A 56,143-nucleotide genomic window follows, 5' to 3' on the forward strand; every position below is an offset into this window, starting at 1 on the left:
CGTACCCGCAGCGGTTCCCCGTCGTGCTCAAACTCCCACGCATACAGCCCGCCTTTGGTCGGCAGACGCATATTGATACAGCGATGCTGCTGCAAATCATGCGGCGTTTGCGGTACCCCGTGACTTGCCAGATAGTCCGGCGAACCGACCACCGCCATGCGCATATCCGGGCCAATGCGCACGGCAATCATATCGCGCGCGACCTGTTCCCCTAAGCGAATGCCCGCATCAAACCGTTCGTCGACAATATCCGTCAGGCCGTTATCGACGGTGACCTCGATATGGATATCCGGGTACTGCTGCATAAACGGCTTAATGCGCGGCCAGATAATGGTGTTCATGGCGTGCTCGCCCGCCGTCAGGCGAATGTTACCCGCCGGGCGTTCGCGTGAATCGCGCAGGGCGGCGATCTCCTGGGCAATCTCTTGCAAATGCGGGCTCAGGCGCTGATAGAGCTTTTCGCCCGCTTCGGTGGGGGCCACGTTACGGGTGGTGCGCGTCAGCAGACGCACATCGAGACGGCTTTCCAGATTGCGCATGGCATGGCTAAGCGCTGACTGTGAAACGCCCAACTGCGCCGCCGCGCGGGTAAAACTGCGCTCGCGCGCCACGACCATAAAAGAGATCAGATCGTTGATATTGTCTTTCAGCATGGGATGTGGCCATTAATGAATCTGGTTCATGATTCAGCAGTGTAATCCGCGTATTCGCGATCGCCAAGAGATATACAGTGGCGATTTCTTGCGCTAAAATTATGTATATCTATTGTATATACAAGGAGGCGAAATGCCTAACAGAGCAAAAGAGGCCCCCATCAATTTACGGGCAACGCCTCGGCAGCGCGATCTGATCGATCGAGCAGCACAGCTAAACTCGCTATCCCGCACCGATTTTATGCTCAATGCCGCCTGCGAAAAAGCGCAGGAGGTGTTACTTGACCAGCGCCTGCTGGTGGTAAGCGAAGAGCAGTTCGCTGAATTTCAACGTATTCTTGATACACCACTGTCGGAAAATGCCGGTTTTCAGGAGCTGATGAGCGACAAATATTCATGGTGAAGGATCTGACGGAGAAGCTTTCTCTGGCGCACCTGATAGCGGATTTTTGCTCCGGTGAACCGGTACTGGATGACTGGTTAAAACGTCGCGCCTGGCAAAATGAGGAGACCGGCGCAACCAGGACGTTTGTACTTTGCTCGGACGTTGATAAGCGCGTGATGGGTTATTATTCGCTGTCGACCGGTGCGATCCAGCGTGAAGCGGTTCCCGGCGCGTTTCGGCGCAATATGCCAGAACCGATCCCCATTGTGCTGATTGCGCGCTTTGCCGTTGATGTCGACTACCAAAAGCAGCGCTGGGGTGGCAAATTACTGCGAGAAGCAGTGATGCGCACCATACTGATTTCACAGGTTATTGGCGTACGCGGGCTGGTGGTGCATGCGCTAAGCGATAATGCGAAAGCCTTTTATCAGCGCTTCGGCTTTGTTGAATCCCCGTTGCAGCCCCATACGCTGGTACTGCCGATTCGTTAATCAGGACATTCATGAAAATCAACGTGGTAGGCACCAGCGGCGTGGGGAAATCTACACTGGCAAAACGTCTGGCGGCGCTGTTTTCCGTGCCCTATATCGAAATGGATACGCTGTACTGGCGGCCAGAATGGCAGGGCGTCACCGATGAGGAACTCTTTGCCGCGCTGGCGCAGGCAACCGCCGCCCCCGGGTGGGTACTGGACGGTAACTACAATCGTAGTCGCCCGGTAAAGTGGCGCGAGGTGGATCTGGTGGTGTGGGTGGATTACAGCTTCTGGCGCACTTTCCGCCAGGCCGTATGGCGTGCCGCAAGCCGTGCGTGGCGACAGCAGGAGCTGTGGCCGGGCACCGGTAACCGGGAGAGCTTCCGGCGTTCCTTCTTTAGCCGTGACTCCATCATCCTCTGGACGCTGAAAACCTGGCGTCCAAACCGCGAGCGCTATCTGCGGGATATGGCCGATCCCGCGTGGCAGCATATCCGCTTTGTGCGACTGCGTAATCAGCGTGAAACCGAAGCCTTTATCGCGCAGTTGCTGGCAGAAAAAGCGCAGCAATCTGGCGCTTAAGCGCACGAAAAGGCAGTGGTTGTTGCCGGGCTATGGTAGCTTTATGACTCTAACCATAAGGAGCCCTGCAGATGCCACACGTTGATATTAAATGTTTTCCCCGCGACCTGAACGACGAACAAAAAACCGCACTGGCTGCGGACATCACCGAAGTGCTGATTCGCCATCTGAATAGCAAAGAGGGCGCCGTTAGCGTTGCCCTGAATCAGGTCCAGCAGAGCGACTGGCAGCAGGTGTGGGACACCGAGATTGCCCCACATATGGATGAGCTGATTAAAAAGCCAGGCTACAGCATGTAAACCTTCGTAGCCCGGACGAGGCGTAGCCGACTCCGGGGAGGCGCGGCGCTATTCCCGGCGGCGCTTCGCTTGGCCGGGCTACCATTGCTGGGCTACTCCTCAGGCGTGTTTGCTCGGATCTGTTTTCCACTCGCCACAAACGTTCCCGCGCCGAGATGATGCAGCGTATTGCGCTTATCGTCGTCGAAATTCCAGCGTCCGGCAACAAACGCCTGTTCATCCGCCGCGGCGGAAACCACTTCGCCAAACAGCGTATCGTACTGCCCGGCGGCGGCCGTGGCGGGCAGCAGTCGGCACTCCATCCATGCCAGACATTTTTCTTCAATCACCGGCAATCCCAGCACCGGGCCTTTCACCACCGGAATGCCGTAGGCGTTGAATTTATCCTCTTCGCGTCCGCTGATGCTGCCTACCGCGTAGGTCCAGCTGGCTGCAGCTACGCTCGGTACCACAATCCCGAAGGTGCCGTTACGCTCAATAATTTCCCGTGACCAGGCGCTCTTATCGACCACGATGGCGATACGCGGCGGCTCAAACTCCACCGGCATTGACCAGGCAGCGGCCATCACGTTGCGGCGCTGTGAGTCGACGTCGAAGCTGGTGATGAGGACAGTGGGGCCGTGGTTGAGCAGGCGGCTGGCGTGATGAAGTTCAACGGGAAGAAAACGGCTCATAAGGATTTCCTGAATAGTAGGATGCGATTAGCTACACACTAAATCGCAATAAAAGCGTAATCAATACGTCATATCACCTGCCTATAGTCGCCAGCACTAAGTCCCAAAGAGGATAACAATATGTTGGCTCCCCTGATGTTTATGCAGGTGAGCGCGGCCCGTCGGTGTTCGACCACGGGTGATGCATCGCTTTCCAATTGGGGAGGGCGAAAATGCGCGCGCTGACTGGCATTCGGCTCGATGGCGTTTCCTTCGCTTTCGGTGCCACCACCGTTCTTAATCACATCAACCTGCAGATCGATGCGGGCAGCATCGTGGCATTGCTTGGGCCTTCCGGCTGCGGCAAAAGCACGTTACTGCGCCTGCTAGCAGGGCTCACCGTTCCTGCTGAAGGTGAAATTCATTTCGGCGACCGTCTGATTGCCAGACCCGGCTGGGGGCTACCGCCCGAGCAGCGGGATATCGGCATGGTTTTCCAGGACTACGCGCTGTGGCCGCACATGACCGCCGCTGAAAACGTCGCCTTTCCGCTACGTATGCGCGGCGTGGCTCGCGATGAGCGGACGCGTCGGGTTAATGACGCGTTGTCGATGGTCGGTCTCTCTGGCTTTGGCGAACGTAAGCCTTCCGGGCTCTCTGGTGGACAGCAGCAGCGCGTGGCGCTGGCAAGGGCGATCGTCGCCGAACCGCGGGTACTGCTGTTTGATGAACCGCTTTCCAACCTCGATAGCGAACTGCGTGAATCGTTATGTCTGGAGATGAGCCGACTGCTGCGCCAGCTCGGTATCACCGCCGTGTACGTCACCCACGACCGCCGCGAGGCCGAACTGTTGGCTGACCGAATTGTGCACCTTTCTGCGGGCAGCATTGCGGCTGTTCGCACCGTTGCTTCTACCTCAGGGGAACTTGTATGAAATCCGTTAAAAAAGGCGTTGCGCTCGCGATGATGTTATCTGCTTCGATGATTTCCAGCGCCCATGCGCTGACCGTCTACACCGCAGGCCCAGGTTCGTTGGCTAAGAATCTGGCCAGCGGCTATGAAAAGAAAACCGGCGTGAAGGTGAATATCTTCCAGGCCACCACCGGCAAGGTGATGGCGCGTCTGGAGGCAGAGCAGGCTAACCCGCAGGCGGACGTGCTGATTTCCGCGTCATGGGACACCGCTGAAGATTTACACGGCCGTGGCTGGCTGCTGCCGTATCAGAGCGGGAATGCCGATAAGGTGCCAGCGGCACTGAAATCTGCCGACTTTGTGGCGCAGGGTATTTCGGCGCTGGGGATTGTCTGGAACACCAAAAGCGGTACCCCGGAGCCGAAAGAGTGGCGCGACCTGACCGAAGCGGCGTTTAAAGACAAAGTCACTACGCCGGACCCGGCGCTCTCCGGTGCCTCGCTCGATTTGCTGATCGGGTTACAGAATGGCATGGGTGATAAAGCCTGGGCGCTGTTTGATGAGCTGAAAAAGAACGGCATGGTGGTGAGTGGGCCGAACGCGCAGGCGGTCACCCCGGTGATGCAGGGGGCTAAAGCGGCGGTATTCGGCGCGGTGGACTATGTCTCCTACGGCAATATCGACCAGGGCGAGTCGCTGAAGGTGATTTTCCCGGCCAGCGGCACGGTGATTGCGCCGCGTCCGATGATGATCCTCAAAACCACCCAGCATGCGGATGAGGCGAAAGCCTTTATTGACTATGTGCTGTCGCCGGAAGGTCAGGCGATGGTCGCCGACGCATGGCTGATGCCTGCGCGCAGCGATATGTCCGCCAAGCGCCCGCTGCTGAACGACCTGAAAGTGTTGCCAACCACCAGCGACGGTAGCAGCGAACGCAGCGCGGTTCTGGCTCGGTTTAATACGCTGTTCGGGCAGTAAATTTCCGTAGCCCGGCCGAGCGAAGCGACGCCGGGAATCAGCTTGGTGCACAACCCGGCGGCGCTTCGCGTGGCCGGGCTACAATCTGGAACTTCGGGTGAAACAAAAATCCCTCTCTCTTGTCACCCTCATCGCGCTGGTGGTGCTGGTGGCGTTGCCGCTCTTTTTCATCCTGCTACAGGCTATTTTCCCGCAGTTCAGCGCCGGTTCGCTGCATAAGCCGTTTAGTGGAATAGCCACTTTACTCAACGATCCTCAGTTGATGCCGATGCTCGGCGGAACCTTGTGGATTGCCTGCGGCGTGGCGCTGATGAGCGTGATTATCGGCCTGCCGCTCGGCGTGCTGCGCGGGCTGTTTAACCTGCCGCTGCCAAAGCTGTGGGATCTGCTGTTTTTAATTCCGTTTCTCACGCCGCCGTATATCGCCGCGCTGTCGTGGATGCTGGTGCTTCAGCATAACGGCTATCTGCAGCAGCTGACCGGCTGGGATCTCAACGATCTGCTGTTTAGCCGCACCGGGATCGTGCTGGTGATGACCCTGAATATCTTCCCGGTGGTCTATTTTGCCGTCTCACGCAGCCTGCTGGCGAGCGGGCAGCGGCTGGCTATCGTGGCGCGGGTTCATGGGGCAAGCGCCTGGCGAGCATTCTGGCACGTCACGCTGCCAATGCTTTCCCCGGCGCTGGCGGCCGGGATGCTGCTGGCCTTTACCCTGGCGATTGAAGAGTACGGCGTACCCGCCGCGCTGGGCTCAAGGTCTGGCGTGGTGATGCTCACCGTGGGTATTGAGAAAAAACTGGCGGACTGGCCTATCGATCTCACCGGCGCATCGCTGCTCTCGGTGCTGTTGATTACCGTGGCGTTGCTGGCCTGGTGGCTGCAAAAACGGCTGACGGGAACGACGGAAGTGACCAGCGTTACCGGAAAACCGGGGGAGAACAGCGGGGCGTCGCTCGGTGTTATGACGCTTCCCGCGCTGCTGGTGATGGGCGGCATTGGCGGGCTGGCGGTGCTGCTTCCCGGTGCGTCAATGGTGGCAACCAGCCTGATGGGCACGCTCTCCGGTGGATTGAACATGGGCAACTTTACCCTGAAGCACTTTAGCGCACTGTTCGCGCAGCAGGGCGATGCGCTCTCGGCGTTGGGCACCAGTTTATCGTTGGCGCTGGCCTCGGCGCTGATTGTCGGCCTGCTCGGGCTGGTGGCGGCCTGGTTGGTACTGGTGCAGAAAATCAAAGGCAGCGCATTGATTGATGCGCTGTCGCTGATGCCCGCAGCGCTGCCGGGGGTGGTGGTGGGGGTTGGGCTTATCCTGCTGTGGAATCAGCCGTTCTGGCCGGTCTCACCTTACAATACGTGGTTTATGCTGCTGCTCTCGTATTGCTGCCTGCTGCTGCCGTGGCCGGTGCGCTATGTCGGCAGCGCGCTGCGTCAGTTGGGGAATAACCTGGAACCGGCGGCGCGGGTGCACGGTGCGTCGCCGTGGCAGGCGCTGCGGTTGATTGTGCTGCCGCTGGTATTCCCGGCGCTGCTGGCGGCGATGCTGATGGTATTTGCTGTCGCCTCCCGCGAGCTGGTGACCTCACTGCTGCTGGCACCTGCGGGAACGCAGACCGTGGCGGTGTTTATCTGGCGGCAGTTTGAGCAGGGTTCGGTCGGCCAGGGAATGGCGATGGCGAGCCTGACGCTGTTCGTCGGGCTGGGGTTAATGCTGACCGCGCTGGGGCTGATGCAGCGAAGTACACGGTAGGTTAACCGATCGCACAAATCGGTCAGTGGGCAGGGCAAAATAGGTTATAAAGAACGGACACCAACGCTGGAGGCTTTGATGACCCCTTTCTTAAGCGCCTATTTTGCTCGTCTCGGTTGGACGGGCACCCCTGATGTATCGATTGAGACGCTGCGCAGTCTGCATATCCACCACAACAGCGCCATTCCGTTCGAGAACCTTGATGTGCTGTTGCCGCGTGAGATGCACCTCGACGATCAATCGCTGGAAGATAAGCTGGTTCACGCGCGTCGCGGGGGCTACTGCTTTGAACAAAACGGTCTGTTTGAGCGCGTGCTGCGTGAACTCGGTTTCCACGTGCGCAGCCTGCTGGGGCGCGTGGTGTTGGCGCATCCGCCGCAGATGCCGCCGCGAACCCACCGCCTGCTGCTGGTGGACGTGGACGGCGAACGCTGGATTGCCGACGTTGGCTTTGGCGGGCAGACGTTGACCGCGCCAATCAAGCTGCTGGCGGATATTACCCAGACCACGCCGCACGGCGACTACCGTCTGCTTTATGAAAACCAGGAGTGGATTTTACAGTTCAGCCATCACGACCACTGGCAGTCGATGTATCACTTCGACCTGGGGCGTCAGTACGCATCGGATTACGTGATGGGCAACTTCTGGTCGGCGCACTGGCCGCAGTCGCATTTCCGTCACCATCTGCTGATGTGTCGCCATCTACCCGACGGTGGCAAAATGACGCTGACCAACTTCCACTTTACCCATTGGGATAATAACCATGTGGTTGAGAAGATTGATTTCCCGGACGTGCCCGCGCTGTACGAAGCGCTGCAAACCCGCTTCGGGCTTGGCGTGACCGATCCGAAATACGGCTTTAGCGTCAGCGAACTGGCGGCCATCATGGCGGCATTCGACACCCACCCCGAAGCCGGAAAATAACCCGTAGCCCGGCCGAGGCGAAGCTGACGCCGGGGTTTGGCGCCGCGTTGCCCCGTAGACGTAATTTTCAGGGATGAAATGATATGGCCTTAACGATCCGTGTATTACTTGAAAACCATCTGGCTTGCGGGGCCGATAGCGGTCTGAGAGCCAAAGCGGGATTAAGTCTGCTGATCGAGGATGAAACCACCGCCATTCTTTTCGACACCGGCCCCGATAACAGCTTCCAGCACAATGCCGCGCAGATGGGTATTTCGCTGGATAACCTCACGGCGACGGTGCTTTCACACGGTCACTACGACCATTGTGGAGGCGTGCCCTGGCTGCCGGACAATAGCCGAATTATTTGCCACCCGACCATCGGCAACGAGCGCTATGCCGCGCTAAGCGTGGCGGGGCGCAGCCATAAAATCAAAAAGCTCTCGCTGGAGATTGATTACGCTCGCCATCGTATGGAATACACCCGCGCGCCGCTGCACATTAGCGACCGTTTTATCTGGTCAGGCGAGATAGCCGTTGATCGCCCTAAAGCCTACGGCGTGACCGGCGATAAAACGGATTACGTGGTTGATGAGGGCGTGCTGATTTATCTGTCCGAACGCGGGTTGGTGATTATTACCGGCTGCGGGCATCGCGGGATTATCAACATTGTGCGGCACTGCCAGCAGATTACCGGGATCGACAAGGTTCATGCGCTGATCGGCGGCTTTCATCTGCGCTGTGCTTCGCCGCGGACGCTCTGGCAGGTGAGGCGGTTCTTGCACCAGTTAAAGCCCGATAAAGTGATGGGCTGCCACTGCACCGGCGCGTGGGCCAAACTATGGCTGCCGGAGATTATCTCCCCAGCAACCGGCGACACCTTTACCCTGTAGCCCGGCGGCGCTTCGCTTGGCCGGGCTACAGAATGGGAGGCAGCGCGTTAGCTTAACCCTAAGAAATGCTGGGCGATTTTGAAGTAGATAATCAGCCCGGTGCCGTCAATCAGGGTGGCGATAAACGGCGCGGAGACCACCGCCGGGTCGATGCCAACGCGTTTGATGACTAGCGGGATCACCGAGGAGACGACTGCGCTCCAGATAGTGACGCACACCAGCGTCAGGCTGACAATAAAGGTGATTTCCGGGCCAATGCCCATGATCCACGCCCGCAGGCAACCTGCCGCGCCGAGCGTGATGGCAACCAGCATCGCCGTCGACATCTCTTTACGCAGAATACGCCCCAAATCCCTCAGGCCCACTTCGCCCAGCGCCATGGCGCGCACCAGGGTTGAGGTGATCTGCGTGCCGCTGTTGCCCCCGGTGCCAATCAGCAGCGGGATAAAGAACGCCAGCGCAATAGCAGACTCCAGCGCCTCTTCAAAGTGCTGAATTACGGTGCTGGTGTACGCTTCGGCGATAAACAGCAGCAGCAGCCAGACGGCGCGTTTTTTCCACAGCGTCACCGGGCTTATCTCCAGATACGGTTTTTCCAGCGGCAGGGTGGCGCCCTGAAGCTGCGCGTCTTCGGTGATTTCATCGGCTAACAGCTGGTCTATCTCTTTTTCATTCAGGCAGCCGATAAGCTTGCCGTTTTCAATCACCGGCAGCAGCGTCAGATGGTGCTTTTCGATAAGACCCGCCGCCACGTCACGGGTATCATCCGGGCTGACGTGGAATAAAGTGGTGGTCATTAGCTGCGCGACCGGCTGATTATCATCGGACGCCTGGAGCAACGTGCGCGTCGATAATATTCCACGCAGGTTGTCGCCGGACACCACGAATACGGCGCAAGGGAAATGGTCGTCATTTAATTGCCGCAGAAACATCTCGCGCGCTTCTTTTACGCTAAGCGGTTCCGGCAACGAAATAAACGTTTTCGACATGTAGCTTGAGATAATATCGCCCGTAGCTGGGGCGGTTGGGTAGTGCGGCGCAGTGGCATGAATATAAGACATCAAAATGTTCCCTATAGAAATTCTATATAGGGCGATCAAACTGGAAATGACAGAGAAATCCCTACGTCCCGGTTTTAGCACTGAACAACGTATCTGTACGGCATTGAGCCGTCAGAAGTTATCTTGGCAACACCTTGATTCGATGGATGCCTGTATTTCCCTGTGATGGTCTCTCTCGATACCACCAGGGCGATAACTTATGTTTATTCAGGAGCCTCGCCATAACAAGATTATTAATTACGATGCTGAGTGAATTTATATTTCCCGTGTGCCGTCAGGCGCCACGGTAAATTCAACGAGCGTAATATAGCGCGTTATTCCGCGTTATGGTGGTGAAAGATAAAATGGTTGAGAATAGGTTTAGTATTTTGTTGGTGGCATAAAAAACCCGGCGTCGCGGTGCTCGGCCGGGCTACGTTATGATAAAGGGACTATCGGCGGGAACGGACCACCTGATAACGTCGAGTCAGGTATTCCACCGGCGCGCTCCAGACGTGCACCAGGCGGGTGAACGGGAACAGCAGGAAGATAGTCATGCCGAGCACCAGATGCACGCGGTAGACCCAGGCCACGCCGTCCAGGTGCGCGGAGGCGCCGCCGTGGAAGGTGACCACCGCCTGCGCCCAGTCCACCAGCTTCAGCATTTCGCTGCCGTCCGGGTGCTGCGCGGAGAACGGAATGGTGGTCAGGCCGAGGCAGCACTGGATCAGCAGGATGCTGAGGATCAGAATATCCGCCGTCGATGAGGTGGCGCGAATGCGCGGGGTGAACAGACGACGAATCAGCAGACCTGCGCCGCCGACCAGCGTCATCACCCCGCAGGCTCCGCCGAGGATCATCGCCATCAGCTGTTTCTGCGACAGTGGCAGCCAGGATTCATACACCCAGTGCGGCGTTAACATGCCGAAGAAGTGGCCGAAGAAGATCCCCAGAATACCGACGTGGAACAGGTTGGACCAAATCACCATCCCGCGCTTGTCGAGCATCTGGCTGGAGGAGGCGCGCCAGGTGTACTGACCGTAGTCGTAGCGCAGCCAACTGCCCAGCAGGAACACCGTGCCGCAGAGGTAAGGGTAGATGTCGTAAAAAAAGACGTTGAGGTACTGTATCATTTCGGGCCTCCCGCACGGACGTCCACGTATTGTGGCGCCACGTCCTGGCTAAAGCGTCGTTGATAGCTTTGCAGCGGGGAACTGTCGCAGGCGGTGGCGTTATCTTCGATAAACTTCACCTGTTCCTCTTCCCAGACTGCATCCAGCGCCTGGCGGGTATCGTCTCGCGCTTCGCCCGCCACCTGTTTTGTGACACTGTCACTTGATAATGAAGTATTGGCCAATGCCAGCAGGGTATCGAACAGCTGATACCACGGTGCCTGGCGCTGTTTAAGGCGACCGCCAATCAGCGCCAGAATCGGCGCGACGTTTTGCAGGCCTTCCTGCGCCTGAGCCTGCGGCAGAATGCTGAGATACTCCAGATAAAGCGGCAGATGATCGGGCAGCTCGCGGCAATCCAGCTGCAGGCCGACCTGTTCATACTGCGTCATCAGCTCAACCATTGCCTGACCCCGGTCGCGGGACTCCGCGTGCACGTGCTCAAACAACAGCAGCGAGGTAGCGCGTCCGCGTTCAAAAATCTCACACCATTCCGCTTGCTTATCGAGCAGCGACACCGCCAGATGCTGCTCGAGGAACGGGCGCAGCGCTGGGGCGTCGCTGTCGATTAACGCAAACAGCTCATCCTTGTTATCCCAGCTGAGCTCATCGGGGTACTCCATCAGCAGCCCGATGATTTTCAGGATCCGCATTAGTTTTTCTCCCCGATGTTGATGGCGTCGATACGGTGGCTGTTAAACAGGTTGAACTTGGTGTCCGACCCGTGGCAGCCGTCGCCGAAGGTGAAACCGCAGCCCTTGCTTTCCGGGAAGGCATCTTCCGCCATTTCGCGGTGGCTGGTTGGGATCACGAAGCGGTCTTCGTAGTTGGCGATCGCCAGATAACGGTACATCTCTTCAACCTGCGCCTCGCTTAAGCCCACTTCTTCAATCGCGCGGGTGTCGGTCACGCCCTCAACGGTCTGAGAACGTTTGTAGTGACGCATCGCCATCATGCGTTTCAGCGCGCGCAGCACCGGGCCGGTATCGCCCGCACTGAGCATGTTTGCCAGATACTGTACCGGAATGCGCAGGCTTTCCACCGCCGGCAGAACACTGTCGGTTTTTGGCAGGCCACCGGCATCAGCAACGGACTGGATTGGTGACAACGGCGGCACGTACCAGACCATTGGCAGGGTGCGATATTCCGGATGTAGCGGCAGCGCCAGCTTCCAGTCCATCGCCATTTTGTACACCGGTGAACGCTGCGCGGCGTCCAGCGTGTTCTGGGTGATGCCCTGTTTCAGCGCTTCTTCAATCACTGCCGGGTCGTGCGGGTCAAGGAACACATCGCACTGACGCTCGTAGAGATCGGTTTCATGCTCGGTGCTGGCGGCTTCTTCGATACGGTCGGCGTCATACAGCAGTACGCCCAGGTAGCGAATACGGCCCACACAGGTTTCCGAACAGACGGTCGGCTGGCCGGATTCAATACGCGGGTAGCAGAAGATGCATTTTTCAGACTTACCGCTCTTCCAGTTGAAGTAGATTTTTTTGTACGGGCAGCCGGTGATGCACATACGCCAGCCGCGGCACTTGTCCTGGTCAATCAACACGATGCCGTCTTCTTCACGCTTGTAAATCGCGCCGCTTGGGCAGGTGGCGACACAGCTTGGATTCAGACAGTGTTCGCACAGGCGCGGCAGATACATCATGAAGGTGTTTTCGAACTGGCCGTACATCTCTTTTTGCATTGCCGCAAAGTTCTGGTCGTGGGCGCGTTTTTCAAACTCGCCGCCAAGCAGCTCTTCCCAGTTCGGACCCCACTCAATTTTGTTCATCCGCTGGCCGCTAATCAGCGAGCGCGGGCGGGCGGTCGGCAGGTTTTTACCCTCCGGCGCGTTGTGCAGGTGCTGGTAGTCGTAGGTGAACGGCTCGTAATAATCGTCAATGCCCGGGATCAGCGGGTTGGCGAAGATTTTCGACAGCACGCCCAGGCGGCCGCCCATGCGCGGGGTCAGTTTGCCGCTGATGCCGCGAACCCAGCCGCCTTGCCATTTCTCCTGGTTTTCCCAGTCTTTTGGGAAACCGATGCCCGGTTTGGTCTCGACGTTGTTAAACCACGCGTATTCCATCCCTTCGCGGCTGCTCCAGACGTTCTTACAGGTCACGGAGCAAGTGTGGCAGCCAATGCATTTATCAAGGTTTAAAACCATCCCAACCTGTGAGCGTATCTTCATTTTGCTGCCTCCTGAACCTGGTCATTGCCTTCATCATCCAGCCAATTAATGTTTTTCATTTTGCGAATCATAATGAACTCATCACGGTTCGAACCGACCGTTCCGTAGTAGTTGAAGCTATAGGCCAGCTGCGCATAGCCGCCGATCATATGGGTCGGTTTTGGGCAGATACGGGTGACCGAGTTATGGATCCCCCCGCGTCGTCCGGTAACCTCCGAGCCTGGAATATTCATGATGCGTTCCTGGGCGTGGTACATCATGGTCATGCCCGGCGGTACGCGCTGGCTGACCACCGCACGGGCGGTGAGCGCACCGTTGGCGTTGAACGCTTCAATCCAGTCGTTATCGGCGATCCCCAGCTCTTTAGCGTCGGTTTCGCTCAGCCAGACGATTGGCCCGCCGCGCGACAGCGTCAGCATCAGCAGGTTTTCGCTATAGGTAGAGTGAATGCCCCATTTCTGGTGCGGCGTCAGGAAGTTCAGCGCTTTTTCCGGGAAGCCGTTCGGCGGAATCTCCTTCATGTGGCTAACGCTGCGGGTGTCGATTGGCGGGCGATAGGCCACCAGGCTCTCGCCAAAATCACGCATCCACGGGTGATCCTGATACAGCGACTGGCGGCCCGACACGGTACGCCACGGGATCAGCTCGTGCACGTTGGTGTAACCCGCGTTATAGGAGACGTGTTCATCTTCAAGGCCGGACCAGGTTGGGCTGGAGATGATTTTGCGCGGCTGCGCCTGAATATCGCGGAAGCGAATCTTCTCGTCTTCTTTGTTGGTTGCCAGATGGGTGTGGTTGAGACCGGTAAATTCGCCCAGCGCTTCCCAGGCTTTCACCGCCACCTGACCGTTGGTTTCCGGCGCCAGGGTGAGGATCACCTCGGCGGCATCAATTGCCGTCTCAATACACGGGCGGCCTTTCGCCGGGCCATCGAGCTTGACGTAGTTGAGCTTGCCGAGGAAATCTATCTCGGTCTGGGTTTTCCAGCCGATACCTTTGCCACCGTTGCCGAGTTTGTCCATCAACGGGCCGAGCGAGGTAAAGCGCTCGTAGGTGGCCGGATAATCACGTTCAACCGCGATAATATTCGGCGCGGTTTTGCCTGGAATCAGGTCGCATTCGCCTTTACGCCAGTCCTGAATGGCAAACGGCTGCGCCAGCTCCGCCGGGGAGTCGTGCTGCAGCGGTTGCAGCACCACGTCGGTTTCCACGCCAAGATGCCCCTGACAGATTTCCGAGAACGCTTTGGCGATACCCTTGTAGATTTCCCAGTCGCTCTTGGACTCCCATGCCGGGTCAACGGCGGCGGAGAGCGGGTGGATGAACGGGTGCATATCCGAGGTGTTCATATCGTCTTTTTCGTACCAGGTGGCGGTCGGCAGGACGATATCGGAGAACAGGCAGGTGCTGGACATACGGAAATCGAGCGTGACCAGCAGGTCAAGCTTGCCCTCAATGGCGGCGGTCTGCCATTCCACTTCTTCCGGTTTTACGTCGTCGGTCGAGCCCAGATCCTCGCCCTGAATCCCGCTGTCGGCACCGAGCAGATACTTCAGCATGTATTCGTGGCCTTTACCGGAGGAACCCAGCAGGTTAGAACGCCAGATAAACAGGTTACGCGGGTGGTTCGCACCGTTGTCCGGTTGCTCGCTGGCAAAACGGATATCGCCAGATTTCAGCCCCTGAACGGTGTATTCCTGCGGCGTCATGCCCGCTGCTGCGGCCTTCGCCTTCACGGTAAGCGGGTTGAGGTTAAGCTGCGGCGCGGACGGCAGCCAGCCCATACGTTCGGCGCGGACGTTAAAGTCGATAAGATGACCGGTATATTTTTTCGGGTCGGCCAGCGGTGAGAGCAGTTCCTGTGCGGTCAGCTTCTCATAGCGCCACTGGCTGGCGTGGTTGTAGAAGTAGGAGGTACTGTTCATCTGGCGCGGTGGGCGGTTCCAGTCCAGCGCAAAGGCCAGCGGCAGCCAGCCGGTTTGCGGACGCAGCTTCTCCTGGCCCACGTAGTGCGCCCAGCCGCCGCCGCTCTGACCGACGCAGCCGCAAAACACCAGCATGTTGATCATCCCACGGTAGTTCATGTCCATGTGGTACCAGTGGTTAACCCCGGCACCGAGAATGATCATCGAACGGCCGTGTGTTTTATGCGCGGTGTCGGCGAACTCAAGGGCAATTTTTTCGATGTTATGGCGCGATACGCCGGTGATCTGCTCACCCCAGGCCGGGGTGTAGGCTTTCACCTCATCAAAGCTTTTTGCTGCCAGATCATCGTCCAGACCGCGGTCGAGGCCGTAGTTGGCCAGTACCAGGTCATAGACGCTCACCACCAGACGGCTGCTGCCGTCGGCGAAGGTCAGCTGTTTTGCCGGCAGCTTACGCACCAGAATCGGGTCTTGCTTGACGCTGCGGAAGTGCGGGTTTTCGTTGCCGCCAAAGTAGGGGAACGCCACGCCAGCGACGGTATCGCGGTTATCCAGCAGCGAGAGGGTCAGTTCGGTCTCTTTCCCCGACGCCAGCGATTCGAGGTTCCACTTGCCTTTTTCGCCCCAGCGGAAACCGATAGAGCCGTTTGGCACCACCAGTTCACCGTCGCGGTTGTAGGCCACGGTTTTCCATTCCGGGTTGTTGGCTTCGCCCAGCCCATCCACCAGATCCGAGGCACGCAGCATACGGCCTGCGGTATACGAACCGTCGTCGCGGCTGTCGAGCATCACCAGCATTGGCATGTCGGTATAGCGGCGGCAGTAGTTGATAAAGTATTCGCTTGGGTTATCGAGGTGGAACGCTTTGAGGATCACGTGGCCCATCGCCATCGCCAGCGCGCTGTCGGTACCCTGTTTCGGTGCCAGCCACTGGTCACTAAGTTTGGCGACTTCTGAGAAGTCTGGGGTGATGGCGACGGTTTTGGTGCCTTTGTAACGGACTTCGGTGAAGAAGTGGGCGTCCGGGGTACGGGTCTGCGGTACGTTGGAACCCCAGGCGATGATATAGCTGGAGTTGTACCAGTCGGCGGATTCTGGCACGTCGGTCTGCTCGCCCCAGGTCATCGGTGAGGCGGGCGGTAAGTCGCAGTACCAGTCGTAGAAGCTTAAGCAGGTGCCGCCAATCAAGGAGAGATAGCGGGTACCGGCGGCGTAGGAGACCATCGACATCGCCGGGATCGGCGAGAAGCCCGCCACGCGGTCGGGACCGTACTTTTTAATCGTCCAGACGTTGGCGGCGGCAATCAACTGGTTAAGCTCTTTCCACGAAGAACGCACAAAGCCGCCTTTACCGCGCGCCTGCTTGTAGCTCTGGGTCTTTTCCGGGTCTTTCATGATGCTGTCCCAGGCCACCATCGGGTCCGGGTGTTCGGCGAGGGCTTCGCGCCACAGCTCAATCAGCTTTTTACGCGCCAGCGGGTACTTCAGACGGTTGGCGCTGTAGAGATACCAGGAGTAGCTGGCACCGCGCGGGCAGCCGCGAGGTTCGTGGTTGGGCAGGTCAGGGCGGGTGCGGGGATAGTCGGTCTGTTGGGTTTCCCAGGTGACCAGGCCATTTTTGACGTAAATCTTCCAGCTGCATGAGCCCGTACAGTTCACCCCGTGGGTCGAGCGAACGATCTTGTCGAATTGCCAGCGTTGACGATAGCTGTCTTCCCAGTCACGGTTGTTGTCGTAGACCTGTCCGTGACCGTTGGCAAAGGTCTCGCGTTTCTGCTTAAAGTAGCGAAAGCGATCCAGTAGCTTGCTCATACTTGCTCCTCCTGACGGGGGGCTTTGCTCCCCCGTGGTTACACTGCTCACATAGTTATGTTTATTTTGACGTCGGTTTGCGGCGGCCGTAGACAAGCCATGTCACCAGCACGCACACGACGTAGAAGACAAAGAACACTTTCATGGCGCCAACCGGTGAACCGGTCATGGCTAAAGAGGTGCCGAAGGCTTTTGGAATAAAGAAGCCGCCAACTGCGCCGATAGCGGAGATAAAACCGAGCGCGGCGGCGGTATCGGTAACCGCTTCGTGCTGGGCTTCTTCATCGCTGCCGCCGCGTTTTTTGACGCTGTCGATGGTGATTTGACGGAAAATCACCGCGATCATCTGGAAGGTGGAGCCACTGCCGAGACCGGCGGTCAGGAACAGGCCCATAAACACCACGTAGAAGGCGAGGAAGCTGCCGGAGCCGCTGCCTGGCAGCGTCAGGAACAGCAGGCCGGTAAACACTGCCATCAATATAAAGTTCACCAGCGTGACCTTCACGCCGCCGAGGCGATCGGAAATCACACCGCCGAATGAACGCGCCAGCGCGCCGATAAACGGCCCGAAGAAGGCCAGCTTGAGAATGTTAACGTCCGGGAACTGGGTTTTTGCCAGCATCGCAAAACCGGCAGAGAAGCCGATAAATGAGCCGAAGGTTGCCAGATAGAGCAAACTCAGCAGCCACATATGCGGGCGTTTCAGCACCGGAAGCTGGTCACGCACTGAGGCTTTGGAGCTGGCGATATCGTTCATCCCCACCCAGGCGGCGATAGTGGCGATAACCAGCAGCGGCACCCAGATGATGGCGGCGTTGGCCAGCGACAGGATAGAACCGTCTTCCTGCGGGACGCCGTGAACGCCAAGAAAGGTGAAGATCGGCAGGAAGATCACCGCGGGGGCGACCATCTGCATCACGCTGACGCCAAGGTTGCCGAGCCCACCGTTAATGCCGAGCGCGCTGCCTTGCTTCGCTTTTGGGAAGAAGAAGCTGATGTTGCCCATACTGGAGGCAAAGTTAGCCCCAGCGAATCCGCACAGCAGTGCGATGATGATAAATACTTCGTAAGGGGTAGAGGTGTTCTGAATGGCAATGCCCAACCAGACGCACGGTACCACCAGAATTACCGTACTTAACACCGTCCATTTGCGCCCACCCAATATGGGTACCATAAAGGAGTAGGGTACGCGTAATATGGCACCAGAAAGTGAAGGTAATGCGGTTAATAAAAAGAGTTGGTCCGTGGTGAAATTAAAACCCACTTTATTGAGATTCACCGCCACGGCGCTAAATAACATCCAGACGCAGAAGGCGAGTAATAAACAGGCAACGGAAATCCACAGATTTCGCCTCGCAATTGATTTTCCTTTATTTTCCCAGAAGCCGGGATTCTCAGGTTTCCACTCTTTTAAAAGATAATGATTCTCTTTCTCATTATTTGCCATATAACCCTCGGGGAACACGTCATAAAAAATAAACAAAAGGAAAAACAGCGATGTAGGAAGAGGGAGTTATTATTGCTAGGCCGTTTTATCGCTTTATCGTTGAAGAATAGATAAAAAAAGCGCGTTGTAAGAAAACGCGCTGTGAATAAAACGTTGTTAATTGTTACTAAATGTAAATTAAGAGGGATTAAGCTCCAGCGTAATATAATGTTGTATATAGCGAGCAAAGATCTCATCGCTAATTTCCGCCATCCCTAGTGCATAAATTCCATCTAGTCCACACACTAACGCAATTAATCGCCAGGCAATATTTTCTGCGCTATCAATGGGACGAAATTCATTAGCTTCCGTGCCCTGTAAAATCAGCGATACGGTTTCCTTATGCCACATATCCATCGTCAGCAGATAAGCACCTTTAATATCGCTGTCGCTGTCCGCCAGTAACTGTGCTTCCCGCCAGAGACGGACGTAGGGGTCAAGACGGCCATCATCGCTGCCAAGCATCGAAAAGAGGCGGTCGTGCCAGTTCGCATCATCGGCCACCAGTGGCATATCGAGCATTTCACGGATCAGCCTGACGAAGGCGAGGGATTTGAGTTCACCAATAGAGGTGAAGTGGTGATGCACCTGGCCGCTGGAGACTCCGGCAACGCTGGCAATATTACGTACGGTCATGGCGCTAAAGCCGCCGCTTAGTGCCACCTGCATGGCGGTTTTAAGGATCGCTTCCCGCCGTTCTTCTCGGGTTAAATAGTTCATTTTTCTTCGTTTAAGTAGGGTTTAGCTGAGAATAACAAAAAATTGGACATGCGTTCAACAATCCGGCAGGATCTCGTTCCTGGACACATGTCCAACAATGAACAATGAAGTGAGGAACGGAAAAATGTCACGCCAATGGTTAACGCTCATGGCTATCCTGATGGTCTATATCCCGGTGGCGATTGATGCCACCGTGCTGCACGTGGCCGCGCCGACGCTGAGCGTCGCGCTGGGCACCAGCGGCAATGAGCTGCTGTGGATCATTGATATCTATTCACTGGTAATGGCCGGGATGGTGCTGCCAATGGGCGCGCTCGGCGACAAGATTGGTTTTAAACGCCTGCTGTTGCTCGGCAGCGGGATCTTTGGCCTGGCATCGCTGGCCGCGGCGTTTTCGCCGAGTGCGCTAACGCTGATTGCTTCACGCGCACTGCTGGCGATCGGCGCGGCGATGATTGTACCGGCCACGCTCGCCGGGATCCGTACCACCTTTGCTGAAGCGCGTCATCGTAATATGGCGCTGGGGCTGTGGGCGGCCGTTGGTTCCGGCGGCGCGGCGTTTGGCCCACTGGTGGGCGGCATGCTGCTGGAGCACTTCTATTGGGGATCGGTGTTCCTGATCAACGTACCGATTGTGCTGGTGGTGATTGCCATTAATGCCAGAGTGGTGCCGCGCCAGCCTGCGCGACGCGAGCAGCCGCTGAATCTCTTTCAGGCGCTGGTGCTGATTGCCGCCATCCTGATGCTGGTGTTTAGCGCCAAATCAGCGCTGAAGGGGCAGCTTGCGCTGTGGCTGGTAGCGATGGTGGCAATTGCCGGTGCTGGCATGCTGTACTGGTTTGTCCGTAAACAGCTCTCGGCAACGCGCCCGATGGTGGATATGCGCCTCTTTACCCATCGCATTATTTTAAGCGGAGTCATGATGGCGATGACGGCGCTGATTACCCTGGTGGGCTTTGAGCTGCTGATGGCCCAGGAACTGCAGTTTGTGCACGGTAAAACGCCGTTTGAAGCCGGGCTGTTTATGCTACCCGTGATGGTGGCGAGCGGCTTCAGCGGCCCGATTGCCGGGATGCTGGTGTCGAAGCTGGGGCTGCGTGAAGTGGCGACCGGCGGGATGCTGTTAAGCGCGCTGAGCTTCCTTGGCCTGTCGATGACTGATTTTAGCACCCAGCAATGGCAGGCGTGGGGGCTGATGACGCTGCTGGGCTTTAGCGTTGCCAGCGCACTGTTGGCCTCCAGCTCGGCAATTATGGCGGCGGCACCGAAAGAGAAAGCGGCAGCAGCAGGGGCCATTGAAACCATGGCCTACGAGCTTGGCGCGGGGCTGGGTATTGCGCTGTTTGGCCTGATCCTGACTCGCAGCTACACCTCGTCGATTGTGCTGCCCGCCGGGGTAGACGGTGCGGTAGCCGAGCAGGCAGCTTCATCGATTAGCGAAGCGATAAAGCTGGCGCAGTCGATGCCCGCCATCCCGGCACAAAGCCTGATTGACGCGGCAAAAATGGCGTTTATCAACTCGCACAGCATCGTGCTGGCGACGGCGGGCGTGCTGCTTCTGTTGCTGGCTGCTGGTATCTGGCGCAGTCTGGCAAAAGCACCTGCCTTACATTAACCCTTAAAGCTGAAGAGAAAGCTCCATCGCTGCCCGTCGCAACGGCGCGAGGGCTTTCTCTTTTAGCGCGGCAGCGTTGGTAGAGCCAGCCGGCACGCCAACGTTCAATGCGGCTACCGTTTGCCCGCTCCGTGAGAGCAACGGCACCGCCAGCGAACACAATCCCACCTCAATTTGCCGGTCGGCGAGCGCGTAGCCCTGCATACGCACGCGGGCTATTTCTTCGCGCAGGCTCGGCACGTCGCATAGGGTGTGCGGGGTATAGCGGATCAAATTTGCACGTGACAACGTCACTTCCAACTGTTCTTCCGGCAGTGCGCTCAGCAGCACGCGCCCCATTGAGGTTGTCCACGCGGGTAGGCGGCTGCCGCGACCAATATCTACACTGAGCAGATTATTCACCGCTGAGCGGGCGATATAGAGCACGTTGTCGCCGTCAAGGGTTGCGGCCGAACAGGACTCGCCCAACGCTTTACCCAGACTGTCCAGCGCGTTCTGCGCTACCTTCGCCAGCGGTGTACCCGCCAGGTAAGCATGACCGACCGCCAGCACGCGCGGCAGCAGTTCATAGCTACGGCCATCCGGGCTATGCACCATGCCGAGTGCTGCCAGGGTATACAGGCAGCGGCGAACCGCCGCGCGGGAGATCTGCGTTTTCTGGCTGAGCTGGGAGATGGTCAGACGTTGACGCTGTGGGGTAAACGCGCTTAGCACCTCCAACCCTCGCGCCAGTGAAAGCATAAAGTTAGGGTTGTGTTCGGCCTGGCGGGCACTAAGGGTATCCGTTTTTTTATCGCTCATTTCATCCCTCTACGACAAAAGCTATAGGCTCACTGAGCATCACTATATCGTGGGGAAAAACCGCGGCGATTTGGCGTGCTGGTTTTCCCACTGCGATCACATTATTAACCGCAATTTAACAAGCGCGTCGATTATCGCACAACATTTCGATGACCGCCGTTGACCGTTTTCCTCGCCCAGACCTATTGTCAAAAGCATCGTTACCCCACGTGATATTCAGGGGCATTCGACGTGATGCAATTGATGAGCAGGAAGAGAAAATGAGCGCGACCATAGAACATATTGAAAGCTGGCTGGTGGATGTGCCGACGATTCGGCCACACAAGCTGTCGATGACCACCATGGGCTGCCAGACGTTGGTGATTATCCGAATAACGCGTTCGGATGGCATTGACGGTATCTGAGAGGCGACCACCATTGGTGGACTGAGCTACGGCGTGGAAAGCCCGGAGGCGATCGCTTCGGCGATTAACGATTATCTGCTGCCGTTACTCAAAGGCCAGCCCGCCGATAATCTCAATGCGCTGACCGCGCGAATGAACAGCGCGGTTAAGGGCAATACCTTTGCCAAATCGGCCATCGAAACCGCGCTACTGGATGCGCAAGGTAAAGCGCTGGGGCTGCCAGTTTCCGCGCTGCTGGGCGGGGCGCTCAGCACCTCATTGCCGGTGCTGTGGACGCTGGCCAGCGGCGACACGGCAAAAGATATCGCCGAGGGCGAAAGGCTGCTGGCGGAGCGTCGCCATCAGGCCTTCAAGTTAAAAATAGGTGCCCGCGAACTGGCGACCGATCTGCGTCACACCCGCGCCATTGTTGAAGCGCTGGGTGACCGGGCCAGTATTCGCGTTGACGTTAACCAGGCGTGGGACGCGACGGTCGCTGCCAAAGGCTGCCGTGAACTGGCGGCGATGGGTGTCGATCTGATTGAACAGCCGGTCAGCGCGCAGGACAACGCCGCGCTGGTACGACTGAGCCACCAGATTGAAACCGCTATTCTGGCCGATGAAGCCGTCTCGACCCACTACGATGGCTACCGGCTGGCGCAGCAGGGTTTTAGCGGCGCCTATGCGTTGAAAATAGCCAAAGCCGGTGGCCCGCAAAGCGTGCTGGCGCTGGCTAACGTGGCACAGGCCGCAGGCGTTGGGCTGTACGGCGGCACCATGCTGGAAGGTACTGTCGGTACCGTTGCCTCGCTGCATGCATGGTCAACGCTACCGCTGCAGTGGGGGACCGAGATGTTTGGCCCGCTGCTGCTTAAAGATGACATTGTCAGCGTTCCGCTCACTTTTGCCGAAGGTGTGGTGACGCTGCCGCAAACGCCGGGTCTGGGCGTAGAACTGGATGAAGACAAACTGCGCTATTACAACCGTAAAGCGTAATGGGAGAGCATAATGCTATTTAAAGTTGATATGACCGTGAATATTCCGTTGGGATTTCCTGCGGCTGAAATTGAGGAAATAAAACTACGGGAGAAAAATTATTCACAACAGTTGCAGCGAGAAGGAAAATGGCGACATATCTGGCGCGTTGCCGGTCTTTACGCCAACGTCAGTATTTTCGATGTGAAAGATGCCGAAGAATTGCATCAAATATTAATGGCTTTACCGTTATATCCGTTTATGCAAATTCGCGTGGAGGCGCTTTGCCGCCATCCTTCATCGATTCGTGAAGACGACCGTTAATAATAAGAAGAACTACCCTCGCGCCGGGTTATCCCGGCGAATACCCTACGATAATAAGTGAGAATAATTATGAGTAATGCATTCGTAAGACAAGATGCTGTGCAGAAATTATTACGTGAAGGTGCCGGTTTAAATGTGGAAGGCGGCGACGAGCGGTTTAAATCGATAGTTCACCGCCTGCTGGAAAATATCTGTACGCTGATTGATGACTATAACGTGACGGAAGAAGAGTTCTGGCATGCAGTGAATTATCTGCACGAATTAGGTGGCCGTCAGGAGGCCGCACTGCTGGCGGCGGGTCTGGGTCTTGAACACTTCCTGGACCTGCGCCAGGATGCCATTGACGCCGCCGCTCAGCGTGAAACCGGTACGCCGCGCACTATTGAAGGCCCGCTGTACGTCGCGAACGCACCGCTGGCCGATGGGCATACCCGTATGGATGATGGCAAAGATGCCGGTGAAGTGATGTGGCTGCACGGTCAGGTTAACGACACCCAGGGCCGCCCGGTGGCTAACGCCATCGTCGATATCTGGCACGCCAATACCCTCGGTAACTACTCCTTCTTTGACCAGAGCCAGAGCGAATACAACCTACGCCGCCGTATTCGTACTGGTGCGGATGGACGCTACAGCGTGCGCAGCATTATGCCATCTGGCTACGGCTGCCCGCCGGACGGCCCAACCCAGAAGCTGCTTGACCGTTTGGGTCGTCACGGTAATCGTCCGGCGCATATTCACTTCTTCGTTTCTGCGCCCGGCCATAAGCATCTGACCAGCCAGATTAACCTCAACGGTGATAAATATCTGTGGGATGATTTTGCCTTTGCCACCCGTGACGGGCTGATTGCCGACCCGGTTAAAGTGACCGACCGCGCGCTGATTCAGCAGCGTGAGCTCGACGGTGAGCATACCGAAGTGCATTTTGATTTGACCCTGTGTAAAGCGCTCAGCACTGACGAAGAACAGCGCGGTACGCGCCTGCGCGCACAAGAGTAATTCGCTGCGTTCATTTTATTCTCCGGCTTTATATGGCCGGAGAATAATGACTATCTCTGAATATTGCACTTTATTCCTGAAACATGCAGGAGGGTACGACTCATGCAAAAAATGTTCACCACGCTGAAAGATAAAATCAACAATGCGTTAATTGTGGATCGTGAGAATCATATTTATCGCTGCCATCGCTCAATATTTACCGATCAGCAGTTATTTGATTTTGAAATGAAGCATATCTTTGAAGGTAATTGGGCGTTTCTGGCCCATGAAAGCCAAATACCCGAAGCCGGCGATTATTATACGCTGACCCTGGGGCGCCAGCCGGTGATTATTACCCGTGACAAAAAGAACGAACTCCATGCGTTAATTAATAGCTGCGCCCACCGTGGCGCGATGCTATGTCGACGCAAAACCGGGAATAAGAATTCATTTACCTGCCCGTTCCACGGCTGGACGTTCAGTAATAACGGCAAGCTATTAAAAGCCAAAGATGAAAGTACCGGCGGCTACCCGGAAAGCTTTAAGCATGAAGGTTCGCACGACTTACAAAAATTACCGCGTTTCCAGTCCTATCGCGGGTTCCTGTTCGGCAGCCTGAGCGACGATGTTCAGTCGTTGGAGGAATATCTCGGGGAAACCTGCAAGATTATCGACCTGATCGTTGACCAGGCGGCGGAAGGACTGGAAGTGCTTAACGGTTCTTCAAGCTATGTCTACGAAGGTAACTGGAAGCTCGGGGCGGAAAACGGGGCCGACGGCTATCACGTCAGCGTGGTGCACTGGAACTATGCCTCAACCATGTCACGCCGTAACTACGAAGCGGAAGGCACCCATGCGGTGGATGCTAACGGCTGGTCGAAAAGCATCGGTGGCGGCTACGGCTTTGATAACGGTCATATGCTGCTGTGGACGCGGGCGCTGAACCCGGAAGTGCGCCCGGTTTATGAACATCGTGAGCGCCTGCAGGCCGAATTTGGTGATTCCCGCGCCGACCAGATGGTCAACGAAACGCGCAACCTGTGCCTCTATCCCAACGTCTATCTGATGGATCAGTTCTCCACTCAGATCCGCGTGATCCGCCCGATATCTGTTGATAAAACCGAAGTCACCATCTGGTGCTTTGCGCCGAAGGGAGAATCTGACCAGGCACGCGCGCTGCGTATTCGCCAGTACGAGGATTTCTTTAACGTCAGCGGTATGGGAACACCGGACGATCTCGAAGAGTTCAGCGCTTGCCAGCGCGGCTATCACGGGGAAAATCTGCCGTGGAGCGATCTGAGCCGCGGCGCGCTGCACTGGGTCGATGGCCCGGACGAGCATGCGCAGCAATCAGGGTTCCGCCCGCTGCTGAGCGGGGTGAAATCAGAAGATGAAGCGCTCTATATCGCCCATCACCACCACTGGCAGAACGTGATGCTAGCGGCGCTGGAAAAAGAGCAGCAGCGTTATGACCAGTCAATTACCCAACGTGTGGAGGTGGCCTGATGTTGACGCTTGAACAGGTTCGCCAGTTTCTCTATTACGAAGCCCGCCTGCTGGACGACCGTCAGTGGGATGAGTGGCTGAACTGCTACAGCCCGAAGGTGGTGTACTGGATGCCTGCCTGGGGCGACGACGACAAGCTCACCCGCGACCCGCAGCGCGAAATTTCGCTGATCTACTACCCGAGCCGCGATGGCCTGGAAGACCGGGTGTACCGCATTAAGACCGAACGCTCCGGGGCGAGCACGCCCGAGCCGCGCACCACCCATATGATCAGCAACGTTGAGCTGCTGGGGGAAACCGAGCAGGGCATGGAGGTGCGCTACAACTGGGTGACCTATTGTCATCGCTATCAGCATACCGATGCGTGGTTTGGCTCGACCTGCTGCACGCTGGTCGACAACGATGGGCAGCCGCAGATCATCCGCAAAACCGTGCGCCTGAATAACGACTACATCCGTCAGGTGATTGACGTTTACCACATTTAAGAGGTGCCTATGACCTTTAACATTGCGCTCAATTTTGAGGACGGCATCACCCGTTTTATTCAGTGTAACGCCGGGGAGAAAGTACTGGATGCCGCCTATCGCCAGAAGGTGAATCTGCCGATGGATTGTTCCGACGGCGTGTGCGGAACCTGTAAGTGTCACTGCACCAGTGGGGAATATGGCCTGGGGGACGATTATCTCGAAGAGGCGTTAAGCGAAGAGGAAGCCGACGAACGCCAGGTGCTGACCTGTCAGATGGTGCCAACCAGCGACTGCGTGATTGACGTACCGGTGGCGGCCGCGCAGTGCAAAACCGCGCTGGCGACGCTGGGCGCGGAGGTGCAGCAGGTTAATTTGCTCTCCGACACCGCCATTGAGCTGGTGGTTAAACTCGACGATGCGCTCGCGTTTCTGCCCGGTCAGTACATCAACATTCAGGTGCCGGGTACGCCGCAGGTTCGTGCCTATTCGTTCAGCTCTTTGCCCGGCGCAGACGTGGGCAGCTTCCTGATTCGCAACGTGCCGGGGGGCTTAATGAGCCAGTGGCTGACCCAGCGAGCCCGACCGGGGGATCGGCTGACGCTGAGCGGCCCGATGGGCAGCTTCTATCTGCGAAACGGTGAACGTCCGCTGCTGATGCTGGCGGGGGGAACGGGGCTGGCACCGCTGCTGTCGATGCTGCAAACCCTAGCGGCACAGGGAAGCACTCGTCCGGTCACGCTGCTGTACGGCGTCACCCGTGACGGTGATCTGGTCAAGACGCAAGAGCTTGATGCCTTTATCGCGCAACTGCCTGGATACCGCTGGCTGCCGGTAGTGGCCGATGCCCAGAGCGCCTGTCCGCAGCGCGGTTTTGTCACCGAGCATCTTGATGAGGCGATGCTGAACGATGGCGACGTCGATATCTATCTGTGCGGCCCACCGCCGATGGTTAACGCCGTCTCTACGGCGCTGCGTGAACGGGGGATCTCGCCTGCGGGATTCTGGTATGAGAAGTTTATCGCCAGCCAGAGCGCGGCGGCATAAGGAGCGATGATGCGATTTACTAATAAAGTGCTGGCTATCACCGGTGCTGCGCAGGGCATTGGTCGTCAGACGGCCGAACAGGCTGCTCGTGAAGGCGCGCGCCTGCTATTGATTGACCGTTCACGCTACGTGCACGAACTGGCGGCGACGCTGACCGCCAATGGGTGTGACGTGCTAGCGTTGGAAGCCGACCTTGAGCAGTGGGAGAGCACCGAACGGGTATTTGCCGACGGGGTGGCGCACTTTGGCCGCCTGGATGTGGTGATTAATAACGTGGGCGGCACCATCTGGGCGCGTCCGTTTGCAGAATATCAGCCCGATCAGATCGAAAAAGAGATCCGCCGTTCGCTATTCCCCACGCTCTGGAGCTGCCGGGCGGCGCTGCCGTGGATGCTGAAGCAGGGCAAAGGCAGCATCGTGAATATCTCATCGGTGGCAACGGCTGGGGTTAACCGGGTTCCGTATTCGGCGGCGAAAGGCGGCGTGAACGCGCTGACCCGTTCGCTGGCCCTTGAATATAGCGATAGTGGTATTCGGATTAACGCCGTTGCGCCTGGAGGCACAGATGCACCGGCACGCCTGACGCCGAGAAATGACGAGCAGCCGACAGAGCAGGAAAAGGCGTGGTATCAGCAGGTGGTGGATCAAACGGTGGCAAGCAGCCTGATGCATCGCTACGGCACGCTGGCGGAACAGGCGAATGCTATCCTGTTTCTCGCCAGCGATGAGGCCAGCTACATCACCGGGGTGACGCTGCCGGTAGCGGGAGGCGACCTCGGCTAACGCCGGGTGGCATACCAGCAGAGCAGGGAGCCCGCGCAGACCATGGCGGCTCCCTGCCAGAATGACCACGAAAGCGCGGCGCTGAGCAGAACCGCCGCCAGCGCTGAGGAGAGCACCGGGGTAAAGTAAGAGGCGGCGGCCAGCAGGCTGACGTTGCCGTGCAGAATGCCAACGTTCCACGCCGCATAGGCTAATCCTAATGCCAGCGCGCACAGAACCAGCTTAATCACCACCGGCCAGCTAAAGATCATCGGTGGCTGTTCGCTTACCAGGAATTTCACCCACAGGCTGAGCGCCGTTAATAAAACAAACAGCGTAATGCCGTTTTTGCCTTTGGCATATCTGGCGGTGACGGTGCAGTAGGCCGCCCAGATAAATGCACCGACGAAAGCCAGAATATAGCTCAGCGGGCTTGAGATAACGTTGCGGGTTATTTCCGCGATATCCAGACCGTGCTCGCCGCCTAATACCCAGGTCACGCCAAATAGCGAGAGCAATAAGCCCGGTATCACCCATAAGCTGCTTTTTTGGCCGTTGAAAAGAATAGCAAACAGAATGGTCAGGCTTGGCCAGAGATAATTGACCATACCGACTTCAATTGCCTGTTGGCGGGTGCCCGCATAGCCAAGCGAGAGCGCAAGACAGATTTCGTAGCTAACAAACAGCACGCTGCCGGCTACAAGATACCGTGGGGGGATTTGACGCAACTGCGGGAAACCGACGGTAAATATCAGCAACAGGCCGCTCAGGCTGTAGATCATGGCGGCACCGCCCACTGGTCCAAGCCCTTCGCTGACGCCGCGAATCAGCCCCACCATGGTGCTCCATAATACGATGGCGGTGAGTCCCGTCAGCGTCGCTCTCTTTTTATCCATCTCTAACCTGATGCTTTTACAAACGAAGTCTGCGGTTATAGCATTTTTTTGCCGCTGCTGGTGATATTTTTCCTCGACGCCTAACCCTAAAGGATTAATGAAATTCGCTGACCCTGACTATTAAGGGGGGCTCAGTTTTCGACATTGATTTGACGCAAAAAAAACAGGGGCATTGCTGTTAGTTTCCTTCTCGAAGTACATCCATACGATGAGGAAAACAATGGACGTCAGCCGCAGAAAGTTTTTTAAAATCTGCGCGGGCGGTATGGCTGGGACGACGGCTGCGGCATTAGGGTTTGCCCCGAAAATGGCGTTAGCACAGGCGCGAAATTTCAAATTACTGCGCGCTAAAGAAGTTCGTAACACCTGCACATACTGTTCCGTAGGTTGTGGGCTATTAATGTATAGCCTGGGCGATGGAGCCAAAAATACCCGGGAATCGATTTACCATATTGAAGGTGACCCGGATCATCCGGTAAGCCGCGGCGCACTGTGCCCGAAAGGCGCGGGGCTGCTGGACTATGTACACAGTGAAAGTCGCCTGCGCTACCCGGAATACCGCGCACCTGGCTCGGATAAATGGCAGCGTATTTCGTGGAATGAAGCCTTCGATCGCATCGCAAAATTGATGAAGGCCGACCGCGACGCCAACTTTATTGAGAAGAACGAGCAGGGCGTGACGGTTAACCGCTGGCTCTCCACCGGGATGCTGTGCGCATCCGCGGCAAGTAATGAGACCGGCATGCTGACGCAGAAGTTTGTGCGCTCGCTCGGTATGCTGGCGGTAGACAACCAGGCGCGCGTCTGACACGGACCAACGGTAGCAAGTCTTGCTCCAACATTTGGTCGCGGTGCGATGACCAACCACTGGGTTGATATCAAAAACGCCAACGTCGTGATGGTGATGGGCGGTAACGCCGCTGAAGCCCATCCAGTGGGTTTCCGCTGGGCGATGGAAGCGAAAAACAATAACGATGCCACGCTTATCGTTGTCGACCCGCGCTTTACGCGTACGGCGTCGGTAGCTGATATTTATGCGCCAATTCGTTCCGGTACCGACATTACCTTCCTGTCGGGCGTACTGCTGTATCTTATCGAAAACAATAAGATCAACGCCGAATACGTGAAGCATTACACCAACGCCAGCCTGCTGGTGCGGGATGATTTTGCCTTCGAAGACGGCCTGTTTAGCGGCTATGACGCCGAGAAACGTCAGTACGACAAATCGTCCTGGAACTATCAGTACGATGAAAACGGCTATGCCAAACGCGATGAAACGCTGACCCATCCTCGCTGTGTGTGGAACCTGCTGAAGCAGCACGTTTCCCGCTATACGCCGGACGTGGTGGAGAACATTTGCGGTACGCCGAAAGCGGACTTCCTGAAAGTGTGCGATGTGCTGGCTTCCACCAGTGCGGCAGACCGTACTACCACCTTCCTGTATGCGCTGGGCTGGACACAGCACACCGTCGGGGCGCAGAACATTCGCACCATGGCGATGATCCAGCTGCTGCTCGGCAATATGGGGATGGCAGGCGGCGGTGTGAACGCCTTGCGCGGTCACTCGAATATTCAGGGCTTAACCGACTTAGGTCTGCTGTCGACCAGCCTGACCGGCTATCTGACGCTGCCGTCGGACAAGCAGGCGGATCTGCAAACCTATCTGACCGCCAATACGCCAAAAGCGCTGCTGCCTGAGCAGGTGAACTACTGGAGCAACTATCCGAAGTTCTTCGTCAGCCTGATGAAGTCGTTCTACGGCGACGCGGCAACGAAGGATAACGACTGGGGCTTTAACTGGCTGCCGAAATGGGACCAGGCCTACGACGTTATCAAATACTTCAACATGATGGATAACGGCAAAGTCACCGGCTACATCTGCCAGGGCTTTAACCCGGTTGCATCCTTCCCGGACAAAAACAAAGTCGTACGCAGCTTAAGCAAGCTGAAGTACATGGTGGTTATCGACCCGCTAGTGACCGAAACGTCTACCTTCTGGCAGAACCACGGTGAGTCTAATGACGTTGAACCATCAACGATTCAGACCGAAGTCTTCCGTCTGCCGTCGACCTGCTTTGCAGAAGAAGACGGTTCGATTGCTAACTCCGGCCGCTGGCTGCAGTGGCACTGGAAAGGTCAGGAAGCACCGGGTGAAGCGCGTAACGACGGCGAGATTCTGGCCGGTATTTACCATCGTCTGCGCGAAATGTATCGCAACGAAGGCGGTAAGGGCGTTGAGCCGCTGCTGAAGATGGGCTGGAACTACAAACAGCCTGATCACCCAGAGTCGGAAGAAGTCGCTAAAGAGAACAACGGCTATGCGCTGGCCGACCTGTATGACGCCAACGGTGTGCTGGTGGCGAAGAAAGGTCAGTTGCTTAATAGCTTTGCGCTGCTGCGTGATGACGGTACCACGGCGTCCTCCTGCTGGATCTATACCGGTAGCTGGACTGAACAGGGTAACCAGATGGCCAACCGCGATAACGCTGACCCATCAGGGCTGGGCAATACGCTGGGTTGGGCATGGGCCTGGCCGCTCAACCGTCGCGTGCTGTATAACCGCGCTTCGGCGGACGTGAACGGTAAACCGTGGGATCCGAAACGGATGCTGATCCAGTGGAACGGTACGAAATGGACGGGTAACGATATCCCGGACTTTAATACCGCGCCGCCAGGAAGCAAGACCAATCCGTTTATTATGCAGCAGGAAGGCCTGGGTCGTCTGTTTGCGCTCGATAAGCTGGCAGAAGGACCGTTCCCGGAACACTACGAGCCGATGGAAACGCCGCTGGGGACTAACCCGCTGCACCCGAACGTTATTTCCAGCCCGGTAGTGCGTCTGTACGAAGAAGATGCCGTGCGTCTTGGGAAGAAAGACAAGTTCCCATACGTTGGCACCACCTATCGTCTGACCGAGCATTTCCATACCTGGACTAAGCATGCGCGCCTCAACGCGATTGCGCAGCCAGAGCAGTTTGTGGAAATCAGCGAAGGGCTGGCGAAGGCCAAAGGGATTGCCAACGGTGACCGCGTGACCGTCAGCAGCAAGCGCGGCTTTATTCGCGCCGTGGCGGTGGTAACGCGTCGTCTGCAGACCCTGAACGTCAACGGTCAGCAGGTGGAAACCATCGGTATTCCGCTGCACTGGGGTTATGAAGGCGTAGCCCGTAAAGGCTATATCGCCAATACCCTGACGCCGAACGTGGGCGATTCCAACTCGCAGACGCCGGAGTATAAGGCGTTCCTGGTTAACATCGAGAAAGCGTAAGGAGCGTTTAAATGGCGATGGAAACACAAGACATTATTAAACGCTCTGCAACCAACCCGATTACCCCCGCGCCTCGTGCGCGGGACTATAAGGAAGAAGTTGCCAAGCTGATTGATGTCTCCTCCTGTGTGGGCTGTAAAGCCTGCCAGGTGGCCTGCTCCGAGTGGAATGATATTCGCGACGAGGTAGGGCATTGCGTGGGGTTTTACGATAACCCGGCGGATCTGAGCGCTAAGTCCTGGACGGTGATGCGCTTTAGCGAAACCGAGCAGAACGGCAAGCTTGAGTGGTTGATTCGTAAAGACGGCTGTATGCACTGTGAGGATCCGGGCTGCCTGAAGGCGTGCCCGTCCGCCGGGGCGATTATTCAGTACGCTAACGGGATCGTCGATTTCCAGCAGGAAAACTGTATCGGCTGTGGTTACTGCATCGCCGGGTGTCCGTTTAATATTCCGCGCCTCAGCAAAGAGGATAACCGCGTTTATAAATGCACCCTGTGCGTAGACCGCGTGAGCGTGGGCCAGGAACCGGCCTGTGTGAAAACCTGTCCGACCGGGGCGATTCACTTCGGCACCAAGAAAGAGATGCTGGACGTGGCGCAGGAGCGCGTCGATAAGCTTAAGAAACGCGGCTACCCGCATGCCGGTATCTATAATCCGGAAGGCGTGGGCGGCACCCATGTGATGTACGTGCTGCATCATGCGGATCAGCCTGAGTTGTATCACAAGCTGCCGAAGGATCCGGCTATCGATACCAGTATCAATCTGTGGAAAGGGGCGCTGAAACCACTCTCCGCCGCGGGCTTTATCGCCACCTTTGCCGGGCTGATTTATCACTACATCGGTATTGGCCCGAACAAAGAAGTGGACGATGACGAAGAGGAGGATGGCCATGAGTAAGTCGAAAATGATTGTGCGCACCAAGTTTGTCGACCGCGCCTGTCACTGGACGGTGGCTATCTGCTTCTTCCTGGTGGCGGTATCAGGGATTTCGTTCTTCTTCCCGACGCTGCAATGGCTGACCGAAACCTTTGGTACACCGCAGATGGGGCGTATTCTGCACCCGTTCTTCGGCGTGCTGATCTTCGTGGTGCTGATGTTTATGTTTGCCCGCTTCGTGCATCACAACATTCCGGATAAGCAGGATATTCCGTGGGTGCTGGGGATTGTCGAAGTCCTGAAAGGCAACGAGCATAAAGTGGCCAAGGTCGGGAAATATAACGCCGGGCAGAAGATGATGTTCTGGACCATCATGAGCATGATTTTCGTGCTGTTGGTGACCGGGGTGATTATCTGGCGTCCTTACTTTGCGCCATTTTTCCCGATTCAGGTGATTCGCTACGCGCTGCTGATTCATGCTGCTTCAGCCATCATTCTGATCCACGCGATCCTTATCCATATGTATATGGCGTTCTGGGTCAAAGGGTCAATTAAAGGGATGATTGAAGGCAAAGTGAGTCGTCGCTGGGCGCAGAAACACCATCCGCGCTGGTATCGTGAAGTTGAGCGGGTAGAGGCGAAGAAAGAGAGTTCGGAAGGGATGAAGTAAGGATTCTTTGCGGAAGTGAAGAGCGGTTTGATGTCCCTTGAGGGGGAGCGTTAAGCCGCTCTTTTTGTTTGTGGTATTGCAGGACTCATGTGTTTGTAATGAGGGCATCGATGGCTGATATGGCGCTTGAACGTTCGCTGCGTAAATTACAGATAAAATGTCGGTTATTGAGCTTACCTTTATCTATGCTGGTCATTAATGGCGTATTGATAGCTACTGTTTGGAAGTCAATATTCACCAACGGCGTTGCTCGATGGTAATAACCGTTTAAATAAACATGGCTACTTAAAGGAAGCACTAGCCGTGTTGAAAGATCGCCATAATAATCATGTTGTATCACCATAATGTATGGATGAATAAGACGGGTCCTCTCCGATGGATTTCGATAAATATCAAACTGTCGGCACATTAAAGTACCTCATAAAAAGGATCATCAGATAACAGTCCTGCCATTTGCGTAAACGCGTTCATTCTGTTGATAAATTCACGATCTTCATTAGCGTTGTTGCGCTTTTTGATATCGCAAGGCAAGGCGTTACTCGTTGAACCTTTTGTCGTGGCATTTTTCGGCATTTCCTTAACCGTGTTGTTTGATTTCATATTGACCTCCTTGTGAAGAATAGGACGATTATCCGCCGTTCCGGTTAAAACACAATTAGCCAGATTCCGCCTTTGCGCGCCACCTTCCAGAAAATATTCACCTGTTGCATTACGTATTAATGGCGGCCTGAGACATGAACCATTCGCGCTGTATATATGGATAAACGCATTGTCACTCCTTTTTGTCTGGCCTGCACCCCATGAATGGTCAATAATGCCCCTCTGCAAACTCAACAGAAACAAGTGATTAGAGGGATGAAAAAGACAATTTTTGCGCTGGCGCTAGGCACGTTTGGCCTGGGGATGGCGGAATTTGGCATTATGGGCGTGCTGCCGGAGCTGGCGCACGATGTAGGGATCTCGATCCCGGCGGCGGGCAATATGATCTCCTGGTATGCCTTCGGCGTGGTGATCGGCGCGCCGATTATTGCGCTGTTTTCCACGCGCTTCTCCCTGAAATCCATCATGCTGCTGCTGGCGGCGCTCTGCGTGCTCGGCAACGTCATTTTTACCTTTTCATCGAGCTACGTAATGCTGGCGATTGGGCGTCTGGTGTCTGGCTTTCCGCACGGGGCGTTTTTTGGCGTGGGGGCGATTATTCTGTCGAAGATTGCGCCTCGTGGCAGGGTGACGGCGGCGGTAGCGGGGATGATCGCCGGGATGACGGTGGCGAATCTGGTCGGGGTGCCTGCGGGAACCTGGCTGGGGCACCAGTTTAGCTGGCGCTATACCTTCCTGGCGATTGCGCTATTTGATGTGGCGGTGCTGGCGGCGATTATTGCCTGGGTGCCGACGCTGTTTGATAAATCCGACGCGCGGCTTCGCGAGCAGTTCCACTTTTTGAAAAGCCCCGCGCCGTGGCTCATCTTCGCGGCAACCATGTTCGGGAACGCCGGGGTATTCGCCTGGTTCAGCTATATCAAGCCGTTTATGATGAACGTCTCTGGCTTCTCCGAAGGGGCCATGATGTTCATTATGATGCTGGTGGGGTTGGGGATGGTGCTGGGCAATATCCTCAGCGGTAAGCTCTCCGGGCGTTACAGCCCGCTGCGTATTGCGGCCACAACCGATTTCGTTATTGTGGTAGCGCTGCTGCTTATCTTTGCCCTCGGCGGCTTTAAAATCGCGTCGTTGGTGCTGGCGTTTATCTGCTGCGCGGGGTTATTTGCGCTTTCCGCGCCGTTGCAGATTTTGCTGCTGCAAAATGCGAAGGGCGGTGAAATGCTCGGGGCCGCTGGTGGGCAAATTGCCTTTAACCTCGGCAGTGCGATTGGCGCTTTCTTTGGCGGGTTGATGATTACGATGAATTTCGGCTGGAATTCGGTGGCGTTACCGGCGGCGGCGCTGTCGTTCCTCGCAATGTCGTCTCTGCTGCTTTATGCGCGTTATCAACAGCAACAACAAAAGCTGGTGGCTGCCTGAAAATAGCCTCTCCCTTATCGGGAGAGGCTCTGGTTATTAATGGCGAAGATCGATAACCATACGGCCACGGATCTGGCCCAGTTCCATCTCTTTAAAGATAGCGTTGATGTCGTTTAACGGACGCAGCGCCACTTTCGGTACCACTTTCCCTTCAGCAGCAAACTGGAAGGCCTCGGTCAGATCCTGGCGGGTGCCAACCAGCGAACCGACCACTTCAATCCCGTCCAGCACCAGACGTGGAATATCGAGGCTCATCGCTTCCGGCGGCAGGCCGACGGCCACCACGCGGCCACCGGCGCGCACGGCGTCAACGGCGGAGTTAAAGGCTGCTTTCGCGACGGCGGTAACGACTGCCGCGTGCGCACCGCCGGTCAGTTCCTGAACCTGTTTCGCCGCGTCTTCGCTACGTGAGTTGATAATAAGGTCCGCGCCCATCTCTTTGGCCAGCTTCAGCTGTTCATCGTTAACATCGAGGGCAATCACTTTGGCATTAAAGACGTTTTTGGCGTACTGCAGCGCCAGGTTGCCCAGACCGCCGAGACCGTAAATCGCAATCCACTGACCCGGTTTGATTTTCGATATTTTCACCGCTTTATAGGTGGTGACGCCTGCGCAGGTAATGCTGCTGGCGGCTGCAGAATCAAGACCGTCCGGCACTTTGACCGAGTAGTCAGCGGTGACGATACACTCTTCCGCCATACCGCCATCAACGCTGTAGCCGGCATTTTTGACCGAACGACACAGCGTTTCGTTACCGCTGTTGCAGTATTCGCAGTGGCCGCAACCTTCAAAGAACCAGGCGACGCTGGCACGGTCACCGACTTTCAGAGAGGAGACGCCAGGGCCGATCGCTTTCACGATCCCAATACCTTCATGGCCGAGGATCACCCCGGTCTTGTCACCAAAATCGCCGTTTTTGACGTGCAGATCGGTGTGACAGACCCCGCAGCATTCCATGGATAACAGAGCTTCACCATGCTGCAGTGGGCGCAGCGTTTTTTCGGTGACGTTTACCTGATGGTCATGCGTGACGACAGCAGCCTTCATAATCCTACTCCTGGTTAATATGTATTTGATAATAATACTCATTAATAGTTAGCGATAGAACGGTAAAAAGCAAGGCCGAAAGAGGACAGAATCTGGTGGTTTTTCATATTGATAGCACATAGCGTTCACCATTCTGTCATTCTGCGGTCATCATTTATTCATCAGTAAACTCTACCGTGTCGTTTTTGCTTTTCTTATAACGATAGAGTGAACGCACAATGCATCTGGTAAAAACTATCCTCGCCGCAAGTCTGATTTTTTCTGCCGCCGCACAGGCGCACAATGTGCTCGACTTCCCGCAGCCGGAGAACAACCCTGAAGAATTTTATGCGGTAACGGAGATCCCGGCCGGTGGTATCATTAAATATGAAACCGACGCCAAAACCGGTTTTTTAGTCGCCGACCGCTTCCAGTCGATGCCGGTGGCGTATCCAGCTAACTACGGTTCGCTGACGCAGTCGCTGGCAGGAGATGGCGACCCGCTGGACGTGGTGTTCTATACCCGAGCGCCAATGGCTCCGGGGACGCTAATCAAACTGCGCGCGATTGGCGTATTGAAGATGATTGATGGTGGCGAGAAGGACGACAAAATTATCGCCGTGCCAACCAGCAAAATTGACCCGACCTATGACGATATCAAAAACGTTAGCGACCTGCCGAAGGTAGAACAGGAGCGTCTTCAGGCCTTCTTCCGCGTCTACAAACAACTGCCGGAAGGGCGTAAGAAGGTGGAGCTGAACGGCTTTAACGATGCCGCTGCCGCGAAGCAGGAAATCAAGCAGGCGTGGGACGCCTGGAAAGAGAAGCACCCACAGTAAAACGTAGCCCGGACGAGGCGGAACGCCGACTCCGGGATCTTCTGGATGTTGCGGTAAAAACCCGGCGTCGCTGTGCTCGGCCGGGCTACGGGTCGGTTAACTTAACTGATTATTGATGTTGGCAATCTCCTCTCGCCAGCGCTGCTGTAACTGCGGTTTCTGATGTTTCGGCTTACGCGCCAGGTCTTCGGCTAATCGCCACTCAAGCTCAATTAAGCGCTCCAGCAGGTCATCTGCCTCCGAGGTGATTTTCTCATCTGGCTCTGCTGTCGTACGCGGAGCATCAGGGCAGATGCGGTGACGAAGCTGTTCGTACACTTCATCCGCATCGTGCCACTCGCTGAGTCCGTTCTCGTCAATTAACCAGAATCGGTTACAGCTATTGCTGATCAACTGACGATCATGGCTGACCAACAGCAGGCCGCCAGGGTATTCTCGCAGCGTTTGCGCCAGCGCCTCTTTGCCATCAATGTCCAGATGGTTTGTTGGTTCATCGAGCAGCAGCAGGCTGTAACGAGCAAGGGACAGGCCGATAAACAGCAGGCGAGAGCGCTCGCCGCCGCTTAAGGTACTGACCTTTTGCCCGTGACGCACCCAGCCAAAGCCAGCGGAAATCAGCGCGCGTTTACGTGTTTCTGCATAGGGCTCGAACGGTTCAAGCGCATCCAGCAGGCTGTCATTATCATCGAGTTGGTTCAGCGTCTGGTCGTAATACCCGGGCTTCAGGCGCGGGTGCGGCTTCAGTCCGGCCTCCGTCGATTCCTGCTGCATTTGCCGCCAGAGCAGGCGTAACAGCGAAGATTTACCGCCGCCGTTGCGCCCCATAATGGCGACACGGTCGCCGCTTTGTAACCGCGCAATACCGGTGGTAAACAGCGGTGGAAGCCCCGGTGCCGGCGGTACTGGAAGATTATCCATCTCCAGCAAGCGGTCTGCCCGCAGCGCATCGCCGTGTAGCGCGAGCGTCCATGGTGTGCCAGCGGTGAGTTCTGTCTGACTCTCCTTCAAGCGCGAAACCTGTTTTTCCATCTGCTTGGCTTTACGCGAGAGATCTTCGTTGTCGTACACCCGTCCCCAGGTGGCCAGCCGTTTGGCGCTGGCGGTGACGCGGTCGATCTCTTTCTGTTCTGCCTTATGACGCAGCGCATCGCTTTCGTCCTGCTCCTCCAGCGCCTGACGGGCGGCGGTGCAAGGCAGTGAGAAGGCATGCAGGGTTTTATCACGCAATATCCAGCTAGTATTGGTGACGGCATCCAGCAGGGGATTATCGTGTGAAACCAGCACGAAACTGCCGCTCCAGCTATTCAGGAAGTTTTCCAGCCATAGCAGCGTAGGCAGGTCGAGGTGGTTACCCGGTTCATCCAGCAGCAGCAGGTCCGGTTGCAGCATCAACGCTCGCGCTAACAGCAGTCGGGTATGCTGGCCACCGCTGAGCGTTGCGGCAGGATGCTCAATCTCATTGGGCGCAAACCCCATCTCCATCAACAGACGTTCCGCCTGCCAGCGCTGGCTTTCGCGCTGTGAAGCGGGTAGTTGCGCCAGTACGGCTTCAATCAACGGCTGGTTGAGTAGTGCATCAGGAAGATGCTGTTCTACGCGCGCCATCAGGCAATGGCTGGCTAACGCAACGTGCCCGGAAGAGGGAACGAGCGTGCCGTCCAGTACCTGTAACAGGGTACTTTTGCCGCAGCCGTTGTAGCCGATAAGGCCAATACGGTCGCCTTTTTTCAGGGTAAAGGAGAGGTCAGTAAAAAGAGGGCCGAACGCTGTCTCAACGTGAAGAGATTGTGCAGTTAGTAATGTGCTCATTTGCTTACTCAAGAGTTACAGGCATGGGAATGCCTCGTCAAACATCGCTGACGATAACTAAGTAAGCCCGAGGGAAGGGTTTAGGGATTGGTGTCTTCGCTCAAGCAGAAGTTATCGCAGCACGATACCGATAACGCTTGAGCTGGTGCGATCACCAAATGTATGTGAAACATTGAAAATTTCACAGTACAGCATAATTAGCCTCCTTTTAGTGTTGTCAGGTTGAAAGGTGATGGCAGTGTAGCGGCAGTGTGAATATTAATCTAGTGAATATATCATTAGTTACAACATACATTTTAAGGGGTGTACATTACACAAGATAAAGCATCGTGCTAATCATCATTTGTTCAACAGGGGCGGGAAGGAATAACCCGGCGGCGCTACGCTTGGCCGGGCTACAGGGGGGGTTAGATGGAGGTTCGACGGTAGCTGCGATATTCCGGCAGCCAGAAGTTCTCATCTATGGCTTCTTGCAGAGCGTCGGCGGAGGTATTGGTGGCGACACCTTGTTGCTGCGCCATTTTGCCGACCGCAAACGCAATCGCACGGGAGACTTTATGGATATCTTTCAGCTCTGGCAGCACCAGACCTTCACCGTGGTTAGCCAGCGGGGAATGCTTCGCCAGTGTTTCGCTGGCCGACATCAGCATTTCGTCGGTAATACGCGACGCACCGGAGGCAATCACGCCCAGGCCAATACCCGGGAAGATATAGGAGTTGTTGCACTGGGCGATAGGATAGACGGTATCTTTCCAGCTGACCGGTGCGAACGGGCTACCGGTGGCGACCAGCGCCTGACCGTCGGTCCAACTGATGATGTCCTGCGGCGTGGCTTCAACGCGTGACGTTGGGTTAGACAGCGGCATTACGATTGGACGCGGACAGTGCTTATGCATCTCGCGGATAACTTCTTCCGTGAACAGCCCGGTCTGGCCGGAAACGCCAATCAGAATGTTTGGCTTCACGTTGCGCACAACGTCGAGCAGGGAGATCTCGTCGTTGTCATGCTGCCAGCCCTGAATTTTTTCCTGTTTCTGCGCCAGTTTGCTCTGGAATGAGAGCAGGTTAGGCATTTGGTCGGTCAGCAGACCAAAACGGTCAACCATAAACACGCGGCTACGTGCTTGCTCTTCGCTCAGCCCTTCACGCTGCATCTGGGCAATGATCTGCTCAGCGATACCGCAACCTGCAGAACCCGCGCCCAGGAAGACCACTCTCTGCTCATTCAACTGGCTACCCGCCGCGCGGCTTGCCGCAATCAGCGTGCTGACGGTGACCGCCGCGGTACCCTGGATATCATCGTTAAAGCAGCAAATTTCATCGCGGTAGCGGTTAAGCAGCGGCATGGCGTTTTTCTGCGCGAAGTCTTCGAACTGCAGCAGCACGTTTGGCCAGCGGTGTTTGACGGCCTGGATGAAATCATCCACGAACTGATAATACTCGTCGTCGCTGATACGCGGGTTACGGCAGCCCATATACAGCGGGTCGTTCAGCAGCTGCTGGTTGTTGGTGCCAACGTCGAGCACTACCGGCAGCGTGTAGGCCGGGCTGATACCACCGCAGGCGGTGTACAGCGAAAGCTTACCGATAGGAATGCCCATACCGCCGATCCCCTGGTCACCCAGGCCCAGAATACGTTCACCGTCGGTCACCACGATCACTTTGATATTGTGGTTCGGCACGTTCTGCAGAATATCGTCCATATTGTGGCGATTCTGGTATGAGATAAACACACCGCGCGCGCGGCGGTAGATTTCAGAGAAACGTTCGCAGGCGGCGCCAACGGTTGGGGTGTAAATCACCGGCATCATCTCATCGAGATGGTTTTCAACCAGGCGATAGAACAGGGTTTCGTTGGTGTCCTGAATATTGCGCAGGTAGATGTGCTTATCAATTTCAGTTTTGAAACCCTGGTACTGGATCCAGGCGCGCTCGGCCTGCTCCTCAATGCTTTCAACAACCTCAGGCAGCAGCCCGAGCAGGTTGAAGTTGCTGCGTTCTTCCATGCTGAACGCGCTGCCTTTATTCAGCAGGGGAAATTCCAACAGAACAGGTCCCGCGTAGGGAATATAAAGGGAACGATTTTTATTGCCTGGTAACATCTTACGTAACTCCGTTGTCTTTCACTCCAGCCCCTCTAGCGGGCCGGCAGAAACTGCAGCGCGCAAGATTATAGAGCAATGGTTAACGTGATGCTGACAAATTGGCAGGCAAGGCACAAAAAAGCGCACGATCGTTTACAACTTCGCCAATTAACCCTTTGTGCGATGGTTGAGGCGGACGTTTATTCATGAACTAAGCTCATGACGGTATTGCACCAGCGGGCATAGTGTCAGCGAACAATGTGCGATAGGTTGTACTCTGGCTGAAAGTTAAACACGATATGAGAGGTAACGTCATGAAAGTGTTAGGTTATGCTGCGACAAACCCGTCGACACCGCTAGCGCCATTCACCTTTGAGCGCCGCGAGCCGCGCCCGGATGACGTGGTTATTGATATTCTCTACTGCGGCGTATGTCACTCGGACCTGCACCAGGCGCGTAACGACTGGGGGTTCAGCACCTATCCCATTGTTCCCGGACACGAAATTGTGGGGCGCGTACGTGCAGTCGGCAGCGGAGTGACCAAATTTAAGCAGGGCGATCTAGCCGCTATTGGCTGCATGGTCGACTCTTGCCGGGTCTGCCAACCGTGCCAGCACGGGCTGGAGCAATATTGTGAAGAGGGTAACGTCCAGACCTATAACGGCCAGGACCGTCACGACCATTCCACGACTTACGGCGGATATTCGCAGTCGATCGTCGCCAGTCAGGATTTCGTTCTGCACTTGCCAGAAAATATGGATCTGCAGGGCGCAGCGCCGCTGCTGTGCGCCGGTATCACCACCTGGTCGCCACTGCGTCACTGGAAGGTAGACGCCAACAGCAAGGTCGCCGTCATCGGTTTAGGCGGGTTGGGGCATATGGCCATCAAGCTTGCCAGCGCGCTGGGTGCGGAAGTGACGCTGTTTACCCGCTCGCCGGGCAAAGAAGCCGATGCTCGCCGTCTGGGCGCTCATCATGTGGTGGTCTCTACTGACCCGGCGCAAATGGCCAACGTGCAAAATCAGTTCGATCTGATTATTGATACCGTGCCGTACGTTCATGAAGTCAATTCCTATCTGCCAACCCTGACGCTCGACGGCACGCTGGTCTTCGTTGGTCTGCTGGGCGATATGCCAGAAACCAGCACATTGCCGCTGTTGCTGGGCCGTCGATCTGTCGCTGGCTCCTGCATTGGCGGCATCGCTGAGACGCAGGAGATGCTCGATTTCTGCGGCAAACATGGGATTGTTGCTGATGTAGAAGTGATTGATATTCAAAACATTAACGCCGCCTTTGAGCGCATGCTGAAAAGCGATGTGAAGTACCGTTTTGTTATCGATATGGCTTCACTGACGGCCTGATATTTCGTCACGGGTCTGCATGGATTCGTGACGTTGTCACTAAACATCCTCGATTTACCCATCATATCCTCCAACGTATACTCTTCTTACCGCCTTCCTCCGCAAACGGAATCTGTCAGCTATGCGCGCTAATATTACGGAATACATGGATATTTTTGTTCATGTTGTTGAATCGGGGAGCTTTATCCGGGCTGCAGAACAACTGCAGATGCATCGCCCGGCGGTGAGCAAAGCGGTTCAGCTGTTGGAAGAGGAGTTGGGGGCAAAACTCTTGAATCGCACCACCCGCAAACTGAGTCTGACCAGCGAAGGTGAGATGTTTTACCAACGAGCGAAAGTACTGCTGTCTGAGATGACCGCGCTGATGGCAGCGTATTCACCCATGACGTCGGTACGTGGCAGCCTGCGGCTTGATTTTCCGCTAACGCTGGCGCATTCGGTGTTAATCCCTGCGCTTGATGAATTTCGCACCCGATACCCGGACATCGAAATTGTGCTGACCTCATCCGACCGCCGGATCGATCTCATTACCGAAGGCATTGATTGCGTCGTACGGCTGGGAGAGCTTGAAGATTCGAGCTTTATTGCCCGTCGGATCGGCAAAGTAGCGATGGTCACCTGTGCCGCGCCCTGCTATATAGCACGTTTCGGCAGGCCGGAAACGCTGGAAGATCTGGCGCAGCATAAAGCAGTGAATTTCTTTAGTGACCGCAGCCGTGAGGTGATGCCGTGGAAATTTGTGGTGAACGGCGAGACGATTGCGAAACGGCTGGAAAGCGCAATTCTGGTTGATAACTCCGATATTCTTTTAACCTCCGGACTGGCGGGGATCGGGCTGATTCAGGGCGTGGATGCCGCGCTGCGACCCTATATCGACTCAGGCAGGTTGGTTCCGGTATTAACTAACGCCCCCAGCGCACCGAAAGCCGTGTCAGTGCTTTACCCTGATAAACGCCACTTATCACCGCGGGTAAGCGTGTTTATTGATTGGTTTAGCGAACTTTTCAGCCGCTAAGAATTGGTAATCCTGCGGCAACACAGCCGTAAGTTTCTATGGCTTTTTCCCTCGCCACGTCGGACGTACAGTGAGTCTCACGAATATTCCCCTATGAGGCTTTAACATGGCAAAGATCGTTACCTTTAACCGCACTGGCGGCCCGGACGTCCTGGGCATTACCGATATGGCAGTCGCCGCTCCTGCAACGGGAGAAGTGCAGATTCGCGTCAAGGCTATCGGCATTAACCGCGCCGAAGTGATGTATCGCACTGGACAGTACGTGATAGAACCGCAGTTCCCGGCAAAATTGGGCTATGAAGCGGCGGGGATTATCGAAGCCGTTGGTGCAGACGTCAGCGAGTTCGTGGTCGGCGATAACGTAAGCGTCATTCCTTCCTTTATGTTTACCGAGTACGGGATGTACGGTGAATTAGTCAATGCGCCGGCTCATGCGGTGGTAAAACATCCTGAGAATCTGACCTTTGTAGAAGCTGCGGCCAGCTGGATGATGTTTATTACTGCCTACGGAGCATTGGTTGAGTACGGTCATCTACAGGCCGAACAGTTTATCGTCATGGGCGCGGCCTCCAGCAGCGTGGGGATTGCCGCCATTCAGATTGCCAATATGCTCGGCGCTCGCCCGATTGCGCTGTCACGCACCAGCCATAAAAACGAGTGGTTGCGTAACGCTGGGGCCGAAGCGGTGATTGCTACCACCGAACAGGATCTCACGGCGGAGTTGAACATGCTAACGCAGGGCGCTGGCGTGAACCTGGTCTTTGACCCGGTAGGCGGACCAGACGTGGCGAAGCTTGCCGCTGCGATGGCGATGAACGGCACCTTCTACCAGTATGGGGCGCTGGATGCCCGTGACTTATCAATTCCAGTGATGGATATCCTCGGTAAACACCTGCAATTCAGAGGTTATGAACTTTTTGAGATCACCACTGATGCCGAAAAAATGGCGCGGGCGAAAGCCTTTGTTTACGACGGACTGAAGTCTGGTCAACTGAAACCGGTTATTGATAAAACCTTTGTGTTTGAGGAGATTGCCGAAGCCCATCGCTATATGGAAGCCAACGGGCAGGTCGGGAAAATAGTCGTGACACTGTAACTAATCACACTGGTGTAGGCCGGATAATGCCTACACCAGATTAAGTGCAATAAGGCTTTCAGCGGTAGCAACAATTGCCTTATGCGGGTCACGCGGTTTCCAGCCCAGCCGCGTCGTTGCCTTTTCGTGGCTCACGCTCATATCAACCCCCAGTAATTTCACCATTCCCTGCATCACCGGATTTTTCTCCGCTGCGGCGCGAACCATCTCATCGCTCATTGGCAGCGTCGATACCTTACTTGCCGCATCGCCCAGCGAGTGTTTCAGCGTTTGCGCCACATCGAGGATCGTCAGGCTATGCCCGGCGCTGGCAAGAAAACGTTCGCCGTTGGCTGCAGGATGCGTCATCGCCAACAGGTGCAGGTCGGCAACGTCGCGCACATCCACGAAACAGGAGTTGATATTCGGGCAACCTGGTTCACCCTCCAGCATGTTTTTGATAATGCGGGTAGAGTGGGAATAGTCGGCGCCTAATACCGGCCCCAGCACCGCGACCGGGTTAATAGAGGACAATTCCAGGCCGTTGCCTTCGCGGGCAATAAACTCCCACGCGGCGCGTTCGGAGAGCGTTTTTGATTTCTGATACGGCCAGACATCACCGCTGACGTCGCTCCAGTCGTTTTCGGTAAACGGGCGAGGATAATCCGCCGGATGGCCGACGCCGATAGCGCCAAACGCTGAAGTTAATACCACGCGCTCTACACCCGCATCCCGGGCGGCACGCAAGACGCGCAGGTTGCCGTCGATGGCCGGATTCACCCAATCGGCCTCTTCGGTCTGGCCGCCAGAAGGGGTTGGTGATGCGCCGTGCATCACGAAGCGACAGCCTGCAACGGCATCGTCCCAGCCATTGTCAGCGGTCAGATCCGCTACCACAAACGACAGGTCTGCGCCTGGCTCAACGCCACCTTGCTGTAAATTGCGGCGCACTTCCTCTTCACGATCTACGGAACGTACGGTGGTGCGTACCTGATATCCGTTATTCAGCAGAGCAATAATGCAGTGTTGTGCGATAAAACCGGTGCCGCCGGTAACTAAAACGCGAGCTTTACTCATAATACAATTCTCTTAATGCGATGGGCTTGAGACATAGATTAAGCAGCACCAGGCGTATTGTGAATGCTTGATAGTCCGCTTGAGTTGCGCGATAGTACGGGAATGAACATCGACCCGTTTTCTGACATTCTCAAACTGACGCGCGCCGAATCACTGGTGACCGGTGGGTTTACCGCCGGTGGCCGCTGGGCGATGCGTTTTCCTGCACCGGATAAAATCAAATTCTTCGCCATTCTTCGCGGCCAGTGCTGGGTATTACTGGAAGGTGAACCGCAGCCGATCCTGTTTTCCACCGGTGACGTTGGCCTGTTAAGCGCTAAGCGGGCATTCGTGCTGGCGAGCGACCCGGAGGTTGAACCGATTGATGCCATGAGCGTTTTCTTTGGGCCTGGTAAGCCCCATGCGCCTATTGGTGAAGGGAACGACGTTGAGCATATTGGCGGTCACGTGCTGCTGAACCCAACCAGCGGCAAACTGCTAACGCACGTCCTGCCGCCGTGGATCCACGTTCCGGCAAACTCGCCGCAGGCCACCTCGTTTCGCTGGCTGTTGGATCAACTGGTGCAGGAACGTCTTCAGTATCAGCCCGGTTCGCAGCTGGTCTCAACCCAACTGGCACAACTGCTATTCGTGCAGATTTTACGTGCGCATCTGCAAAATAACGATGCGTTACCCGCCGGTTGGCTGCGCGTTCTGGGCGATCGTCGATTGAGTCCAGCGTTACAATTGATGCACGGCGAGCCGGCGCGCGCCTGGCATCTCGATGAACTGGCTAAAGCCTGCGCGATGTCACGCACGGTATTTGCTCAGCACTTTCGGGAAACGGCTGGCATGACGCCGATTGCCTATCTGACCCAATGGCGTATGAGGCTGGCAGAGCAGGCGCTAAGCGAAGCGGGCGAGCAGGTGGCGGAAGTGGCCCAATCGCTCGGTTACGCCTCGGTTAGCGCATTTAGCAACGCCTTTAAGCGGGAAACCGGTTTGTCGCCAAAAGCATGGCGACAAACTGCCATTAGCGCGCCTGGAACATAATGGTGTCGCTGACAAAACTGCCGTCGTCGGCGATCGCAAAGTGCGTGCGCACCTCGTCGGAAACTTTATCCTGCAGGTAGCGAATGGCGCCGACAATATTCTCCGGGGTTTTCATCCGCGCCACCCAGGATGAAAATTCCAGGTGCAGCGTATCACCCACCAGTTTATCAATCATCATGCCGCGTCCGTTGACCATCGCCAGCCATTCGCCCTGGGAGTAGTTGCGGATGTGCGACGGGTCACGCAACATCTCAATAGTTTGCAGCCAGATATCGAGCATCGGTTTGCCGGGTGAGGCGATATCCATCATGATAAAACGCCCGCCAGGCTTCAGAACGCGGCGGATCTCCATCAGCGCGGCCTGAATATCGTGCCAGTGGTGCGCGGAGTAACGGCTAATCACAATGTCGAAACTGTTGTCGGCAAACGGCAATACTTCCGCTGGGCCTTGTGAGCAGGTTATGTTCATCAATTGACGATTTTTTGCCTCTTGCTCCACAACCGCCAGCATCCCTTCGGATAAATCATACGCGGTGACCTCTGCGACCAGCGGAGCGGCAGTAAAGCTGGCGTGCCCGGCACCGCAGCCAACATCCAGCAGATGCGCCTGCGCGTCATCGCTTAACCATTCGGCCAGGCGACGTAAATCGGCCCCCTGGGCGTGGACGTTACTCTGTAAATAGGCGGCGGCCTGGCCGCTAAACTGTGACTTTACCAATGCTTCATGATGGTTGCTCATACCGGGCTTCCTCTGTTGTTATGTTCTTGTTAAAACGGACTATACGCCGGGATTAATACGGGTACAATATTGCCACTTATACTGGTATATCGAGTTACTACCATGGACAACACGGGACTGAAAGGGCCTGAGGCGCTAGGGGCATTTTTACGCGTCAAACGGGAAAATACCTCACCGGAAATGCTGGGTATTCCGGTGCTATCACGTCGCAGAACAAAAGGGTTGCGGCGTGAAGAGGTGGCGCAGATGAGCGGGATCAGCACCACCTGGTACACCTGGCTTGAGCAGGGACGCGACATCACCGTTTCGGCGCAAACCCTGTCGGGGATTGCCTTCGCGCTCCAGCTTAAACCGGCGGAACGGGAATACCTGTTTCTGCTCGCTCATAAAAGTGACCCGCTGGTTGAGCAGGTTCCAGCGGTAGAACAGACGATTTTGTCCGCCGTCAACGCGGTATCTGAACCTTGTTATCTGTTGGATCTCACCTGGCAGGTACTCTCCTGGAATCCCGGCGCTGCAGCGCTTTTTGCCGGGTGGCTGGACGTAGATTCAGAGCCGAATATGATGCGCTTTATGTTCCAGAACCCGCTGGCGCGTGAACTGGTCGACAACTGGGAGGTCCGCGCGCGCCGGATCGTCGCCGAATTGCGGTCCGACGCAATTCACTATCCTAGCGATGCAACGCTCAATGCCTTTGTGCAGAAAATGAGCGACAACAGCAGCGATTTTCGTGAATTCTGGTCGCAACAACAGGTAATCGTGCGGGAGGGCGGTGAACGTATTTTCCATCATGCTACACGCGGCGATCTGATCTATCGCCAGCTCAGTTGGCAGCTAGCGAGTAACCGAGCGCTTAAAATGATCATGCTGGTTCCTGATTCGCGGTGATTTGCATTTAAAATGCATTAGCGCTAATGTATTTTCATTCAATCCATGAATGAGCACCGTAACGTATGAAAAATGCCCCTGGCTTAGGCGAATTACTTCGCTATACCGCTGAGCTTATCGATAGCGGTTCAGAAGCCGCCTACCGCGAGATGTCTCTCGACTATCGGCCACGTTATACCCCTGTACTGCGCGCGCTGGCTGCGGGGGCGATGACGGTCACCGACATTACCGCCATGACGCACCTGACGCAGGGGGCGGTGAGCCAATCCGTCTCGCTGATGGAACAGGACGGTATTTTGCGCAGAGGCACTCTTGAAGACGGGCGCAAAAGTGGCCTGTACCTGACCAATAGCGGTGAGGCGCTGGTCAGTCAGCTCAAATCTCACTGGCAAACTCTTTTTACCGCCATTCATCAGCTTGAGAAAGAGGTGGGATGGCCGCTTTTACAGGTGCTCGAGCAGACGGCAAAAGCGCTGGAAGAAAAGGATTTTGCTCAGCGTATCGTTGAAGCAAAAGTCAGGGGAGGCAGTTTATGAGTGACAACGTCACGTTAAAGAACTGGTTCGCACAGGGAGGCAGCGACTATGCTCGCTATCGACCTGAATATCCTGCGGCGCTGGGTGCCTATCTGGCGAGTCTGTTGCCAGTTCGCGCCAGCGCGCTTGACGTAGGCTGCGGTACGGGTCAAATGACCAGATTACTGGCAGAACACTTCACCAGCATAGTGGGCGCCGACCCTAGCGATAGCCAATTAGCCAGCGCTGAGCGACATCCGGCGATCCGCTATGTAGCTGCACCGGCAGAGCAACTGCCCGAGGAATTAACCGGTTTTAACCTGATCACCGTCGCACAGGCAGCGCATTGGTTTGACCTCGACGCATTTTACCGCGAAGCACGCAGAGTTAGCGCGCCGGGTGGCATACTGGCCTTGATTAGCTATGGTGTGATGCAACTGGATGAAGAACTCCAACAGCGCTTTCACCAGTTTTACTACGATGAAATTGGCCCGTACTGGCCAGCTGAGCGCCAGTTAGTGGATGAAGGCTACCGCACGCTAGCGTTTCCATTTACAGAAATCCCGACGCAGGCGATGACCATCAATCTGGCGTGGCCGCTGAAAGGGTTACTAGGGTATATCTCAACGTGGTCGGCGGTGAAAAGGGCGCAAGAGGCCGGAAAATCAGCGCTAGTTGAAGCGTTTAGCCAGGATATCCGTCGCCTGTGGGGTAACCCGGAGACGTTAAGGCAGATTGTCTGGCCCATCAATATGCGGGTAGGTGTGCTATGACCGAACTACCAAGCGGCATTCGCTACCAGGCCCAATTCACAGTACAACCAAAGCACACCGTTCCTGCCGTCGACCCGGGCTGGCCAGGATTTGCCGACATGCCGCCGGTGCTGGCAACCGCGATGATGATTGGCTTTATGGAGCAGACCTGCGTTGAGGCGCTGCGGCCCTATCTGTCAGCTAACGAACATACTGTCGGCACCGGCGTGGAAGTGCGGCACGTGGCGGCAACGCTGGCAGGCGATACCGTGACGGCGACCGTTACGCTGGAAGATGTAGACGGGCGTTTTTTGCGGTTTCACGTCAGTTGTCATGACGATCATGGGCTGATTGGCGAGGGTACGCATCAGCGGGCGCTGATTGACCCAGTGCGGTTTATGCAGCGGTTAATGGCGAGATAGAACGGTGTTGCGGCCAGGGATGAGCCTGGCCGCACTCATCCTGGGCTTAGGCTGTGAGTTGCTCAACCACGTCGGCAACGCTTGCCACTTTACGAATACCGCCAATCCCGGTTCCTAAAGAGACATAGCCGTCATCGGTATTACCTTCCAGCATCCCCACGCGAAGACCACGCAACCCCCCCATGGTGTTGGCGAGTTCTTCTTTGCTGGCACCGGCTTTGTCCATCGCTACCAGCGTAGTCGTCAGCGTTCCCGGCAGTGAACGGTAGTAGTCTGGTACGGTACGAAACAGGCTGAGAGCCAGGCCGTTGGCGGCGACAATCTTATCCTTCAACGATGACGGTACGCGACTCTCCTCGGTGCTGATAAAGACCGAGCCAGCAAAAACGCCTTCTGCGCCCAGCGCATGCGCCGCGCGAGCCGTACGTTTATCAACGATGCCTCCGGCCGCCAGCACGGGTACCTTTTCCACCGCGTCAGCAATCAGCGGCACGATAGAAAACGTCCCCAGAATAGTGCCAGGCAATGTGCCACCTTCATCAAATCCTGTCGCTACGATAATGTCCGCTCCGGCACGTTCCGCCTCTCGGGTGTTTTCAGGAGTAGGGTTGATATCACGATAAATAATGGTAATGCCCGCCGCTTTTAGCTCGTCAAACAGTGCCGGAATAATCGTGCCATCGCCATATCCGGTGTAAACCACCACTTTCACTGCCTCTTCTTTGATAACCTGCAGAATCGCGGGCGTCCAGATATCGTTTTCCGCGCTTGGGATCAGATTCACACCAAAGGGTTTATCAGTCAGTTTTTTAGTTTTACGGATCTCTTCGCGCATTTTCTCCGCCGTGGCTTCCGGGGTTGAAACTGCCGTTTCCGCGGTTAACCCGGCGTTTGGCCCTAGCACGCCAAGGCCACCGGCATTGCTGACCGCTGCCACCAGTCGGGCATCGGTCAACCAGGAGAGTGGCCCCTGAATTACCGGTTTTTCAATGCCAAGAATTTCACAGATACGGTTATTTTTCATAATGTTATTTCCTTTTTGCAGCGCGAGTGTGCTGGAATGCGTGCAGTGTAAGCGTGTTTATTATTCTGAAAAATAGTGAAAATTGTGCATCACTATTATTAAATGGATAACAATCAATGCCTCGTTCTGGATGTTTGTCGCCATGCAGATAAATCTGTTTGAAAACATTAAAATTTTTATTGAGATCGTCGATGCGGGTAGCTTTAGCCAGGCCGCCGAAAACCTGCAGATTCACCGTCCGGCAGTCACTAAAGCGGTTCAGCAGTTGGAAAAAGAGAGTGGAGTGCGGCTATTACAGCGCACAACCCGACGTATCTATCTGACGCCGGAAGGGGAAGAATTTTATCGTCGTAGTAAGCCGCTACTGGCACAGGCCGACGATCTGCTGGAGTCATTTTCACCTGACCGTCCGCTGCACGGTCAGCTCCGGGTGGATATGCCTATCGCCTTCGCTCGCCTGGTAGTGGTACCGAATTTGCCTTCCTTGTATGCCGCACATCCGAATCTTGAGCTTATTCTCAGCAGCTCCGACATGCGGCGGGATATGTTACGGGATGGGCTAGACTGCGTATTGCGTATGGGTGACCTGGATGATGGCGATTATGTCGCACGATCCCTCGGCAATATCAAAATGACCACCTGCGCCAGCCCTGAATACCTTGCTCGCCACGGCACGCCGCAAACCCTGGACGACCTTCAGGCACACCACCAGGGCGTCAATTGGATCAACAGCAGCAGTCGGCAGGTGATGCCCTGGCGTTTTGAGTCGGCGACGGGCGTGGAAGAGATCGCGCTACCGGGTAAGCTTATCCTCGATAATTCAGAGGTATACATTGCCGCCGGACTCGCTGGTTTAGGGTTATTACAGGGGATGAATTTCTTCTTGCAGCCCTATATCGACAGGGGCCAGCTGGTTGAAGTATTGCCGAATTACCCATGTCCGCGGAGACAATTATCGTTGATGTATCCGCATCGCCATTTGTCGCATAAGGTCCGCGTCTTTGCCGACTGGGTAGATGGCCTGCTGGATGATTTGCGCTAACGCGGCATTCACATTTCGTTCCCCATCGAAGTATTAAGCTTGTTGCACGCTATAGTGGGCTTATTCCACCGACTGGAGATCACGATGATTGCCGTACTTTTTGAAGCCCACGCCGTTGCCGAAAGGCAAGCACGCTACCTTGAACTTGCTGCTGAACTTCGTCGGGAACTCGAAAAAATCGAGGGATTTATCGACATTGAGCGCTTTCAGAGCCTGAGCACTGAAGGGAAAATTCTATCGCTTTCCTGGTGGGAAAACGAAGATGCGGTTCTCGCGTGGAAACGCAACGTTCTGCATCAGGCCGCACAGCGTGAAGGCCAGCAAACGATCTTTGCCAGCTATCGTATTCGGGTGGTTCAGGTCATCCGCGAGTACTCATCTGAAACGAGGCGTTCCCATCATGTATGATCTCCACGTTATTATGCGTAATATTCCCGGAGAGCTGGGACGGCTGGGTTCAACCCTTGGAAAAATGGGGGTTGGGCTTGAAGGTGGCGGCCTTTTTAGCGTTGGTGACCACTCTCATGCCCATTTTCTGGTTGAGGACGGTGAGCGCGCCCGGAAGGTGCTGGAGCACGCGGGGATACCGGTAGCCGCCGTGACTAAGCCGCTGATTCGGCGATTAACGCAGGCACGTCCTGGAGAACTGGGTGAGATAGCCAGCGTGCTGGCAGAGCAGGGAGTTAACATCCGTGTACAGTACAGCGATCATGCTAATCGACTGATTTTACTGACAGACAATAACGAGCTTGCCGCTCATATCACCGGACAATGGGATGAATAAACCCCTCAGCAGTTCCCCGGCACAGAATGACGCCGAGGTACTTGAAAGCGCTATGTCAGAAGTGGCCACTGCGATGGCTGACCCTTCAAGGGTTAGCATGCTGTGCGCATTGATGGATGGCAGGGCCTGGACCGCGACGGAGTTGAGTGCGGTGGCCGACGTCGCACCATCTACCGCCAGCGCGCATCTGACAAAATTAGTGCAGGGGCGACTAATCGGCTGTTTGTCACAGGGTCGACACCGTTATTATCGGCTAGCGAGCAGCGAGGTCGCTATGTTACTGGAGACGCTGATGGGCGTTTCCATGCGCACACAGCCTGCAATGAAAATCAGTACGCCGGTACATTTGCGTAAGGCGCGCACCTGCTACGATCACCTGGCCGGTGAGGTGGCCGTCAGTATTTACGCTTTTATGCAGGAACAAGGCTGGTTTACCTCAGAAGGAACCGCGCTTTCGCCCGTGGGACTCACTGGCTTTCACCAGATTGGCGCGACGTTAAAAAACCAAACCAGGCGAAAAATCGCATGTGCCTGTCTCGACTGGAGCGAGCGGCGGCCACATCTGGGCGGCAATGCGGGCGCCGCGTTGCTGGCCGCTTTTGAATCTCATGGCTGGGTCGAACGTATTGAGGGTTACCGGGAAGTCCGTTTTACCGACGCGGGAAGAAGGGCGCTGGCGCGATTTTTTGCAATTCACGATGTTTAACCACGATAGTGATACCGGAAACCCGGTATCACCTGATGCCTTTACTTTCAGCGGGTTCGCTGCGCGACCATAAAGAGTCGTGGAAAGGCCAGCAATATCTTCCCGTCAGCCTGTTTCGAATAGCACTCCTGTAGCCGTTGATGATAACGCGCAAGATATAGCTGCTTTTCTTGCTCATTCAAATCCTGTATCCACGGTCGTAACCCTGTCGCGCTAACCCAATCAATAATCGCCTGATGTGAATCCATTTTGTGGTAATAGGTCGTGCGCCAAATATCCGCTTCGCAGCCGGCATGACTGAGAATGTCGTAATAAGCATGCACGCTAGGCAACGGATCGCGTCCTCGATTCGGATGCCCTTGTTCCTGAGCAACTTCACGCATCAAAACGTGGGAAGGTTCATCCCAGTTATAAGGCATCTGAACAGCAAGAAATCCTTTATTTTTCAGCAGACTAATGAGGTACGGGAGCAGCGTATCATGACCGGATATCCACTGGAGTGAAGCATTGGCATAAATCACATCCGGAGGCGTTTCCGGCTGAAAATGGCGGATATCTTCTTCAATAAAATGGCAGGTTGGTAATCGTTTTCGCGCTTCCTCGAGCATCGATGGCGATGAGTCAATTCCAGTAATATTGGCATTTGGCCATCGAAAGTGGAGTAATTCAGTGCTGTTACCCGGCCCGCAGCCAAGATCGATAGCAGAAACAACATCATTCAGTTGAACGCGAGCCAGCAGTTCAGCGGCAGGTCTTGAGCGTTCTGCACCAAACTGCAGATACAGCGTTGGGTTCCAGTCAGACATCATCAATTTCCTTAGCGGCGTTGTAGAGCACGTTGTTTATGGGATATGTTCTTAAAGTGTTAATAAGGAAATATTCCATGAAAATACGCATTCCGTCCAGGTTAGTTTCTGGCGATACCATCGCGATTACCGCACCATCCTCTGGCGTTCCTGCACATCTGCATCCACGGTTAGATCTCGCCATTAGCGCATTACGGGATAAGGGGTTTAGGGTGGTTGAAGGGCGCTGTTTACGCCATCAACATAAGAATAAGAGCGCCGATGAGCATCAACGGGCTGCCGAATTAATGCAATTTCTTTGCGATCCGGATGTGAAAGCCGTGATGCCACCCTGGGGAGGCGAACTGGCCATGGAGCTATTAGAGCTTATTGATTTCAATAAGTTAAACGACATTGAACCAAAATGGTTTAGCGGCTTTTCCGATCTCTCAACGCTGCATTTACCGCTGACCACCTTGTGCGGTTGGGCGACGTTGCATGGTCCCAATCTGATGGAGTTGGGTGCCAGAGAACTGGATAAAACCACGTCATTTGTATGGAAAATACTGGAATGCGAACGCGGGAGCACGGTAACGCAATATGCTTCAGAAAAGTTCCAGGTTGAAGCTAACCAATGGGGTACGGAAACAGATGCTGGTTTTAATCTGACACAACCAACGAAGTGGAAGCGTCTCGATGGCCAAAGCGAGAGTGTCACGTTTCACGGGCGTTTGATTGGTGGCTGCCTGGATACTATCGCCAGGCTTGCCGGCACAGAGTACGGCGACATAGCATCGTTTAAAAAACAGCATAGCGGCGACGGCGTAATTCTGTATTTTGAAAACGTCGAAATGGCGCCGTGCGAATTAACGCGAGCGTTATACAGTTTACGTTTGCAGGGCTGGTTCAAAACCCTCAGTGGTATCATGATCGGCAGAAGTGCTGGGCCGAATGTCGGCGACGAAAATCAACATAATTATCTCGACGCGCTGCGATCAGCATTGGGCGATGTGAACATTCCGGTGCTGTACGATGTTGATATCGGACACATGCCGCCACAGATGTCGCTCGTGAATGGTGCGATGGCATGGGTAACGTTTAGTGATAACGGTGGATTGGTAAAGCAGCAGTTGTAGGTTAAGGGTTGCGATGAGGCTGCGGGGCTAAAATAAGCCGGCTTTTGAGTAACACAATCACAGCCGAAAAATCCTGGATTTGTCCTGACTCTATGTTAGTGCGCATAATTTATATTATGTTAAATCATGTTGATTGCTAACTTACTTCATGAACCAAGATGGTTCGCATAAAATCATAGGGTTAAGTCTCCCCTTAATCTTTCGTTTGCTGGCATTATGTTTAAGAGCTATTTTCTTCATATCCACGAACTTCTCTGAGGATGTCTCAGATGTATATACTCGAACAGTTGAGTGTTGCTCCAAACCGGCGGATTTGGACATTGGTTGACACCACTACTAACTTACCGCTTCTGTTTCCACTTCTCTTTCTCATTGATCGCTTGTCTTTACGTTCCGAATCCACGCAGTCATCTACGCTACAGGCTCTAAAATTTTTTTATGAGTACTGGTATCAAAAACATGATGTTACTTTCTGTTTGAGTTTCCATCTGTCTGGATACAATCCTTCGATTGCAATTAGTGAGCTTGAAGCATTTCTTCATTATCTTGAATCAGGAAAGTTTGTGTTGCCTACACTCGGACGTGCTGTAATTAGCAAGCACAATACAAATATTAATCATGTACATGC

54 protein-coding genes, 2 pseudogenes and 1 riboswitch (2 of these 57 running past the window's edge) are annotated in these 56,143 nt (G+C 55.5%); of the genes and pseudogenes, 36 read left to right on the forward strand and 20 right to left on the reverse strand.

Features of this window, described 5'->3' with window-relative positions; translation table 11 throughout:
• A protein-coding gene (locus HII27_RS01905) for a LysR family transcriptional regulator (RefSeq protein ID WP_185666273.1) crosses the window boundary here: on the reverse strand, positions 1–653 show its 5' portion. 235 nt of this gene lie to the left of the window's left edge; 653 of the gene's 888 nt are visible here — the first part of the coding sequence; the start codon lies at positions 651–653; its stop codon lies beyond the left edge, outside the window.
• A gap of 133 nt (positions 654–786) precedes the next feature.
• On the opposite strand from HII27_RS01905, the gene HII27_RS01910 reads away from it, so the two are divergent.
• The 4 genes from HII27_RS01910 to pptA all read left to right on the forward strand — a co-directional run bounded on the left by HII27_RS01910 (position 787) and on the right by pptA (position 2,394).
• Positions 787–1,056 carry a type II toxin-antitoxin system TacA family antitoxin gene (locus HII27_RS01910; RefSeq protein ID WP_185666274.1) on the forward strand — a complete coding sequence of 90 codons (270 nt, stop codon included), beginning with the start codon at positions 787–789 and terminating at the stop codon, positions 1,054–1,056.
• Entirely contained in the window at positions 1,050–1,529 is a 480-nt protein-coding gene (locus HII27_RS01915; protein WP_185666275.1) for a GNAT family N-acetyltransferase, read from the forward strand. The genes HII27_RS01910 and HII27_RS01915 overlap by 7 nt, the downstream gene beginning before the upstream one ends.
• A gap of 11 nt (positions 1,530–1,540) precedes the next feature.
• Complete coding sequence (locus HII27_RS01920) at positions 1,541–2,095, forward strand: AAA family ATPase (protein ID WP_185666276.1); 555 nt, start codon at positions 1,541–1,543, stop codon at positions 2,093–2,095.
• Between the two features lie 71 nt (positions 2,096–2,166).
• Positions 2,167–2,394 (forward strand): tautomerase PptA, encoded by a 228-nt coding sequence (gene pptA / locus HII27_RS01925; protein ID WP_035897392.1) that lies wholly within the window; start codon positions 2,167–2,169, stop codon positions 2,392–2,394.
• Positions 2,395–2,486: 92 nt separating this feature from the next.
• On the opposite strand, the gene HII27_RS01930 is transcribed toward pptA, so the two are convergent.
• Positions 2,487–3,068, reverse strand: a complete 582-nt coding sequence (locus HII27_RS01930) for a flavin reductase family protein (RefSeq protein ID WP_185666277.1) — start codon at positions 3,066–3,068, stop codon at positions 2,487–2,489.
• Positions 3,069–3,280: 212 nt separating this feature from the next.
• Here HII27_RS01930 and HII27_RS01935 point away from each other — a divergent pair, with 212 nt between their 5' ends.
• The 5 genes from HII27_RS01935 to HII27_RS01955 all read left to right on the forward strand — a co-directional run bounded on the left by HII27_RS01935 (position 3,281) and on the right by HII27_RS01955 (position 8,484).
• Positions 3,281–3,982: an ABC transporter ATP-binding protein gene (locus HII27_RS01935; RefSeq protein WP_185666278.1), complete on the forward strand. Its 702-nt coding sequence runs from the start codon at positions 3,281–3,283 to the stop codon at positions 3,980–3,982.
• Positions 3,979–4,938 carry an ABC transporter substrate-binding protein gene (locus tag HII27_RS01940; protein ID WP_185666279.1) on the forward strand — a complete coding sequence of 320 codons (960 nt, stop codon included), beginning with the start codon at positions 3,979–3,981 and terminating at the stop codon, positions 4,936–4,938. The genes HII27_RS01935 and HII27_RS01940 overlap by 4 nt, the downstream gene beginning before the upstream one ends.
• 97 nt (positions 4,939–5,035) lie before the next feature.
• Positions 5,036–6,688, forward strand: a complete 1,653-nt coding sequence (locus tag HII27_RS01945; protein WP_185666280.1) for an ABC transporter permease — start codon at positions 5,036–5,038, stop codon at positions 6,686–6,688.
• 78 nt (positions 6,689–6,766) lie between these two features.
• Positions 6,767–7,612 (forward strand): N-hydroxyarylamine O-acetyltransferase, encoded by an 846-nt coding sequence (gene nhoA / locus HII27_RS01950; RefSeq protein ID WP_185666281.1) that lies wholly within the window; start codon positions 6,767–6,769, stop codon positions 7,610–7,612.
• A gap of 83 nt (positions 7,613–7,695) precedes the next feature.
• A complete protein-coding gene (locus tag HII27_RS01955) occupies positions 7,696–8,484 on the forward strand; it encodes an MBL fold metallo-hydrolase (RefSeq protein ID WP_185666282.1) in 789 nt (262 codons plus the stop codon).
• A gap of 47 nt (positions 8,485–8,531) precedes the next feature.
• On the opposite strand, the gene HII27_RS01960 is transcribed toward HII27_RS01955, so the two are convergent.
• The 7 genes from HII27_RS01960 to HII27_RS01990 form a co-directional block, all read right to left on the reverse strand.
• Positions 8,532–9,545, reverse strand: a complete 1,014-nt coding sequence (locus HII27_RS01960) for a magnesium transporter (RefSeq protein ID WP_185666283.1) — start codon at positions 9,543–9,545, stop codon at positions 8,532–8,534.
• A gap of 52 nt (positions 9,546–9,597) precedes the next feature.
• A riboswitch (M-box (ykoK) riboswitch) is annotated at positions 9,598–9,781 on the reverse strand.
• A 195-nt stretch (positions 9,782–9,976) separates the two neighbouring features.
• A complete protein-coding gene (narI, locus tag HII27_RS01965; RefSeq protein WP_185666284.1) occupies positions 9,977–10,657 on the reverse strand; it encodes a respiratory nitrate reductase subunit gamma in 681 nt (226 codons plus the stop codon).
• Positions 10,654–11,349, reverse strand: a complete 696-nt coding sequence (narW, locus tag HII27_RS01970) for a nitrate reductase molybdenum cofactor assembly chaperone (protein WP_185666285.1) — start codon at positions 11,347–11,349, stop codon at positions 10,654–10,656. The genes narI and narW overlap by 4 nt, the downstream gene beginning before the upstream one ends.
• Complete coding sequence (narH, locus tag HII27_RS01975; RefSeq protein WP_185666286.1) at positions 11,349–12,875, reverse strand: nitrate reductase subunit beta; 1,527 nt, start codon at positions 12,873–12,875, stop codon at positions 11,349–11,351. Before narH ends, narW begins: the two co-directional genes overlap by 1 nt.
• Positions 12,872–16,612 (reverse strand): nitrate reductase subunit alpha, encoded by a 3,741-nt coding sequence (locus HII27_RS01980; RefSeq protein WP_185666287.1) that lies wholly within the window; start codon positions 16,610–16,612, stop codon positions 12,872–12,874. The genes narH and HII27_RS01980 overlap by 4 nt, the downstream gene beginning before the upstream one ends.
• A 61-nt stretch (positions 16,613–16,673) precedes the next feature.
• The gene (locus HII27_RS01985) at positions 16,674–18,059 is read right to left on the reverse strand and encodes a NarK family nitrate/nitrite MFS transporter (protein ID WP_185666288.1); all 1,386 of its coding nucleotides are present in this window, start codon (positions 18,057–18,059) and stop codon (positions 16,674–16,676) included.
• A 177-nt stretch (positions 18,060–18,236) separates the two neighbouring features.
• Positions 18,237–18,818: a TetR family transcriptional regulator gene (locus tag HII27_RS01990; RefSeq protein WP_185666289.1), complete on the reverse strand. Its 582-nt coding sequence runs from the start codon at positions 18,816–18,818 to the stop codon at positions 18,237–18,239.
• Positions 18,819–18,942: 124 nt separating this feature from the next.
• On the opposite strand from HII27_RS01990, the gene HII27_RS01995 reads away from it, so the two are divergent.
• Positions 18,943–20,433 carry an MFS transporter gene (locus HII27_RS01995; protein WP_185666290.1) on the forward strand — a complete coding sequence of 497 codons (1,491 nt, stop codon included), beginning with the start codon at positions 18,943–18,945 and terminating at the stop codon, positions 20,431–20,433.
• A gap of 3 nt (positions 20,434–20,436) precedes the next feature.
• On the opposite strand, the pseudogene HII27_RS02000 reads toward HII27_RS01995, so the two are convergent.
• A pseudogene (locus HII27_RS02000) lies at positions 20,437–21,274 on the reverse strand (IclR family transcriptional regulator domain-containing protein).
• A 220-nt stretch (positions 21,275–21,494) separates the two neighbouring features.
• Here HII27_RS02000 and HII27_RS02005 point away from each other — a divergent pair.
• From HII27_RS02005 to benD, 7 genes and pseudogenes are all read left to right on the forward strand, one after another.
• Positions 21,495–22,613, forward strand: a pseudogene (locus HII27_RS02005) (muconate cycloisomerase family protein).
• Positions 22,614–22,625: 12 nt separating this feature from the next.
• Positions 22,626–22,916, forward strand: a complete 291-nt coding sequence (catC, locus tag HII27_RS02010; RefSeq protein WP_110276564.1) for a muconolactone Delta-isomerase — start codon at positions 22,626–22,628, stop codon at positions 22,914–22,916.
• A 69-nt stretch (positions 22,917–22,985) separates the two neighbouring features.
• The gene (catA, locus tag HII27_RS02015; RefSeq protein ID WP_185666292.1) at positions 22,986–23,912 is read left to right on the forward strand and encodes a catechol 1,2-dioxygenase; all 927 of its coding nucleotides are present in this window, start codon (positions 22,986–22,988) and stop codon (positions 23,910–23,912) included.
• Positions 23,913–24,014: 102 nt separating this feature from the next.
• Entirely contained in the window at positions 24,015–25,397 is a 1,383-nt protein-coding gene (locus HII27_RS02020; protein WP_185666293.1) for a Rieske 2Fe-2S domain-containing protein, read from the forward strand.
• Positions 25,397–25,882: a benzoate 1,2-dioxygenase small subunit gene (gene benB, locus HII27_RS02025; protein WP_185666294.1), complete on the forward strand. Its 486-nt coding sequence runs from the start codon at positions 25,397–25,399 to the stop codon at positions 25,880–25,882. The genes HII27_RS02020 and benB overlap by 1 nt, the downstream gene beginning before the upstream one ends.
• A 9-nt stretch (positions 25,883–25,891) precedes the next feature.
• Positions 25,892–26,908: a benzoate 1,2-dioxygenase electron transfer component BenC gene (gene benC / locus HII27_RS02030; protein ID WP_185666295.1), complete on the forward strand. Its 1,017-nt coding sequence runs from the start codon at positions 25,892–25,894 to the stop codon at positions 26,906–26,908.
• Positions 26,909–26,917: 9 nt separating this feature from the next.
• Positions 26,918–27,691: a benzoate diol dehydrogenase BenD gene (benD, locus tag HII27_RS02035; protein WP_185666296.1), complete on the forward strand. Its 774-nt coding sequence runs from the start codon at positions 26,918–26,920 to the stop codon at positions 27,689–27,691.
• On the opposite strand, the gene yddG is transcribed toward benD, so the two are convergent.
• Entirely contained in the window at positions 27,688–28,566 is an 879-nt protein-coding gene (gene yddG, locus HII27_RS02040; RefSeq protein ID WP_185666297.1) for an aromatic amino acid DMT transporter YddG, read from the reverse strand. The genes benD and yddG overlap by 4 nt on opposite strands.
• Positions 28,567–28,786: 220 nt before the next feature.
• On the opposite strand from yddG, the gene fdnG reads away from it, so the two are divergent.
• From fdnG to fdnI, 3 genes are read left to right on the forward strand one after another with little or no spacing between them, the layout of a single operon-like run.
• Positions 28,787–31,834 (forward strand): formate dehydrogenase-N subunit alpha, encoded by a 3,048-nt coding sequence (gene fdnG / locus HII27_RS02045; protein WP_185666298.1) that lies wholly within the window; start codon positions 28,787–28,789, stop codon positions 31,832–31,834.
• An 11-nt stretch (positions 31,835–31,845) separates the two neighbouring features.
• Positions 31,846–32,733: a formate dehydrogenase subunit beta gene (fdxH, locus tag HII27_RS02050; protein WP_185666299.1), complete on the forward strand. Its 888-nt coding sequence runs from the start codon at positions 31,846–31,848 to the stop codon at positions 32,731–32,733.
• Positions 32,726–33,382 (forward strand): formate dehydrogenase-N subunit gamma, encoded by a 657-nt coding sequence (gene fdnI / locus HII27_RS02055; RefSeq protein ID WP_035896970.1) that lies wholly within the window; start codon positions 32,726–32,728, stop codon positions 33,380–33,382. The genes fdxH and fdnI overlap by 8 nt, the downstream gene beginning before the upstream one ends.
• An 85-nt stretch (positions 33,383–33,467) precedes the next feature.
• Here fdnI and HII27_RS02060 read toward each other — a convergent pair whose 3' ends face one another.
• Together HII27_RS02060 and HII27_RS02065 are read right to left on the reverse strand one after the other, a co-directional pair.
• Positions 33,468–33,791, reverse strand: a complete 324-nt coding sequence (locus HII27_RS02060; protein ID WP_185666300.1) for a CcdB family protein — start codon at positions 33,789–33,791, stop codon at positions 33,468–33,470.
• Positions 33,791–33,982: a hypothetical protein gene (locus HII27_RS02065; protein ID WP_185666301.1), complete on the reverse strand. Its 192-nt coding sequence runs from the start codon at positions 33,980–33,982 to the stop codon at positions 33,791–33,793. The genes HII27_RS02060 and HII27_RS02065 overlap by 1 nt, the downstream gene beginning before the upstream one ends.
• A gap of 255 nt (positions 33,983–34,237) precedes the next feature.
• Here HII27_RS02065 and araJ point away from each other — a divergent pair, with 255 nt between their 5' ends.
• Positions 34,238–35,404: an MFS transporter AraJ gene (araJ, locus tag HII27_RS02070; RefSeq protein WP_185666302.1), complete on the forward strand. Its 1,167-nt coding sequence runs from the start codon at positions 34,238–34,240 to the stop codon at positions 35,402–35,404.
• A gap of 36 nt (positions 35,405–35,440) precedes the next feature.
• Here the strand turns inward: araJ and adhP are convergent, their stop codons facing one another.
• A complete protein-coding gene (gene adhP / locus HII27_RS02075) occupies positions 35,441–36,451 on the reverse strand; it encodes an alcohol dehydrogenase AdhP (RefSeq protein ID WP_185666303.1) in 1,011 nt (336 codons plus the stop codon).
• A gap of 218 nt (positions 36,452–36,669) precedes the next feature.
• Between adhP and HII27_RS02080 the strand changes: the two genes are divergently transcribed.
• On the forward strand, positions 36,670–37,269 hold the full coding sequence (locus tag HII27_RS02080) for an inorganic diphosphatase (protein ID WP_185666304.1): 600 nt from the start codon (positions 36,670–36,672) through the stop codon (positions 37,267–37,269).
• A gap of 96 nt (positions 37,270–37,365) precedes the next feature.
• Here the strand turns inward: HII27_RS02080 and HII27_RS02085 are convergent, their stop codons facing one another.
• Together HII27_RS02085 and HII27_RS02090 are read right to left on the reverse strand one after the other, a co-directional pair.
• A complete protein-coding gene (locus tag HII27_RS02085) occupies positions 37,366–39,078 on the reverse strand; it encodes an ATP-binding cassette domain-containing protein (RefSeq protein WP_185666305.1) in 1,713 nt (570 codons plus the stop codon).
• Positions 39,079–39,485: 407 nt separating this feature from the next.
• The gene (locus HII27_RS02090) at positions 39,486–41,180 is read right to left on the reverse strand and encodes an NAD-dependent malic enzyme (protein WP_185666306.1); all 1,695 of its coding nucleotides are present in this window, start codon (positions 41,178–41,180) and stop codon (positions 39,486–39,488) included.
• Between the two features lie 296 nt (positions 41,181–41,476).
• On the opposite strand from HII27_RS02090, the gene HII27_RS02095 reads away from it, so the two are divergent.
• The 3 genes from HII27_RS02095 to HII27_RS02105 all read left to right on the forward strand — a co-directional run bounded on the left by HII27_RS02095 (position 41,477) and on the right by HII27_RS02105 (position 44,634).
• Positions 41,477–42,523 carry an NAD(P)-dependent alcohol dehydrogenase gene (locus HII27_RS02095; protein WP_185666307.1) on the forward strand — a complete coding sequence of 349 codons (1,047 nt, stop codon included), beginning with the start codon at positions 41,477–41,479 and terminating at the stop codon, positions 42,521–42,523.
• 121 nt (positions 42,524–42,644) lie between these two features.
• On the forward strand, positions 42,645–43,538 hold the full coding sequence (locus HII27_RS02100; RefSeq protein ID WP_185666308.1) for a LysR family transcriptional regulator: 894 nt from the start codon (positions 42,645–42,647) through the stop codon (positions 43,536–43,538).
• 106 nt (positions 43,539–43,644) lie between these two features.
• Positions 43,645–44,634, forward strand: coding sequence for a zinc-dependent alcohol dehydrogenase family protein (locus HII27_RS02105; RefSeq protein ID WP_185666309.1), 990 nt, complete (start codon positions 43,645–43,647; stop codon positions 44,632–44,634).
• Positions 44,635–44,664: 30 nt separating this feature from the next.
• On the opposite strand, the gene HII27_RS02110 is transcribed toward HII27_RS02105, so the two are convergent.
• A complete protein-coding gene (locus HII27_RS02110; protein ID WP_185666310.1) occupies positions 44,665–45,690 on the reverse strand; it encodes an SDR family oxidoreductase in 1,026 nt (341 codons plus the stop codon).
• A 63-nt stretch (positions 45,691–45,753) separates the two neighbouring features.
• Here HII27_RS02110 and HII27_RS02115 point away from each other — a divergent pair, with 63 nt between their 5' ends.
• Complete coding sequence (locus tag HII27_RS02115; RefSeq protein ID WP_185666311.1) at positions 45,754–46,722, forward strand: AraC family transcriptional regulator; 969 nt, start codon at positions 45,754–45,756, stop codon at positions 46,720–46,722.
• Here the strand turns inward: HII27_RS02115 and HII27_RS02120 are convergent.
• Entirely contained in the window at positions 46,703–47,461 is a 759-nt protein-coding gene (locus HII27_RS02120; RefSeq protein WP_185666312.1) for a class I SAM-dependent methyltransferase, read from the reverse strand. The genes HII27_RS02115 and HII27_RS02120 overlap by 20 nt on opposite strands.
• A gap of 102 nt (positions 47,462–47,563) precedes the next feature.
• Between HII27_RS02120 and HII27_RS02125 the strand changes: the two genes are divergently transcribed.
• The 4 genes from HII27_RS02125 to HII27_RS02140 all read left to right on the forward strand — a co-directional run bounded on the left by HII27_RS02125 (position 47,564) and on the right by HII27_RS02140 (position 50,038).
• The gene (locus HII27_RS02125; RefSeq protein ID WP_185666313.1) at positions 47,564–48,349 is read left to right on the forward strand and encodes a helix-turn-helix transcriptional regulator; all 786 of its coding nucleotides are present in this window, start codon (positions 47,564–47,566) and stop codon (positions 48,347–48,349) included.
• Between the two features lie 65 nt (positions 48,350–48,414).
• Positions 48,415–48,885 (forward strand): MarR family winged helix-turn-helix transcriptional regulator, encoded by a 471-nt coding sequence (locus HII27_RS02130; RefSeq protein WP_185666314.1) that lies wholly within the window; start codon positions 48,415–48,417, stop codon positions 48,883–48,885.
• Positions 48,882–49,637, forward strand: coding sequence for a class I SAM-dependent methyltransferase (locus tag HII27_RS02135; protein WP_185666315.1), 756 nt, complete (start codon positions 48,882–48,884; stop codon positions 49,635–49,637). Before HII27_RS02130 ends, HII27_RS02135 begins: the two co-directional genes overlap by 4 nt.
• The gene (locus HII27_RS02140; protein ID WP_185666316.1) at positions 49,634–50,038 is read left to right on the forward strand and encodes a thioesterase family protein; all 405 of its coding nucleotides are present in this window, start codon (positions 49,634–49,636) and stop codon (positions 50,036–50,038) included. Before HII27_RS02135 ends, HII27_RS02140 begins: the two co-directional genes overlap by 4 nt.
• A 46-nt stretch (positions 50,039–50,084) precedes the next feature.
• On the opposite strand, the gene HII27_RS02145 is transcribed toward HII27_RS02140, so the two are convergent.
• Complete coding sequence (locus HII27_RS02145) at positions 50,085–51,062, reverse strand: NAD(P)H-dependent flavin oxidoreductase (RefSeq protein ID WP_185666317.1); 978 nt, start codon at positions 51,060–51,062, stop codon at positions 50,085–50,087.
• Between the two features lie 148 nt (positions 51,063–51,210).
• On the opposite strand from HII27_RS02145, the gene HII27_RS02150 reads away from it, so the two are divergent.
• The 4 genes from HII27_RS02150 (at position 51,211) to HII27_RS02165 (ending at position 53,594) form a co-directional block, all read left to right on the forward strand.
• On the forward strand, positions 51,211–52,104 hold the full coding sequence (locus HII27_RS02150) for a LysR family transcriptional regulator (protein WP_185666372.1): 894 nt from the start codon (positions 51,211–51,213) through the stop codon (positions 52,102–52,104).
• A gap of 84 nt (positions 52,105–52,188) precedes the next feature.
• The gene (locus HII27_RS02155; protein WP_185666318.1) at positions 52,189–52,512 is read left to right on the forward strand and encodes an antibiotic biosynthesis monooxygenase family protein; all 324 of its coding nucleotides are present in this window, start codon (positions 52,189–52,191) and stop codon (positions 52,510–52,512) included.
• The gene (locus HII27_RS02160) at positions 52,505–52,888 is read left to right on the forward strand and encodes an amino acid-binding protein (protein WP_185666319.1); all 384 of its coding nucleotides are present in this window, start codon (positions 52,505–52,507) and stop codon (positions 52,886–52,888) included. The genes HII27_RS02155 and HII27_RS02160 overlap by 8 nt, the downstream gene beginning before the upstream one ends.
• A complete protein-coding gene (locus HII27_RS02165) occupies positions 52,881–53,594 on the forward strand; it encodes an ArsR/SmtB family transcription factor (protein WP_223883121.1) in 714 nt (237 codons plus the stop codon). Before HII27_RS02160 ends, HII27_RS02165 begins: the two co-directional genes overlap by 8 nt.
• A 47-nt stretch (positions 53,595–53,641) precedes the next feature.
• Here the strand turns inward: HII27_RS02165 and tam are convergent, their stop codons facing one another.
• Entirely contained in the window at positions 53,642–54,400 is a 759-nt protein-coding gene (gene tam / locus HII27_RS02170; protein ID WP_185666374.1) for a trans-aconitate 2-methyltransferase, read from the reverse strand.
• A gap of 77 nt (positions 54,401–54,477) precedes the next feature.
• Between tam and HII27_RS02175 the strand changes: the two genes are divergently transcribed.
• The gene (locus HII27_RS02175) at positions 54,478–55,515 is read left to right on the forward strand and encodes a S66 family peptidase (protein ID WP_185666320.1); all 1,038 of its coding nucleotides are present in this window, start codon (positions 54,478–54,480) and stop codon (positions 55,513–55,515) included.
• 269 nt (positions 55,516–55,784) lie between these two features.
• Positions 55,785–56,143: the 5' portion of a hypothetical protein gene (locus HII27_RS02180; protein WP_223883122.1), read on the forward strand. Its footprint extends 169 nt past the window's final position; the window shows 359 of its 528 coding nt (coding positions 1–359); its start codon is at positions 55,785–55,787; the stop codon falls past the right edge of the window.

This window comes from Kluyvera sichuanensis (assembly GCF_014218705.1).
Classification (GTDB): Bacteria; Pseudomonadota; Gammaproteobacteria; order Enterobacterales; family Enterobacteriaceae; genus Kluyvera; species Kluyvera sichuanensis.

What these genes read in the sequence shown, in the direction of transcription:
- HII27_RS01910 (WP_185666274.1), top strand. Translation starts at nt 787, where the DNA reads ATGCCTAACAGAGCAAAAGAGGCCCCCATCAATTTACGGGCAACGCCT.
- HII27_RS01915 (WP_185666275.1), top strand. Translation starts at nt 1,050, where the DNA reads ATGGTGAAGGATCTGACGGAGAAGCTTTCTCTGGCGCACCTGATAGCG.
- HII27_RS01920 (WP_185666276.1), top strand. Translation starts at nt 1,541, where the DNA reads ATGAAAATCAACGTGGTAGGCACCAGCGGCGTGGGGAAATCTACACTG.
- pptA (WP_035897392.1), top strand. Translation starts at nt 2,167, where the DNA reads ATGCCACACGTTGATATTAAATGTTTTCCCCGCGACCTGAACGACGAA.
- HII27_RS01930 (WP_185666277.1), bottom strand. Translation starts at nt 3,068, where the DNA reads ATGAGCCGTTTTCTTCCCGTTGAACTTCATCACGCCAGCCGCCTGCTC.
- HII27_RS01935 (WP_185666278.1), top strand. Translation starts at nt 3,281, where the DNA reads ATGCGCGCGCTGACTGGCATTCGGCTCGATGGCGTTTCCTTCGCTTTC.
- HII27_RS01940 (WP_185666279.1), top strand. Translation starts at nt 3,979, where the DNA reads ATGAAATCCGTTAAAAAAGGCGTTGCGCTCGCGATGATGTTATCTGCT.
- nhoA (WP_185666281.1), top strand. Translation starts at nt 6,767, where the DNA reads ATGACCCCTTTCTTAAGCGCCTATTTTGCTCGTCTCGGTTGGACGGGC.
- HII27_RS01955 (WP_185666282.1), top strand. Translation starts at nt 7,696, where the DNA reads ATGGCCTTAACGATCCGTGTATTACTTGAAAACCATCTGGCTTGCGGG.
- HII27_RS01960 (WP_185666283.1), bottom strand. Translation starts at nt 9,545, where the DNA reads ATGTCTTATATTCATGCCACTGCGCCGCACTACCCAACCGCCCCAGCT.
- narI (WP_185666284.1), bottom strand. Translation starts at nt 10,657, where the DNA reads ATGATACAGTACCTCAACGTCTTTTTTTACGACATCTACCCTTACCTC.
- narW (WP_185666285.1), bottom strand. Translation starts at nt 11,349, where the DNA reads ATGCGGATCCTGAAAATCATCGGGCTGCTGATGGAGTACCCCGATGAG.
- narH (WP_185666286.1), bottom strand. Translation starts at nt 12,875, where the DNA reads ATGAAGATACGCTCACAGGTTGGGATGGTTTTAAACCTTGATAAATGC.
- HII27_RS01980 (WP_185666287.1), bottom strand. Translation starts at nt 16,612, where the DNA reads ATGAGCAAGCTACTGGATCGCTTTCGCTACTTTAAGCAGAAACGCGAG.
- HII27_RS01985 (WP_185666288.1), bottom strand. Translation starts at nt 18,059, where the DNA reads ATGGCAAATAATGAGAAAGAGAATCATTATCTTTTAAAAGAGTGGAAA.
- HII27_RS01990 (WP_185666289.1), bottom strand. Translation starts at nt 18,818, where the DNA reads ATGAACTATTTAACCCGAGAAGAACGGCGGGAAGCGATCCTTAAAACC.
- HII27_RS01995 (WP_185666290.1), top strand. Translation starts at nt 18,943, where the DNA reads ATGTCACGCCAATGGTTAACGCTCATGGCTATCCTGATGGTCTATATC.
- catC (WP_110276564.1), top strand. Translation starts at nt 22,626, where the DNA reads ATGCTATTTAAAGTTGATATGACCGTGAATATTCCGTTGGGATTTCCT.
- catA (WP_185666292.1), top strand. Translation starts at nt 22,986, where the DNA reads ATGAGTAATGCATTCGTAAGACAAGATGCTGTGCAGAAATTATTACGT.
- HII27_RS02020 (WP_185666293.1), top strand. Translation starts at nt 24,015, where the DNA reads ATGCAAAAAATGTTCACCACGCTGAAAGATAAAATCAACAATGCGTTA.
- benB (WP_185666294.1), top strand. Translation starts at nt 25,397, where the DNA reads ATGTTGACGCTTGAACAGGTTCGCCAGTTTCTCTATTACGAAGCCCGC.
- benC (WP_185666295.1), top strand. Translation starts at nt 25,892, where the DNA reads ATGACCTTTAACATTGCGCTCAATTTTGAGGACGGCATCACCCGTTTT.
- benD (WP_185666296.1), top strand. Translation starts at nt 26,918, where the DNA reads ATGCGATTTACTAATAAAGTGCTGGCTATCACCGGTGCTGCGCAGGGC.
- yddG (WP_185666297.1), bottom strand. Translation starts at nt 28,566, where the DNA reads ATGGATAAAAAGAGAGCGACGCTGACGGGACTCACCGCCATCGTATTA.
- fdxH (WP_185666299.1), top strand. Translation starts at nt 31,846, where the DNA reads ATGGCGATGGAAACACAAGACATTATTAAACGCTCTGCAACCAACCCG.
- fdnI (WP_035896970.1), top strand. Translation starts at nt 32,726, where the DNA reads ATGAGTAAGTCGAAAATGATTGTGCGCACCAAGTTTGTCGACCGCGCC.
- HII27_RS02060 (WP_185666300.1), bottom strand. Translation starts at nt 33,791, where the DNA reads ATGTGCCGACAGTTTGATATTTATCGAAATCCATCGGAGAGGACCCGT.
- HII27_RS02065 (WP_185666301.1), bottom strand. Translation starts at nt 33,982, where the DNA reads ATGAAATCAAACAACACGGTTAAGGAAATGCCGAAAAATGCCACGACA.
- araJ (WP_185666302.1), top strand. Translation starts at nt 34,238, where the DNA reads ATGAAAAAGACAATTTTTGCGCTGGCGCTAGGCACGTTTGGCCTGGGG.
- adhP (WP_185666303.1), bottom strand. Translation starts at nt 36,451, where the DNA reads ATGAAGGCTGCTGTCGTCACGCATGACCATCAGGTAAACGTCACCGAA.
- HII27_RS02080 (WP_185666304.1), top strand. Translation starts at nt 36,670, where the DNA reads ATGCATCTGGTAAAAACTATCCTCGCCGCAAGTCTGATTTTTTCTGCC.
- HII27_RS02085 (WP_185666305.1), bottom strand. Translation starts at nt 39,078, where the DNA reads ATGAGCACATTACTAACTGCACAATCTCTTCACGTTGAGACAGCGTTC.
- HII27_RS02090 (WP_185666306.1), bottom strand. Translation starts at nt 41,180, where the DNA reads ATGTTACCAGGCAATAAAAATCGTTCCCTTTATATTCCCTACGCGGGA.
- HII27_RS02095 (WP_185666307.1), top strand. Translation starts at nt 41,477, where the DNA reads ATGAAAGTGTTAGGTTATGCTGCGACAAACCCGTCGACACCGCTAGCG.
- HII27_RS02100 (WP_185666308.1), top strand. Translation starts at nt 42,645, where the DNA reads ATGCGCGCTAATATTACGGAATACATGGATATTTTTGTTCATGTTGTT.
- HII27_RS02105 (WP_185666309.1), top strand. Translation starts at nt 43,645, where the DNA reads ATGGCAAAGATCGTTACCTTTAACCGCACTGGCGGCCCGGACGTCCTG.
- HII27_RS02110 (WP_185666310.1), bottom strand. Translation starts at nt 45,690, where the DNA reads ATGAGTAAAGCTCGCGTTTTAGTTACCGGCGGCACCGGTTTTATCGCA.
- HII27_RS02115 (WP_185666311.1), top strand. Translation starts at nt 45,754, where the DNA reads ATGCTTGATAGTCCGCTTGAGTTGCGCGATAGTACGGGAATGAACATC.
- HII27_RS02120 (WP_185666312.1), bottom strand. Translation starts at nt 47,461, where the DNA reads ATGAGCAACCATCATGAAGCATTGGTAAAGTCACAGTTTAGCGGCCAG.
- HII27_RS02125 (WP_185666313.1), top strand. Translation starts at nt 47,564, where the DNA reads ATGGACAACACGGGACTGAAAGGGCCTGAGGCGCTAGGGGCATTTTTA.
- HII27_RS02130 (WP_185666314.1), top strand. Translation starts at nt 48,415, where the DNA reads ATGAAAAATGCCCCTGGCTTAGGCGAATTACTTCGCTATACCGCTGAG.
- HII27_RS02135 (WP_185666315.1), top strand. Translation starts at nt 48,882, where the DNA reads ATGAGTGACAACGTCACGTTAAAGAACTGGTTCGCACAGGGAGGCAGC.
- HII27_RS02140 (WP_185666316.1), top strand. Translation starts at nt 49,634, where the DNA reads ATGACCGAACTACCAAGCGGCATTCGCTACCAGGCCCAATTCACAGTA.
- HII27_RS02145 (WP_185666317.1), bottom strand. Translation starts at nt 51,062, where the DNA reads ATGAAAAATAACCGTATCTGTGAAATTCTTGGCATTGAAAAACCGGTA.
- HII27_RS02155 (WP_185666318.1), top strand. Translation starts at nt 52,189, where the DNA reads ATGATTGCCGTACTTTTTGAAGCCCACGCCGTTGCCGAAAGGCAAGCA.
- HII27_RS02160 (WP_185666319.1), top strand. Translation starts at nt 52,505, where the DNA reads ATGTATGATCTCCACGTTATTATGCGTAATATTCCCGGAGAGCTGGGA.
- HII27_RS02165 (WP_223883121.1), top strand. Translation starts at nt 52,881, where the DNA reads ATGAATAAACCCCTCAGCAGTTCCCCGGCACAGAATGACGCCGAGGTA.
- tam (WP_185666374.1), bottom strand. Translation starts at nt 54,400, where the DNA reads ATGTCTGACTGGAACCCAACGCTGTATCTGCAGTTTGGTGCAGAACGC.
- HII27_RS02175 (WP_185666320.1), top strand. Translation starts at nt 54,478, where the DNA reads ATGAAAATACGCATTCCGTCCAGGTTAGTTTCTGGCGATACCATCGCG.